Annotated in this window: 51 protein-coding genes and 1 tRNA gene (1 of these 52 cut by a window edge); 36 read left to right on the top strand and 16 right to left on the bottom strand. The window is 61.3% G+C overall.

Going from position 1 to position 53,409, the window contains the following annotated elements; all coding sequences use genetic code 11:
- The 4 genes from C8K44_RS05785 to C8K44_RS05770 form a co-directional block, all read left to right on the top strand.
- The coding region (locus C8K44_RS05785) for a UDP binding domain-containing protein (protein WP_245417373.1) at positions 1–222 on the top strand (222 nt) is incomplete at its 5' end.
- Positions 219–1,298, top strand: coding sequence for a glycosyltransferase (locus tag C8K44_RS05780; protein ID WP_109574790.1), 1,080 nt, complete (start codon positions 219–221; stop codon positions 1,296–1,298). The genes C8K44_RS05785 and C8K44_RS05780, both read left to right, overlap by 4 nt.
- A gap of 39 nt (positions 1,299–1,337) precedes the next feature.
- Entirely contained in the window at positions 1,338–2,519 is a 1,182-nt protein-coding gene (locus C8K44_RS05775; RefSeq protein WP_109574789.1) for a glycosyltransferase, read from the top strand.
- The gene (locus C8K44_RS05770; RefSeq protein ID WP_109574788.1) at positions 2,516–3,976 is read left to right on the top strand and encodes a lipopolysaccharide biosynthesis protein; all 1,461 of its coding nucleotides are present in this window, start codon (positions 2,516–2,518) and stop codon (positions 3,974–3,976) included. Before C8K44_RS05775 ends, C8K44_RS05770 begins: the two co-directional genes overlap by 4 nt.
- Here the strand turns inward: C8K44_RS05770 and C8K44_RS05765 are convergent.
- Positions 3,878–5,263 (bottom strand): polysaccharide pyruvyl transferase family protein, encoded by a 1,386-nt coding sequence (locus C8K44_RS05765; protein ID WP_109574787.1) that lies wholly within the window; start codon positions 5,261–5,263, stop codon positions 3,878–3,880. The genes C8K44_RS05770 and C8K44_RS05765 overlap by 99 nt on opposite strands.
- A gap of 167 nt (positions 5,264–5,430) precedes the next feature.
- On the opposite strand from C8K44_RS05765, the gene C8K44_RS05760 reads away from it, so the two are divergent.
- The 6 genes from C8K44_RS05760 to C8K44_RS05735 all read left to right on the top strand — a co-directional run bounded on the left by C8K44_RS05760 (position 5,431) and on the right by C8K44_RS05735 (position 12,985).
- Complete coding sequence (locus C8K44_RS05760) at positions 5,431–6,588, top strand: glycosyl transferase family 1 (protein ID WP_109574786.1); 1,158 nt, start codon at positions 5,431–5,433, stop codon at positions 6,586–6,588.
- A 23-nt stretch (positions 6,589–6,611) separates the two neighbouring features.
- A complete protein-coding gene (locus tag C8K44_RS05755; protein ID WP_109574785.1) occupies positions 6,612–7,598 on the top strand; it encodes a glycosyltransferase family 2 protein in 987 nt (328 codons plus the stop codon).
- The gene (locus C8K44_RS05750; protein WP_109574784.1) at positions 7,595–8,524 is read left to right on the top strand and encodes a glycosyltransferase family 2 protein; all 930 of its coding nucleotides are present in this window, start codon (positions 7,595–7,597) and stop codon (positions 8,522–8,524) included. The genes C8K44_RS05755 and C8K44_RS05750 overlap by 4 nt, the downstream gene beginning before the upstream one ends.
- A complete protein-coding gene (locus C8K44_RS05745) occupies positions 8,514–9,464 on the top strand; it encodes a glycosyltransferase family 2 protein (RefSeq protein ID WP_109574783.1) in 951 nt (316 codons plus the stop codon). Before C8K44_RS05750 ends, C8K44_RS05745 begins: the two co-directional genes overlap by 11 nt.
- 58 nt (positions 9,465–9,522) lie before the next feature.
- Entirely contained in the window at positions 9,523–10,416 is an 894-nt protein-coding gene (locus C8K44_RS05740) for a UTP--glucose-1-phosphate uridylyltransferase (protein WP_109574828.1), read from the top strand.
- Between the two features lie 172 nt (positions 10,417–10,588).
- Positions 10,589–12,985, top strand: a complete 2,397-nt coding sequence (locus C8K44_RS05735) for a polysaccharide biosynthesis tyrosine autokinase (protein ID WP_109574782.1) — start codon at positions 10,589–10,591, stop codon at positions 12,983–12,985.
- Positions 12,986–12,990: 5 nt separating this feature from the next.
- Here C8K44_RS05735 and C8K44_RS05730 read toward each other — a convergent pair whose 3' ends face one another.
- The 3 genes from C8K44_RS05730 to C8K44_RS05720 form a co-directional block, all read right to left on the bottom strand.
- Positions 12,991–13,755: a metallophosphoesterase family protein gene (locus tag C8K44_RS05730; protein ID WP_199227016.1), complete on the bottom strand. Its 765-nt coding sequence runs from the start codon at positions 13,753–13,755 to the stop codon at positions 12,991–12,993.
- Positions 13,756–14,398: 643 nt separating this feature from the next.
- A complete protein-coding gene (locus tag C8K44_RS05725; protein WP_109574781.1) occupies positions 14,399–16,291 on the bottom strand; it encodes a sugar phosphate isomerase/epimerase and 4-hydroxyphenylpyruvate domain-containing protein in 1,893 nt (630 codons plus the stop codon).
- Positions 16,292–16,390: 99 nt separating this feature from the next.
- A complete protein-coding gene (locus C8K44_RS05720; protein WP_199227015.1) occupies positions 16,391–17,065 on the bottom strand; it encodes a TetR family transcriptional regulator in 675 nt (224 codons plus the stop codon).
- A gap of 195 nt (positions 17,066–17,260) precedes the next feature.
- Here C8K44_RS05720 and C8K44_RS05715 point away from each other — a divergent pair, with 195 nt between their 5' ends.
- The 5 genes from C8K44_RS05715 (at position 17,261) to C8K44_RS05695 (ending at position 21,595) form a co-directional block, all read left to right on the top strand.
- The gene (locus C8K44_RS05715) at positions 17,261–18,148 is read left to right on the top strand and encodes a shikimate dehydrogenase (RefSeq protein ID WP_109574779.1); all 888 of its coding nucleotides are present in this window, start codon (positions 17,261–17,263) and stop codon (positions 18,146–18,148) included.
- 109 nt (positions 18,149–18,257) lie between these two features.
- Positions 18,258–19,244 carry a TRAP transporter substrate-binding protein DctP gene (gene dctP, locus C8K44_RS05710; RefSeq protein WP_109574778.1) on the top strand — a complete coding sequence of 329 codons (987 nt, stop codon included), beginning with the start codon at positions 18,258–18,260 and terminating at the stop codon, positions 19,242–19,244.
- A gap of 80 nt (positions 19,245–19,324) precedes the next feature.
- Positions 19,325–19,843, top strand: a complete 519-nt coding sequence (locus C8K44_RS05705; RefSeq protein ID WP_245417372.1) for a TRAP transporter small permease subunit — start codon at positions 19,325–19,327, stop codon at positions 19,841–19,843.
- Positions 19,840–21,141: a TRAP transporter large permease gene (locus C8K44_RS05700; RefSeq protein ID WP_109574776.1), complete on the top strand. Its 1,302-nt coding sequence runs from the start codon at positions 19,840–19,842 to the stop codon at positions 21,139–21,141. The genes C8K44_RS05705 and C8K44_RS05700 overlap by 4 nt, the downstream gene beginning before the upstream one ends.
- A 19-nt stretch (positions 21,142–21,160) precedes the next feature.
- Positions 21,161–21,595: a type II 3-dehydroquinate dehydratase gene (locus C8K44_RS05695; RefSeq protein WP_109574826.1), complete on the top strand. Its 435-nt coding sequence runs from the start codon at positions 21,161–21,163 to the stop codon at positions 21,593–21,595.
- Between the two features lie 299 nt (positions 21,596–21,894).
- Here the strand turns inward: C8K44_RS05695 and C8K44_RS05690 are convergent.
- Positions 21,895–21,971, bottom strand: a tRNA-Pro gene (locus tag C8K44_RS05690).
- 205 nt (positions 21,972–22,176) lie between these two features.
- On the opposite strand from C8K44_RS05690, the gene C8K44_RS05685 reads away from it, so the two are divergent.
- Complete coding sequence (locus tag C8K44_RS05685; protein WP_109574775.1) at positions 22,177–23,691, top strand: phosphomannomutase/phosphoglucomutase; 1,515 nt, start codon at positions 22,177–22,179, stop codon at positions 23,689–23,691.
- Between the two features lie 9 nt (positions 23,692–23,700).
- Positions 23,701–25,941, top strand: coding sequence for a mannose-1-phosphate guanylyltransferase/mannose-6-phosphate isomerase (locus C8K44_RS05680; RefSeq protein ID WP_109574774.1), 2,241 nt, complete (start codon positions 23,701–23,703; stop codon positions 25,939–25,941).
- Between the two features lie 30 nt (positions 25,942–25,971).
- Here C8K44_RS05680 and betB read toward each other — a convergent pair whose 3' ends face one another.
- From betB to betI, 5 genes are read right to left on the bottom strand one after another with little or no spacing between them, the layout of a single operon-like run.
- On the bottom strand, positions 25,972–27,435 hold the full coding sequence (betB, locus tag C8K44_RS05675; RefSeq protein WP_109574773.1) for a betaine-aldehyde dehydrogenase: 1,464 nt from the start codon (positions 27,433–27,435) through the stop codon (positions 25,972–25,974).
- A gap of 57 nt (positions 27,436–27,492) precedes the next feature.
- Positions 27,493–29,145: a choline dehydrogenase gene (betA, locus tag C8K44_RS05670; RefSeq protein ID WP_109574772.1), complete on the bottom strand. Its 1,653-nt coding sequence runs from the start codon at positions 29,143–29,145 to the stop codon at positions 27,493–27,495.
- Positions 29,138–30,139 carry a threonine/serine dehydratase gene (locus C8K44_RS05665; protein WP_109574825.1) on the bottom strand — a complete coding sequence of 334 codons (1,002 nt, stop codon included), beginning with the start codon at positions 30,137–30,139 and terminating at the stop codon, positions 29,138–29,140. Before C8K44_RS05665 ends, betA begins: the two co-directional genes overlap by 8 nt.
- Complete coding sequence (betC, locus tag C8K44_RS05660) at positions 30,139–31,668, bottom strand: choline-sulfatase (RefSeq protein WP_199227023.1); 1,530 nt, start codon at positions 31,666–31,668, stop codon at positions 30,139–30,141. Before betC ends, C8K44_RS05665 begins: the two co-directional genes overlap by 1 nt.
- On the bottom strand, positions 31,665–32,255 hold the full coding sequence (betI, locus tag C8K44_RS05655; protein ID WP_109574770.1) for a transcriptional regulator BetI: 591 nt from the start codon (positions 32,253–32,255) through the stop codon (positions 31,665–31,667). Before betI ends, betC begins: the two co-directional genes overlap by 4 nt.
- Before the next feature lie 180 nt (positions 32,256–32,435).
- Between betI and C8K44_RS05650 the strand changes: the two genes are divergently transcribed.
- From C8K44_RS05650 to C8K44_RS05635, 4 genes are all read left to right on the top strand, one after another.
- Positions 32,436–33,599, top strand: coding sequence for an acetyl-CoA acetyltransferase (locus C8K44_RS05650; RefSeq protein ID WP_109574769.1), 1,164 nt, complete (start codon positions 32,436–32,438; stop codon positions 33,597–33,599).
- Positions 33,596–34,324: an SDR family oxidoreductase gene (locus C8K44_RS05645; RefSeq protein ID WP_109574768.1), complete on the top strand. Its 729-nt coding sequence runs from the start codon at positions 33,596–33,598 to the stop codon at positions 34,322–34,324. The genes C8K44_RS05650 and C8K44_RS05645 overlap by 4 nt, the downstream gene beginning before the upstream one ends.
- A gap of 69 nt (positions 34,325–34,393) precedes the next feature.
- Positions 34,394–35,407, top strand: a complete 1,014-nt coding sequence (locus C8K44_RS05640; protein ID WP_109574767.1) for an asparaginase — start codon at positions 34,394–34,396, stop codon at positions 35,405–35,407.
- A 57-nt stretch (positions 35,408–35,464) separates the two neighbouring features.
- Entirely contained in the window at positions 35,465–35,932 is a 468-nt protein-coding gene (locus C8K44_RS05635; RefSeq protein ID WP_109574766.1) for a GreA/GreB family elongation factor, read from the top strand.
- Here the strand turns inward: C8K44_RS05635 and C8K44_RS05630 are convergent.
- Both C8K44_RS05630 and C8K44_RS05625 read right to left on the bottom strand, forming a co-directional pair.
- Positions 35,929–36,318 (bottom strand): type II toxin-antitoxin system death-on-curing family toxin, encoded by a 390-nt coding sequence (locus C8K44_RS05630; protein ID WP_109574765.1) that lies wholly within the window; start codon positions 36,316–36,318, stop codon positions 35,929–35,931. The genes C8K44_RS05635 and C8K44_RS05630 overlap by 4 nt on opposite strands.
- A complete protein-coding gene (locus tag C8K44_RS05625; protein ID WP_109574764.1) occupies positions 36,315–36,536 on the bottom strand; it encodes an AbrB/MazE/SpoVT family DNA-binding domain-containing protein in 222 nt (73 codons plus the stop codon). Before C8K44_RS05625 ends, C8K44_RS05630 begins: the two co-directional genes overlap by 4 nt.
- Before the next feature lie 216 nt (positions 36,537–36,752).
- On the opposite strand from C8K44_RS05625, the gene C8K44_RS05620 reads away from it, so the two are divergent.
- Complete coding sequence (locus C8K44_RS05620; protein ID WP_109574763.1) at positions 36,753–38,309, top strand: helicase HerA-like C-terminal domain-containing protein; 1,557 nt, start codon at positions 36,753–36,755, stop codon at positions 38,307–38,309.
- A gap of 46 nt (positions 38,310–38,355) precedes the next feature.
- Here C8K44_RS05620 and C8K44_RS05615 read toward each other — a convergent pair whose 3' ends face one another.
- Positions 38,356–39,102, bottom strand: a complete 747-nt coding sequence (locus C8K44_RS05615; RefSeq protein WP_109574762.1) for a L,D-transpeptidase — start codon at positions 39,100–39,102, stop codon at positions 38,356–38,358.
- Between the two features lie 181 nt (positions 39,103–39,283).
- A complete protein-coding gene (locus C8K44_RS05610; RefSeq protein ID WP_109574824.1) occupies positions 39,284–39,946 on the bottom strand; it encodes a haloacid dehalogenase type II in 663 nt (220 codons plus the stop codon).
- 143 nt (positions 39,947–40,089) lie between these two features.
- Here C8K44_RS05610 and C8K44_RS05605 point away from each other — a divergent pair, with 143 nt between their 5' ends.
- The 4 genes from C8K44_RS05605 to C8K44_RS05590 all read left to right on the top strand — a co-directional run bounded on the left by C8K44_RS05605 (position 40,090) and on the right by C8K44_RS05590 (position 43,246).
- Positions 40,090–40,968 carry a branched-chain amino acid aminotransferase gene (locus C8K44_RS05605; protein ID WP_199227014.1) on the top strand — a complete coding sequence of 293 codons (879 nt, stop codon included), beginning with the start codon at positions 40,090–40,092 and terminating at the stop codon, positions 40,966–40,968.
- 108 nt (positions 40,969–41,076) lie between these two features.
- Positions 41,077–41,673 carry a superoxide dismutase gene (locus C8K44_RS05600; protein WP_109574761.1) on the top strand — a complete coding sequence of 199 codons (597 nt, stop codon included), beginning with the start codon at positions 41,077–41,079 and terminating at the stop codon, positions 41,671–41,673.
- Positions 41,674–41,844: 171 nt separating this feature from the next.
- On the top strand, positions 41,845–42,282 hold the full coding sequence (locus tag C8K44_RS05595) for a cytochrome c (protein ID WP_109574760.1): 438 nt from the start codon (positions 41,845–41,847) through the stop codon (positions 42,280–42,282).
- 10 nt (positions 42,283–42,292) lie between these two features.
- Positions 42,293–43,246 carry a cytochrome c gene (locus C8K44_RS05590; RefSeq protein WP_109574759.1) on the top strand — a complete coding sequence of 318 codons (954 nt, stop codon included), beginning with the start codon at positions 42,293–42,295 and terminating at the stop codon, positions 43,244–43,246.
- Between the two features lie 39 nt (positions 43,247–43,285).
- Here the strand turns inward: C8K44_RS05590 and C8K44_RS05585 are convergent, their stop codons facing one another.
- A complete protein-coding gene (locus C8K44_RS05585) occupies positions 43,286–45,385 on the bottom strand; it encodes a S9 family peptidase (RefSeq protein ID WP_109574758.1) in 2,100 nt (699 codons plus the stop codon).
- 204 nt (positions 45,386–45,589) lie between these two features.
- Between C8K44_RS05585 and C8K44_RS05580 the strand changes: the two genes are divergently transcribed.
- The 8 genes from C8K44_RS05580 (at position 45,590) to C8K44_RS05545 (ending at position 52,120) form a co-directional block, all read left to right on the top strand.
- Positions 45,590–47,908: a putative monovalent cation/H+ antiporter subunit A gene (locus tag C8K44_RS05580; protein ID WP_281062982.1), complete on the top strand. Its 2,319-nt coding sequence runs from the start codon at positions 45,590–45,592 to the stop codon at positions 47,906–47,908.
- A gap of 1 nt (position 47,909) precedes the next feature.
- Positions 47,910–48,329, top strand: a complete 420-nt coding sequence (locus C8K44_RS05575; RefSeq protein ID WP_109574756.1) for a Na+/H+ antiporter subunit B — start codon at positions 47,910–47,912, stop codon at positions 48,327–48,329.
- Positions 48,329–48,706 carry a Na+/H+ antiporter subunit C gene (locus C8K44_RS05570; RefSeq protein WP_109574755.1) on the top strand — a complete coding sequence of 126 codons (378 nt, stop codon included), beginning with the start codon at positions 48,329–48,331 and terminating at the stop codon, positions 48,704–48,706. The genes C8K44_RS05575 and C8K44_RS05570 overlap by 1 nt, the downstream gene beginning before the upstream one ends.
- Before the next feature lie 4 nt (positions 48,707–48,710).
- Complete coding sequence (locus C8K44_RS05565) at positions 48,711–50,273, top strand: Na+/H+ antiporter subunit D (protein WP_109574754.1); 1,563 nt, start codon at positions 48,711–48,713, stop codon at positions 50,271–50,273.
- On the top strand, positions 50,270–50,743 hold the full coding sequence (locus C8K44_RS05560) for a Na+/H+ antiporter subunit E (protein WP_109574753.1): 474 nt from the start codon (positions 50,270–50,272) through the stop codon (positions 50,741–50,743). The genes C8K44_RS05565 and C8K44_RS05560 overlap by 4 nt, the downstream gene beginning before the upstream one ends.
- Positions 50,743–51,057: a cation:proton antiporter gene (locus tag C8K44_RS05555; RefSeq protein ID WP_109574752.1), complete on the top strand. Its 315-nt coding sequence runs from the start codon at positions 50,743–50,745 to the stop codon at positions 51,055–51,057. Before C8K44_RS05560 ends, C8K44_RS05555 begins: the two co-directional genes overlap by 1 nt.
- On the top strand, positions 51,054–51,428 hold the full coding sequence (gene mnhG, locus C8K44_RS05550) for a monovalent cation/H(+) antiporter subunit G (RefSeq protein WP_109574751.1): 375 nt from the start codon (positions 51,054–51,056) through the stop codon (positions 51,426–51,428). Before C8K44_RS05555 ends, mnhG begins: the two co-directional genes overlap by 4 nt.
- A 266-nt stretch (positions 51,429–51,694) precedes the next feature.
- Complete coding sequence (locus C8K44_RS05545; RefSeq protein WP_109574750.1) at positions 51,695–52,120, top strand: MucR family transcriptional regulator; 426 nt, start codon at positions 51,695–51,697, stop codon at positions 52,118–52,120.
- 17 nt (positions 52,121–52,137) lie between these two features.
- Here the strand turns inward: C8K44_RS05545 and C8K44_RS05540 are convergent, their stop codons facing one another.
- The gene (locus tag C8K44_RS05540; RefSeq protein WP_348626316.1) at positions 52,138–52,494 is read right to left on the bottom strand and encodes a cytoplasmic protein; all 357 of its coding nucleotides are present in this window, start codon (positions 52,492–52,494) and stop codon (positions 52,138–52,140) included.
- A gap of 214 nt (positions 52,495–52,708) precedes the next feature.
- Here C8K44_RS05540 and C8K44_RS05535 point away from each other — a divergent pair, with 214 nt between their 5' ends.
- Both C8K44_RS05535 and C8K44_RS05530 read left to right on the top strand, forming a co-directional pair.
- A complete protein-coding gene (locus C8K44_RS05535; protein ID WP_245417370.1) occupies positions 52,709–53,134 on the top strand; it encodes a helix-turn-helix domain-containing protein in 426 nt (141 codons plus the stop codon).
- 1 nt (position 53,135) lies between these two features.
- On the top strand, positions 53,136–53,409 hold the start of the coding sequence (locus C8K44_RS05530) for a DUF6456 domain-containing protein (protein WP_245417369.1). Its footprint extends 527 nt past the window's final position; 274 of the gene's 801 nt are visible here — the first part of the coding sequence; it begins with the start codon at positions 53,136–53,138; its stop codon lies beyond the right edge, outside the window.

The raw sequence follows: 53,409 nt of genomic DNA, 5'->3' as shown, positions 1-53,409 counted from the left end.
GCACTGCCCGGCGCCGATGCGCTTTTGATCGCCACCGAATGGAAGAACTTCCGCGCGCCTTCCTTCGAGATGATCAAGCAGGCGCTCGCCACACCCGTCATCTTCGACGGCCGCAACCTCTACGACCCGCGCGTGCTCGCCCGCCACGGCATCGACTACATCTCCATCGGACGAAAGGGAGGCAAGCGGGACAGGCGAGTGACCAAGGAGCTGGCTGCATGAGGGTTCTTTTTGCCGGCGGCAATGGCTACACGCCTGAATTCAGCGGCGGGGTGCAGTCGAGCACGCATCACCTGGTCGAGCAGCTACGCGCCCATGGCCACGAAGCCTCCGTGCTCGCGGCCCTGTTCGGCGACGGCATGTTCGGTTTCAAGGCAAGGGCCAAGATGAAGCTGCTCGGGCAGCGTGCCGTCATCGACACGTTTCCCGGCTATCCGGTTGTTCGCGCCTGGTTCCCATGGGAGGCAGCCGGCTTTGCCGTGCAGAAGCTCAAACCCGACGTCGCCGTGGTCCAGTGTCACAAGTCTGTTCCGATCGGCAAGGCGTTGGAGGCCCAAGGCATACCATTGGTCGTCTATCTCAGGAACGTCGAGTTCCACGAGTTGGGCGGCGATCTCAGTGAACTGCGCTCGGCGCAATACATCGCCAATTCGGACTTCACCGCGCGCACCTACGGGCAACGGTTCGGCATCGAATCGACAGTCATTCCGCCGACGATCAATCCGGCGCATTACAACACGCCGACGACAGGCGAGTTTGTGACGCTGATCAATCCTTATCAGGAAAAGGGCTTCGAACTCGCTGTGCGCATTGCCGGGCGCTGCCCCGACATTCCCTTCCTGTTTGTCGAAAGCTGGAAGCTTGCCGACGACCACCGCTCGCGCATCGAAGAGATCATCGCACCGTTGGGAAATGTCAGGCTCGAAAGCCGGACCAGCGACATGAAGACGGTCTACGGCCGGACCAGAATCCTGCTGGCGCCGAGCAAATGGGAAGAAGCCTGGGGCCGCGTTGCCTCCGAGGCCCATTGCAGCGGCATCCCCGTCGTCGGCTCGCGCCGCGGCGGATTGCCTGAAGCGATCGGCAAGGGTGGCGTCGTCCTCGACTACGATGCACCCCTGGATGTCTGGGTCGGCGCCGTGCGCTGCCTGTGGGACGACAAGGCGGAATATGAGCGCCTGTCGGAGACCGCGCGCGAATTCTCGCATCGTCCGCAACTCGACCCGGATGCCCAGTTCGCCACCTTCATGGGGGTTCTCGACCGCGCGGCGGCAGGCAGCCTCCATCGGGCGGCCTGACTTGGGTTTTCGCTCGCGCAGTTTCAGGAGGGCGGATCGATGAAGGTCTGTTTTGTCGTCGACAAGTTCCCCTCGCTTTCCGAAACCTTCGTTCTCGACCAGATTGCCGGTTGCCTTGAACGCGGCATCGAGGTTGGCGTCGTCTGCAACGAGACGACCTTCGGAAAAGAGCACAACATCGACGATCCGCGCTGGCGCAAGCTGCCCGGCGGGGTCGAGCAATGGTGGGGCGCGCTCGGTCCGGTGCGCCCGTCGTTGCGCAAATGGTCGGGGCGGCTGTGGGACAAAGCTTCCACGGCGCTCGACATCGCCTTTGCCGGCAAGCTCGAGAAATACGATGTGATCGTCGCCCATTTCGGCAACAACGGCCTGCGTGTCGCGAGGGCGATGAAGCAGCGGCAGATCACGGCACCCTTGGTGACCATCTTCCACGGCCATGATGTCGGTGCGCCGATGCATGAGGGCACGCTGTCGCGTTACGAAGTTGTCTTCCGGCAAGGCGCCTTGCAACTGCCGGTCAACGGCTTCTTCCGCGACGCGTTGATACGGGCAGGTGCCGCCCCCGGCACCGTTGCCGTGCACCATATGGGCGTCAACACCGACGAGATCGATTTCCGCATCGGCAGGCAGGGTGACAGTGCTTTGGCGCTGATCTCGGTCTGCCGGCTGACCGAGAAAAAGGGCATCGAATTCGCCCTGCGCGCGCTCGCCGAAGTGCAGTCAGTGCGTCCTGACATCGACTGGTCCTACACCATCATCGGCGGCGGCGAGCTGCTCGACGCGATGAAACAATTTGCTGCAGAGTTGGGCATCGCGGAACGGGTCGCCTTTCTTGGGCCGCGTCCGCATAGCGAGGTCAAGCAGCGCCTGAGCCAGGCGCATGTCTTCGTCCTGCCCAGCGTGAAGGCCAGTGACGGCGATCTCGAAGGCATTCCGGTGGCGCTCATGGAAGCGATGGCTGCCGGGCTGACCGTCGTCAGTACTTATCATTCGGGCATTCCCGAACTGATCGAGGACGGCAGGACGGGGCTGCTCGCGCCCGAGAGGGATGCTGAGTCTTTGGCGCAAAAACTGATCTGGATCGCAGAAAACCCCGGCGCCTGCGAGGCGCTTGCCAAGGCCGCACGGCGCAAGGTCGAAGACGATTTCGATTCAGCCAGGCTGAATGACGCCTTCGCCGACACGCTTTTCCGCCTTGCCGCGACCAGAGCCGCGGCATGACGGCTCAAGCCCAGCAGTTGGGGCGCATCGCGCTGAGGGGCGGAGCACTGACCGCCGCAGCGCAGGCGATCAAGATAGCGATCCAGTTCGTTTCGGTGGTGGTCCTGGCGCGCATGCTTGCGCCGGAGGATTTTGGCCTTGTCGCATCGGTCGGGCCGATCATCGCCTTTGTCGGGCTTTTCCAGAATCTCGGCCTCCAGCAGGCGGTGATCCAGCGGCCGGAGATCGGCCAGTCGCAACTCAACCAGGTGTTCTGGATCAGTACGCTTGCCGGCTTGGCCTGCACGTTGATTATCGCTGCGCTGTCGCCAGCGGTTTCGGCATTTTATGGCGATGCCAGGATGACCGGCATCACGCTTGCCGCCGCAATGCCGCTGTTGTTGGGAAGCCTTGCCGCGCTGCCGCTGGCGTTGATGAACCGCAACCTGCAGTTCGGCCAACTCGCGATCAACGATGTGGCGACGGCAATGGCCGGTCTCGCGGCCGCGATCGCCGCAGCCTATGCCGGCCTCGGCTACTGGGCGCTGGTGATCGGACCGGCCGCGGGCGCAATCGTGACATTGCTTGGCGCATGGCTCGCCACGCGCTGGAAGCCTGATAAACCGAACCTCAAGGTCGAGCGCGAGATATTGTCTTTTGGCGCGAACCTCACTGGCTTCAACCTCGTCAATTTCTTCTCGCGCAACCTCGACAACATCCTGATCGGCAGGTTTTCGGGGCCGATCGAACTCGGCTACTACGACCGCGCCTACAAGCTGCTCTTGTTTCCGCTGCAAAACATCAACCAGCCGCTCTCGCGCCTGATGGTGCCGCTGCTCAGCCGCATCCAGGACGACAAGCCGCGCTTCCGCGAGCTTTATCTCCGCACCAACTGGCTGCTTGCCTTCATCACCGTGCCCGGTATCGCCGCACTGACGATTGCCTCCGAGCCCGTCGTTTCCATACTGTTCGGCGAGCGCTGGCTGGCTGTCGCCCCGATCTTTGCCTGGCTTGGCATAGCCGGGCTGATGCAACCGGTGTCGAGCACGACAGGCTGGATCTTCATCTGCCAGGGCAAGACCGGAATCATGTTTCGCTGGGGCGTCTACTCGGCGCTGACCACGGTGCTGTCGTTCGTCGTCGGGCTGAAATGGGGCGCTGTCGGTGTTGCCGCAGCCTATGCCATCAGTGGCTATGTACTGCGCTTGCCGGTGCTCGCTGTGATGCTGGGGCGGACGGGGCCGGTCTCGGCGCTCGACTTCCTGATGGTCCAGGGGCTGCTGATTGTTGCGGCAGCCGTAGCCTGGTTGGGCTACGGCTGCCTGCCGGCATCACTGATCGAACAGTCCAATCTCGTCGCCGCGTTGACGGCAGCGACCCTAAGCTACGCGGTTGCGCTCGCCTTCATGATCGCCGTGCCGCAATCGCGCCGCGCCCTTGTCGACGCCTGGAAGACCATCGCCCGAAACATCCGTTGATGCGTCTTGGAGCAGGGGCCTGATCAACTCTGCCGCCGACATCGCGGAGGCGTGCTCCTCGAGCACCGCGGCAAGTGTCGTTGCCCTCAGACGGTCGAGATTGCCCGTGAAACTGGTCAGCTTCTGGCTGGCTTCCTCGGGCGTCACCGTATCGATATCGAGCAGCAGATCGGCGAGCCCGACGCGCTTGGCAAGCTCCCTGGTCTTGAATTCATAGGCGATGGGCAGCACCGGAGTGCCGACGCAAAGCGACATGATCATCATGTGCATGCGCGTGGCGACGACGAAATCGAAGCCTTTGACCAGTTCCATCAACTGTTCCGGCGTATGGAAGTCGGCATCGACACTGACATTTGCTGCGATGTCTGGTGCCAGCTCGGCAACAATCGCCCGCGCGGTCTTCGAATCGTCATGGGCATATTCAGGCACACCCTGGCAGGTAGAAACGAAGGTCACCTGCTTGCCGTGGTCGCGCACCAGCGAGGTGGCAATATCGCGGATCGAATCCATATAGCGGCGCATGCCATCGGCGCCCTCGCTGACATAGTTCCAGTGCCGCACCGAGATGCCGACGCGGCCAGAAGGCTGTGGCGCTGGGCCGGAAGACAGAAGCGTTTCGATACGCCCCTTGTCCGCCAGCGCGAACACCGAATCGGCCACGACATGGCACTTGTCGATGTTGTCGACGAGGCCGGCAAGGTGGCCGCGCGAGCGTTCGTCGCGCAACAGGATCAGCGGGCTACGGTCGAAGACCGGCTTCAGCTCGCGGCGATTGTAGTCCTTGTCAAACGGCCCAAGCGACTGGGTGAAAAAGACCGGATCCTTGCCGAAGGCAGCGTCGATGCGGAACTGGTTGAGCCGGCGTTCGAGATTGTAGTTTTCGACGAGGTAGGTTCCGCCGGTGGTGATGACGAGGTCGGCGTGCCGGTACATGTCGAGGCTGCGGCGGTCCTCAGCGTCGAACATCGTTTCGTCAAGCGCTGTGCTTTTGCCGTAGTGGCGCAGCGCGCTCTGCGCCAGCCGGTTATAGATCGGCTTGGCGAGGTTCTTCAGCCGGTTGTCGTCATAGGGATATTTGAAGATCGACTCGGCCAACAGCTTGCGGATCTCGATGTCGGGATAGGCATGCTTTGGATAGAGACGCGATGCGACCTCGGATTGGCTGTCGAACACCTGGAACTGGATCTCGCCCGAATAGGCCGACGTCAGGATGTGCCGGATCGCAAGGAGGATCGCAGCGTCGCCTGTGTTCAGGCAGACGGTGTTTTCGACAATGATCTTTTTCATGGAACTGCGTCTCCGTGCGTAAGCCCGCCAACGCAGACCAATACAGATCAAACGGGCTATTTTGCGACGCAACAAAAGTTGAGGTCGAATGGGTCAGTAATTGTTGCGACGCAGCAAATGCTTCCCTAGCATTGTGGGGCGGTGGGCCAAACAGCGAGAGTAATCTCATGCTGCATGTGCTGTACCTTGTGCATGACGTTTCCGATCCAGCAGTTCGCCGGCGGGTCATCATGCTCAAGGCCGGTGGTGCGCGTCTTGCGTTGGCCGGATTCCGGCGAACTGATGAGCCGGTAAAAGATATTGAAGGCTTGAGGCCGATCGACCTCGGCTACACACGCGACGGCCGGTTTGCGCAGCGAATCGGAGCGGTGGCAAAAGCGTCGGCGGGCATGCCGGGCTCGCTTGGAGGCTTGCCGACTCCTGATCTGATCGTCGCGCGCAATCTCGAAATGCTGGCGCTGGCGCAGCGTGCGCGAAGCACGTTCGCGGGTTCGGTGCCGATCGTCTACGAGTGCCTCGATATACATCGGCTGGTGCTGCGCGAGGACCTTCTCGGCAAAGGCATGCGCGGGGCTGAACGGCTGCTTGGGCGCAACGTCAAGCTGTTGCTGACCAGCTCTCCGGCTTTCGTCAGGCACTATTTCGACAGATACGGCCAGATCGACGCGCCAATTGAGTTGGTGGAAAACAAGCTGCTCGAACTGACGCCTGGCCTGCCATTGGCTCCGAAGGCACCCGATGGGCCGCCGTGGCGAATTGGCTGGTTCGGCGCATTGCGTTGCCGCAAGTCGCTCGAGCTGCTGGCCAAATTCACCCGCAGCATGAAAGGGCAGTTCGAGGTCGTCATGCGTGGTCGGCCGGCACTTTCCGAATTCCCGGATTTCCACGGCTTCGTCGACTCCGAGCCCCATTTGACCTTCGAGGGGCCGTACCGAAACCCCGAAGACATGGCCGAGATTTACCGGGAGGTTCATTTCTCCTGGGCGATCGACTTCTTCGAGGAAGGCCAGAACTCAAGGTGGCTTCTGCCCAATCGGCTCTATGAAGGCTGTCGCTTCGGCGCCGTGCCGATCGCCATGGCTGACACCGAAACCGCAGGGTTCCTGCAACGGGAGCGGGTAGGGCTGGTACTATCCGAGCCGTCGGTGAGAGCGCTGATGGATACGCTCTCGCCAATGACGGCCGAGCGCTACGAGACCCTGCATCGGGGCGTGCTCGCCCGTGACCAAGGGACATGGAGCTGCGACAGCTCCGATTGTCGCGCGCTGGTGGCAAAGCTCCAGCGCATCGCCGGCGGCGTCGAAATCGACGCCATCGCAGCCTGACAGCATACAAAACAAGCAGAGCAATGCCTGAAAACCCTTCCTGCATCATCATCATTCCGTGCCTCAACGAAGAACGTCACATTGGTGCCTTGCTCGCCAAGCTCCGGCCGGCCGCGAGGCGGCTTTCCGCGCGGATCATCGTTGCCGATGGCGGCAGCAGCGACGCCACCCGCGAGATTGCCGCCAAAGCCGCGGCGGAGGACGCCAACGTCGTGCTCATCGACAACCCCAAGCGCATCCAGAGTGCCGCGATCAATCTCGCGGTCGAGCGCTTCGGCAGCGGGGTGGACTATATGATCCGCATCGACGCGCATGGTGGCTATCCCGACGATTTCTGCGACCGTCTGCTGGATGAGGCGCGTGAAACCGGTGCCGACTCGGTTGTCGTGTCGATGCTCACCAAGGGCGCCGGTGTGGTGCAGCAAGCCGTTGCCGCGGCCCAGAACTCGAAGCTCGGTACCGGCGGCTCCAAGCACCGGCATAGCTCCAGCGGCGAGTGGGTCGATCATGGCCATCACGCGCTGATGCGGGTAAGCGTTTTCCGCAGGCTTGGGGGCTACGACGAGAGCTTCAGCCACAACGAGGATGCCGAGTTCGATCACCGCCTGCGCGAGGCCGGCTACCGCATCTGGATGAGCGGCCGTACGCGCATGACCTACTATCCGCGCAACTCGCTTTCCGGCCTCTATCGTCAATATCTCGGTTATGGCCGGGGCCGCGCGAAGAACGTCCTCAAGCATCGCGTGGTCCCCAAGATCAGGCAGATGGTGCCGCTGATGGTCGTTCCGGCGGCACTGCTCGCCGTGTTGTCGCCATGGCACTGGGTTTTCGCCGTTCCATTTGTCCAATGGGCCGCCGTCTGCCTCGGCTATGGGTTGTTTCTCGGACTGCGCTCAGGTGCGCCAAAGCGCGCGCTTGCCGGGGTTTCGGCCATGGTCATGCATTTCGCCTGGTCGCTGGGCTTCTGGCTGCAACTGCTCGATGCCGGAACCCGGGGGCGAGCCGCATGAACACGGGCAACAGCATAGACATCTGCGTCTGCACCTTCAGGCGCAGGGAACTCGCCGACACGCTGCGCTCGCTGGCGGCGATGGAACTGCCCAAGGGATACGAGGTCGGTATCGTCGTGGCCGACAACGACGAGGTGCCCAGCGCCGCGAGGCTGGTGGCCGATCTTGCACGGCAACTGCCATTGCCGATCCGCTACGTGCATTGCCCGGCGCGCAACATCTCGATCGCACGTAATGCCTGCCTTGACGCCAGTTCGGCCGACTTCGTCGCCTTTATCGATGATGACGAGAAGGCAACCGGTTCTTGGCTGACAAGGCTGATGGAAACGGCGCAGGCAACAAGCGCCGACGTGGTGCTCGGCCCGGTCAAGGCACGTTACGGGGCAGAAGCGCCGGGCTGGATGCAGGTCGGCGATTTTCATTCGACATATCCGGTCTTCGTCCGGGGCGAAATCCGTACCGGCTACACTTGCAACGCCTTGCTCAGGATGAGTTCGCCCAGCATTGCCGAGCGTCGCTTTTCTCTGGCGCGCGGCCAGTCGGGTGGCGAGGACACCGAGTTCTTCGACCAGGTATTCGGCGCAGGTGGCCGTATCGCCTATGCCTCCGATGCCTGGGTGGAAGAGCCAGTACCCCCCACGCGCGCCTCGCTCGGCTGGCTCACCAGGCGACGTTTCCGCGTCGGCCAGACCCATGGCCGGCTGCTCGGTTCGAAGCGCCCTGGCATGCGGCTGGCGGGCGAACTGGCTCGGGCCTCGGCCAAGGCCGGCTACTGCTTCGCCGCCGCCGGGCTCGCCGCATTCCGGCCGGTCAGCCGCAACCGCAGCCTGCTGAGGGGCGTCATGCACATAGGCGTCCTGAGTGGGCTGGTTGGCGTTCGAGAACTGACCCTTTACGGCGGCGAAGGAGGCAAAGATGCAGCCTGACGTCAGTTTCATCATCGCCGCCTACAACGCCGAAGCGACGCTTCGCCGTGCAATCGACAGTGCACTGGCGCAACGCAGCGTCAGTGTAGAGGTTATCGTCGTCGACGATTGTTCGTCGGATGCGACGCTCGCACTTGCCCGATCCCATGCCGATCATCGGGTTCGCGTACTGCCTCTCAAGGCAAATCGCGGCCCCGGCGGCGCGCGCAATGCGGGCCTAGACGCCGCGCGGGGGCGCTGGGTGGCGGTGCTCGATTCCGACGATGCCGTGCTACCCGACCGTCTGGCTGCAATGATATCCCGCGCTGAGCGAAGTGACGCGCAGATGGTCGTCGACAACATCGAAGTGATTCGAGAAGATGGAGCACAACCGGAGGTCATGTTCCCGGGCGGTTACCTCGAAAAACTCGCGGAATTGTCGCTCGCCGACTTCATCGGCGGCAATATCGTCTTCGAATCTGCGTTCAATTTTGGTTACATGAAGCCGATATTCTCGCGCAGATATCTCGATGAGCGTGGCCTTCGCTACGACGAGGACCTGCGCATCGGCGAGGACTACATCCTGCTGGCAAGCGCACTTGCCAGGGGCGGGCGCTGCACAGTGGAACCGGCTGTAGGCTATGCCTACCATGTCCGTAGCGGTTCCATCTCAAGGGTCCTGGAGCATCACCACGTCGAAGCGATGGAGCGCGCCGATGCTGCTTTCGAGGCTTCCAATCCGCTCGACCCACAGGCGCGAAAAGCGTTCACGCGACGTGCCCGCAGCCTCAGGCAGGCTGCCACATTCCTGTCATTGGTGGAGCACATCAAGCAGCGGTCGCCGTTGAAGGCGATGAGAACCGCTTTGGGGGACCCTGCGGCGGTTCGCCATTTGCGGATGCCGATAGCGGTCCGGCTGCGCCGGGTTGCCCGGCAGTTCGCATACCGGGCAGGCAAGTGAGGCTCCTGCCTCGCCCGGCCATTACGAGGAGACTGAAATGAGCGAGAGGATCGGCACGATGAAAAAAGTCAGGAAAGCGGTCATTCCCGTGGCGGGGCTGGGTACGCGGTTCTTGCCGGCGACCAAATCCATGCCGAAGGAAATGCTCCCGGTGGTCGACAAGCCCGTCGTGCAGTACGCGGTCGACGAGGCATTGGAAGCCGGCATCGAGCACATCGTTTTCGTCACCGGCCGCAACAAGGCGGTCATCGAGGACTATTTCGACCTTCATCCAGAACTCGTCGGCACGCTCGAACAGGCAGGCAAGGTCGATCAGCTCAGATCGCTGGAAAGCCTTCTCCCGGTTCCTGGCGCCACCAGCTTTACCCGCCAGCAGGCACCGCATGGCCTCGGCCACGCCGTCTGGTGTGCCCGTGACATCATCGGCGACGAGCCTTTCGCGCTCCTGCTGCCCGACATGGTGTCGTTCGGCAAGCGCGGCTGCCTCGCCGAAATCATGGAGTTGCACGCGCAGACGAACGGCAATGTGATTGCCGTCGAGCAGTGCGATCCGAACGAAACCAACAAATACGGCATCGTTGGCAAGGGCGCCGAAGTAGGCACCGGCTTCGAGGTGACCAAGATGGTGGAAAAGCCGACCCCGGCGGCGGCCCCCTCCAACTACTACATCAACGGCCGCTACATACTGCAGCCCGAGATTTTCAACCTGCTGGGTACGCAGAAACGTGGTGCGGGCGACGAAATACAGCTGACCGACGCGATGGTTCGGCTTGCCGCCAACCAAGCCTTCTTCGCCCGGCCCTTCAGCGGGCGCATGTTCGACTGCGGCTCGAAGGAAGGCTTCATCCAGGCCAATGTCGCGTTTGCGCTGAAACGGGCCGACATCCGCGGCTCGGTGCTTGATGCCATCCGCGACATGGTCGCCGAGCACGATCACGTCGCGGCGGCCTGACCATTCTGATCGCCGCTGGGGCAAGTGAACCGCTTGCCTCCGCCGGCGTTTCGGCAGTGCCTGTCAATGTCGCGTGCCTATGCGGGCACGCCAGTTGCGTAGCTGAAATCGGCTTCGCGCCAGAACCCTTCGAGCGGCGGCCGCCGCCGCTCAAGCAAGAACTGGAACGCAGATGAACTACGCCAACTACTCGTTCAACAACCGCATTCCTGCGCCTCGGGAGGACGCACGGGAAGGCAGCGACTTCATCGACCTGGAACGCCTGCTGGCGATGGGCAAGCGTCAAGCCAAGGTGGTAGGTATCGGCGCCGTTGCCGGCCTGCTGCTCGGGCTGGTCTACCTGCAAACCACGCCGCCGACCTTCACCGCCAGCACCAGCGTGCTGATCGACGAGGGCATGAACAAGATGGTCGATGAGGTTTCGGCGACACCGGTCAACATGCAGACCGATGCCGCGATCCTTTCCCAGATCGAGATCATCAAGTCCGCACGGCTGGCCGCTGTGGTCGTGGAGAAAGAGAAACTCGACCAGAACACCAATTTCATGGATCCGCCGAAGTCGCTGGCGTCGACATTGTTTGGCTATGCTCGCAGCTTCCTGCAGGTGTTCCGCTCGACCCCTGACGTTGCGCCGGGCAGCAGCGACCTGACGGAGGCGCAGCGCAAGGAGATGGCGGATACGCAGCGCAAGCAGCGGGCCGTGGCGATGCTGCAGGACAACATCATCGCGGATCGATCCGGCCGCAGCTATGTCATCTCCATGGGGTATCGTTCGCACGATCCTCAATTGGCGGCTGATATCACCAAGGCCTATGCCGATGCCTTCGTCGCGGACCAGCTGGACGCAAGTTTCGACGCCACTGAAAAGGCTGCCGTCTGGCTCCAGGGCCGGCTTGAGGAACTGCGCACGAGCTCGCAGAAGGCAGCACTCGAGGTTGAAACGTTCCGGGCCGAAAACGGCCTTGCCGCCGCGCGCGGCGAAACCATCGCCGAACAGCAGCTTTCAGACCTGAACGCCCAGCTGACCCTCGCCCAGGCCGATACGGCCAAGGCGCGCGCACGCTACGAACAGTATCGCACCATCGTCGAAAGTGGCCCGCAAGCCGCGGTCAGCAATTCGACGCTTTCGGCGGACGAAGCCGGTAACCCGCTAATATCGGAACTCAAGCAGCGCTACTCCAGCGTCTCAAAGCGCGAGCAGGAGATTTCGTCGGGCTTCGGCCCCAACCATCCACAGGCCGTCGCCTTGCGCAAGGAGCAAGCGGACCTGTCCAACCAGATCTTGCGTGAACTCAGCCAGCTGTCGGAGACTTATCGCAACGCATATGAGGTTGCGCAATCGCGCGAGACCGCACTGCGCAACAGCGTCTCGGAGGCCACCGGCCAGAACTCCAGCGCCAATCAGGCGCAGGTGCGCCTGCGCGAGTTGCAACAGCAGGCAACCGCACTCAGCACGCTCTACCAGACCTTCCTGTCGCGCTACGAGGAGGCCTCGCAGCAGCGTTCATTCCCCATAGCCAAGGTGCGGGTGATTTCGGAAGCGACGACACCGCGTGGCCCTTCGAGCCCGCGAACCTCGATGGTGTTCGGGCTGGCGCTGGTGCTCGGTCTCCTGATGGGCGCCGCATTTGGTGCGCTCAACGAGTTCAACGAGCGTTTCTTCCGCACGGCCGAGGACGTGCGCGAGCGGCTTGGCCTTAAGTTCCTCGGTTATCTGCCGCTGCTCGGATCGAGTGAAGACAAGAAGGATGCTGGCAAGACCAAAACTCCTCAGAACGGGGCAGCGTCAGCCCAGTCGCAGACACGCGCATCGGAGGCTGCAAGACGACGGGCGAAGATGCGCATCGCGGTGGACGCTCCGGCATCGATGTTCGCCGAAACGCTGCGCAGCACCAAGATTGCCAGCGACGTCGTCTTGCAGGATCTCGGCTGCAAGGTGATCGGCATCATCTCCATGCTTCCGGGCGAGGGCAAGTCGACGGTTGCCGCCAATCTCGCCGGCCTGCTGGCCGCAAACGGCGCCAAGACGCTTTTGATCGATGCCGATCTGCGCAATCCCGGCTTGAGCCGCAGCCTGGGGATCGATGCCGATCAGGGCCTCGTTGAAGCCGTCGTCGACGACAAGGGTTGGCATTCGGTGATCAAGGTCGACCGCCAGACCAAGTTGGCTATCGTGCCGGCCGTGGTGCGCGGACGCTTCTCGCACACCAGCGAACTGCTGTCGTCGGCCAGCATGCGACGTTTCATCGAGGATGCCAAGGGGACATTCGAATACATCATCGTCGACCTGCCGCCGCTTGGCCCGGTTGTCGATGCAAAAGCGTTCGCGCCGCTCGCCGACGGTTTCGTGCTTGTGGCCGAATGGGGCGCGACGCCTCGTCCGCTGGTTCGTTCGGCGCTGAATGCCGAACCCCAGATCGCCAACAAGATCCTTGGGCTGGTGCTCAACAAGGTCGATCTCAAGAAGCTGCCGCGCTATGGCGCCTATGGCAGTTCGGAGCAGTTCCTCGACAGATATTCGAGCTACTATGTCGACAAGAGCGAGGCGAAGGTGAAGGTTGCTTCCTGAGGCGCTCAGGAAAACAAGAGATGTCCCTGCTTGCCGGCGATCCTCACCGCCGTCAGGCGCCCGGTTTTGAAGGCGCCGGTGTCGACGCCGAGCCTGCGGCCGTCGATGCGTGGGAACTCGACGGGAGTGTGGCCGTGCACGACCCAGCGGTCGAGCCGCCGCGAAGCCTCGAAAAACTCCTCGCGGATATAAAGCAGGTCGTCGTCTTCTTGTTCGAGCAGAGGCACGCCAGGCCGGATGCCGGCATGGACGAAGACATATCTCTCCGAGAACACCATGATCGGTAGGTCACGCAGGAACTGGATGTGCTCGCGCGGGATCGCAGCGCGGATATAGTCGTCGAGCCTGTTGCCGCTGCCGTAAAGATCGGCCAGGTGCTCGGCATCGATGTCGTAGGAAAACAGGGTGGACCTTGCGCCGGTCGCGAGCCAGCGTGCGAGCGACAGCCTGCCATCGAGATAGTCGAGCATCTGCGTCTCGTGATTACCCGCAAGGCAGATGCGCTCCAGCCCGGTCGGCGGTGATGCCACAAGATGGTCGAGCACTCTGGACGAATACTGTCCACGGTCGATGTAGTCGCCGAGCATGACGATCAATTTTCGTCCGCCCAACCCGGCGGCATCGGCGACGATCTTGTCTTCGAGCGAGCGCAATTGGCTCAAGCAGCCATGCACGTCGCCGACAGCGTAAACGACGGTATCGGACAGGTCGACTTCGAGGCGTTCGCGCTTCGCTGTCTGGTTCTGCGCACGGAAATTCAGGAAGCTCACCAGACTAACCTCTAGGCGCAAATCAGCCGCTGTGACCTCGGGCAATTATAGCTTTCATCGCAGCCAATTGTGGCGCGTTTTTTGGCGATGACACCTGCAATGAGGGCATAGGCTGAATGGCAGGGAGCTCCAGTTCGACAGCGCTCGATGCTTACGTTCAGCTAAAAGAGGAGGCTTGGGGGACCAAGCCGCTATTTCTTGCTGGTCGATGCACAGCGACGCCGTCATCCCGAACGAAGGTCCAGCCACTGCGGCCGGCTCGGTTTTGGTGAGCGGAGTGGAATGGCAGCAGACACTCGCCGCTACCGCGCCGTACCGGCAGTCACTGGGCAGGGGGCTCTATGCTTCGTGCGACGAGCCCTCTGCCTGGTTTTCGCAGTCGGCAAGCATAGGACTGCAGGCTAGCGGCTGCCACTCATCGTCCAGATCACCGCGCTGGACGCGCTGAACACAGCAGCAAGTAAGAACCAATCCATTGACCCCTCCCGGCTCGTTGGATTCATGCGCAAGCAAAAGGCATGCGCCCAGTTTCCCCGCCATTTCCCCCACGAAATCTCAATCTCGCATCTTTGAACGCGCGAGTCGCTTCAACTACGGTGTCGTCAGGTGACGGTCGTTGATCATTAACTGCAAGGTTAAGGCCTCACAGGCGGGGCATGCCCTTGGGGCGCATATGCCGTTTCTGGGCGGCGATGCGGAATGGGGCGTTCGGGGCGCCATATCCCTTGTAGCCGTCGCGACGTTCGACGAGTTCGAAGATGAAGCCTTCGCCCCAGGTTGGCGCGTAGAGCTGGAAATATTCGCCGTGTTCGTCACGGTCGTAGAGCATGTTGTGTTCGCGCAACCTGTCGGCGAGCTCCGGCTCAAGGCCAAAACGCGCTTCCACGTCGTCGTAGTAATTGGGTGAGATCTGCAGCGGTTCGAAGCCTCGCGCCTTCAGGGCGTCGGCGGTTTTGAACAGGTCGTTGCAAGCGAATGCGAGGTGCTGGACGTTCGAACCGAAACTTTCGGCGATGAAGTGGCCGGCAAGGGTGCGCCGGTTCTCGGCGCCGTTGAGCGTCAGCCGCAGCGCCCCGTCGTCGCTTTCTATCGCCTGGCTGCGTACGATGCCCGAGGGGTCGATGACATCGACAAGTGGAGCTTTGCGCGTCTGGAAAATCGAGGTGTAGAACAAGAGCCACGTCAGCATCTCGCCGTGATCCATGGTCTGGCCGACGTGATCGATGCGCGTCAAACCGGTCGACGCGGGCAGGACGTCGTTACGCAGTGGACGGAATTCGACGTCCCACACCTGCGACAGCTGGGACTTGTCGTCGATGAAGTAGAGCACGCTGCCCCCGACGCCGCGGATCGCAGGTATGTGCAACTCGCCAAGACCGACAGCCTGTTCGAAAGGATCGGCGCCAAGCCTGCGTGCGCGCTCCACTGTCGCCTGCGCATCTTCCACCTTGAGCCCGATTGCGCAGACGGAGGTGCCGTGCACAAGGAAAGACGAGTGGGCAAAACCTTCCCGCTCGGTGTTGACCACGACGTTGATGTCGCCTTGCCGGTAGAGCGCGACGTCCTTGGAGACGTGGCGGCCGACCTTGCTGAAGCCGAGGCAGTCCAGAAAACGGTCGAGTTCGACAGCACCGGCCTGATCGGCGGCGAACTCGACAAACTCGACGCCAGACGTGGCGACGCGGTCCGGCATCTCGGGCATCGAGACCTTCAATGCCGGTTCCGCCCGACGCACCTGGTCCATGAGATTGACCAGGGAGCGGTGTCCGTCGACGGCGATAGAATTGGGCGCCCCGCCGCGGAACGCGTCGTTGAAAATCTCGAGCGACAGATAGCCGTCGTAGCCGGTCGCCGAAACCGCCTGCATGAATTCGCGAACCGGGAGATCGCCTTCACCAGGCATGTTGCGGAAATGGCGGCTCCAGTAAAGCAGGTCCATGTCGATCGCCGGCGCGTCGGCGAGTTGGACTATGAAGATCTTGTCCTTGGGGACCGAGCGTATGGAAGACACATCGATGCGGCGCGCCAGCGTGTGGAAGGAATCCAGGATCAGGCCGATGTTGGGATGGTCGGCGCGGCGCACGATCTCCCATGCGTCGCGGTGGTCGTTGACGTGCTTGCCCCAGGCGAGCGCTTCATAGCCAATGCGCAGCCCGCGTTTGGCCGCGCGCTCGCCAAGTTCGCGAAAGTCGGCTGCCGCGCGATCGATGCCGCCCAAAGACACCGGTGACACGCTTGAGCATACCAGCATCAGGTCGGTGCCGAGCTCATGCATGACGTCGAACTTTCGTTCGGCGCGATCGAAGGCGCGGCTCCGCTGCGGCTCCGGCAGGCCTTCGAAGTCGCGAAAGGGCTGGAAAAGGGAGATGGCCAAACCGGCATCGCGCGCCATCCTGCCGGCATCAGCAGGCGATCCGTCAAAGGCGAGGAAATCGTTTTCGAAGATCTCGATCCCGTCGAAGCCTGCTGCGGCAATCGCCGCCAGTTTCTCGGCAAAGTCGCCGCTGATCGAGACCGTAGCGATCGAAGTCTTCACCTGATCCTCCCTCGCGCATAATGTACGAACTAGTTCGTTTACACTATGCGCGCTTGCCGGAGGTATCAAGGCCAAGCATCCGGCCCGCGACTGGGTTCCTCAAGCGGCCCCGCGCGTCACGAAGCGCACCACCATGTCGACCGAATTGCGCCTGAGCCGGTCCAGTTGTTCTTCTGTGCCGAAGTCGCGGCCGAATATCTTGGAGAAAGTCGCCCGGTTGGAGACATTGAAGAAGCACAGGGCACTGACCTGCCAGTGCAACTCGACCGGATCGATGCCTTCGCGAAACAGGCCTTCGGAAACGCCACGTGCATAGATGCGCGCGATGTGGTCGATCGCCGTTACGTTGAGTTCGCGGATCGCCTCGGATCGCTCAAGAAACTGGCCGTGGTGGATGTTCTCAATCATCACCATGCGAATGAACTCTTCATGCTGATGGTGATGATCGAAGGTGAATTCGACGAGCCGCGACAGCGCCTCGACCGGGGAAAGGCCTTCGATATCGAGCTTGGCTTCGCCCTCGCGAACCAGCCGATAAGCGTTTTCCAGCGCGCTGAGATACAGGCCTTCCTTGTCGCCGAAATAGTAGTAGATCATGCGCTTGCTGGAGCGGGTGCGCGCGGCAATCTCGTCGATACGGGCGCCCGACAGCCCATTCAGCGCAAACTCTTCCGAGGCGATTTCCAGAATGTTCTGCCGAGTGCCCTCGGGGTCCTGGGTGCGTGTCGTTGCACTCTTTGCCTTGCGCCGGCTCTTGGGCTGGTCCGCCTTCATCTCACTATCCATCACGCCCCTCGGTTCTGGTCGTTGACTAAACTAACCAGTTCGTACATTGTGCATCAAATCAGGCGCAGCCATTTACCGGCCAAGCCCGAACAAAAACAAGAGCAGCGCCCGCCGCTGCCTGATCGCACCACTTGCGAGGCGAGGGAGCTAAGGTTGCAGCATTCGGACGGATCGTTCGTTGACATGCTCGGGCGCCTCTTGGCGCAGCCTAAAGCTGCGAACGCCACTGCGTCCGCTGCAGTGCTCATCGGATTGGCCGGGCGCGGCATCCAGTTGTCACGATCTCCCATCATGCACGAGCGCGAAGGCGCGCGCCTCGGTATCAGCTACAGCTACGTTCTGATCGATTTCGACCGGCTTGGCCTGCCCGACAGCGATTTGGGCGGCATCATCGCCGCAGCCGAGCAAATGGGTTTTGCCGGGCTGAATATCACCCACCCGTTCAAGCAGAGCGTGATCCAGTATCTGGGCTGGATGGCACCAGAGGCGGCAGCGATCGGTGCCGTCAACACTGTGGTCTTCGCCAACGGTGTGCGACAAGGGCACAATACCGACGCCTGGGGTTTTGCCGAGAGTTTTTGCGAGGGGATGGCAGATTGCTCGCTGGAGCGCGTGGTGCAGTTCGGTGCCGGCGGCGCGGGGGCGGCGGTCGCCTATACACTTATGGAACTCGGTGTCGGTGAGTTGCACATCATCGACAACGATGGCGAGCGAGCACGTGAGCTGGCACAGCGGATGACGGCACGTTTCGGCAAGCCGGTTGTGGCCGAAACCGATGTGGCCGGGACGGTCATGGCCGCTGACGGCATCGTCAACACCACACCAGTTGGCATGGCCAAATATCCAGGCGTGCCATTCCCGTCCGGATTGCTGCGAACCGAGCAGTGGGTTGCCGAAATCATTTATTTCCCAGAGGAAACGGAACTGTTGAGAAAGGCCAGGGCGCTGGGCTGCCGCGCGCTCGCGGGAACCGGCATGGCCGTCTACCAGGCGGTCCGAGCCTTCGAACTGTTCACCGGCATTGCCCCCGACCGCGCGGCCATGGCCGGCCACTTCGAGGCCATGTCATGAGTGGTTTGTTCTGCCAAGCCAGATGCGAATGGCCGGAGGGGACGGTTGAAAAGATCAATGCGCTTTGAGGGCGCTTGAGCAACGGAATGGATTTCAAGGGAGGAAAACCATGACACTGAATGCAACACGCAGACAATTTCTGATCGGAACAGCGCTTGCCGCCGTAGCCACGTCTTGGCCGGCGTTGGCGCAGGACAAGCCCAAGCTTCGCTTTTCGGCGGTGTTTTCGGAGCAGGACATCCGGGCCGAAATGATGAAGATGTTCGCCGATGCCACCAAGGACGACTTCGTCTTCGAGGGCTACTACGGCGGCAACCTGTTCAAGCAGGGAACCGAACTTGTCGCCATCCAGCGCGGCAATCTGGAGATGGGCAACATTGCGCCGCAGGACATTTCCAAGCAGGTCCCGGCCTGGTCGATCGTAACCGCCGCTTACCTGTTCCGCGACGCTGCCCACCTCAAGACCTTCTTTGCCAGCGATCTCGGCGGCGAGCTGAAAAAGATGGCCTCCGATCAGCTCGGCATCCACGTTCTCGGCCCGACCTATTTCGGCGCCCGCCAGGTCGGCCTCAAGCCCGACAAGAAGATCACGACGCCCGCCGACATGGCTGGCATCAAGCTGCGCATGCCCGGCGGCGATGCTTGGCAGTTCCTGGGTTCGGCGCTTGGCGCCAATCCGACTGCCATGGCCTATGCCGAGGTTTATACCGGTCTGCAGACTGGGGCGATCGACGGCCAGGACAATCCGCTGCCCAATGTCGAAAATATGAAGTTTTACGAAGTCATGTCGCAGATCGTGCTGACCTCGCATCTCGTCGGGTTCGACCTGCTGGTCGTGTCGAACAAGGTGTGGGACGCGATGTCGCCCGAGGCCCAGGCCAAGGTGCAGGCTGCTGCCGACGCTGCGATCGACTTCAGCACGCAAAAGCACCTCGCCCGCGAAAAGGAACTGGTGGAATTGTTCAAGGGCAAAGGGCTCAATGTCTACGAGCCCGATGTCGCGGCGTTCCGCAAGTTCGCCCAGGAGAAATACCAGGCGTCTGATCTCGCCAAGGATTGGCCAGCCGGCATGGCCGAAAAGATCAGCGCGCTTTAGGCTGCTGGTCGCGGCGGGCAGCCATGCCCGCCGCTTCACTGCCTTGCCCCGGTAAATTCGGCTTTCGCGGGAGGATCGCCTTGCCCCCTTCATATCGCAGCCTTTGCGGCTGGCTCTATCGGCGTGCGGAAAACGTTCTTGCCGCGATGCTGGTCGCCATGTTCGTGGCATTCCTCCTGCAGATCGTGTTCCGCTACATCCTCAACCTGCCGATCGGCTGGACGAACGAACTTAGCGTCGTGTTGTGGATCTGGCTGGTGCTGTGGGGCGCCGCGTTCGTAGTGCGGGAAGAAGAAGAAATACGGTTTGACCTCTTCTATGCGGCAGCCCGCCCACGCGTCAGGCGCATCATGTTCCTGATCGCGGCATTCTCGCTGCTGGTGCTTTACACCATCTCGCTTCCAGCGGTGCTCGACTATGTGATGTTCATGAAGGTCGAAAAGACCGCTTACCTGAAGATCCGCATGGACTGGTTGTTTTCGATCTATGTCGTCTTCGTCATAGCCATCATCGTCCGCTACCTCTGGCTCTCCTGGCAAGCCGTGTTCGGCAAGGCGCCGCAGGAATTCGATCCGACAAAGGCAGGATCGGGCGTATGAACCTCGCTAGTCCGTTTTCCATTTCCGTCGTTGCGATCACCGCTCTGGCTTTTCTTGGATTGCCCATCGGCCACTCCATGATCGCCGGCTCGATCCTGTATCTGCTTCTTGCCGGCCTCGATATGGGAACCGCCGCCGAGCAGTTCCTCAATGGCATGTATTCCAACTACATCATCCTGGCGGTGCCGTTGTTCATCCTCGCGGCAGAACTGATGAACATCGGCTCGATGACAGAGCGGCTTCTGCGCTTCTGCGATGCCATTGTCGGCCGTTTCCGTGGTGGCCTCGCCCACGTCAACATCGTCCAGAGCATCATCTTCGCCGGCATGTCGGGCTCGGCCATCGCCGACGCCGCCGGCACCGGCAAGATGATGCAGATGATGATGACCAAGGACGGCAAATATACGCCGAGCTACGCGGCGGCGCTGACGGCGGTGACAGCCGTCATCGGCCCGATTATCCCGCCGTCGATTCCCATGGTCATCTACGCGCTCGTGTCGGATGCCTCGATCGGGTACCTGTTTTTGGGCGGCATGATTCCGGGCCTTTTAATGGCGGCGTCGCAGATGGCGATCGTCGCGTATCAGGCCAAGCGCCACAGTTTTCCCGTCGAAGCCCCGACGCCGCTGCGCGAACTGCCTGGCATAACCTGGCGGGCGTTTCCCTCGTTGATGATGCCGGTCGTGCTGTTGGGCGGCATCTACTCGGGCATCACTACGCCGACCGAGGCCGCGGCCGTTGCCGCAGCCTATGCGCTGATCATTTCGGTGATCCTGTATCGCAGCGTCAGCTTTGCGGATTTCTACCGCTCGGTCCTGGCGAGCGCACGCACCACCGCCTCGATCGGCATGCTGATCGCCGGCGCGTTGGTATTCAACTATGTCGTGACGGTCGAAAACATCCCTGAATCCCTCAAGGTCATCCTGACCGCATGGGATCTGTCGCCGATCGGCTTTCTGATCCTCGTCAACATTCTGCTCTTATTGCTGGGCTGCGTGCTGGAAGGCACGACCATCCTGCTGGTCATCGTGCCGGTGCTCATCCCGACCGCGCATGCGCTCGGCATCGACATGGTGCATTTCGGCGTGATGGTGGTGGTCAACATCATGCTAGGGCTGGTGACACCGCCCTATGGGCTGCTGCTGTTCATCATGACTCGCATTGCCGAGGTGCCGCTCAGAGACATCGTGCGGGACGTCCTGCCATTCCTCTATGCGATGATTGGCTCGCTGGCGCTCATCACCTTCTTCCCCTCACTCGTTCTGTGGCTGCCTCGCCTGCTCGGCTACCAGGGCTGATTTTCAGATGGAGACCATCATGTCCAAGCCGATCTTTGTCATCAACGGTCCGAACCTCAACCGCCTCGGCAAGCGCGAGCCCGAAATCTACGGAACGACCACGCTTGCCGAGGTGGAGGCCATGTGCCGGAAAGCGGCCGGACAGAGGCCGCTACGTTTTCATCAGTCGAACTTCGAAGGCGAAATCATCAACTGGATCCATGAGGCGATCGACGAACAGGCGGGTGTTATCATCAACCCCGCGGCCTTCACCTTCACCTCGATTGCCATTCTTGACGCGCTGAAGATGTGCCCGGGCCCGATCATCGAGCTGCACATCTCCAACATTCACCGCCGCGAGGCGTACTATCACAATTCCTTCGTATCGAAGATCGCGACGGCGGTGATTGCTGGCCTTGGGCCGAACGGATATCCGACAGCAGTTCGCGCGATGTCGGAGTTGCTGGACAACTGATCGTCGCTGACTGGGCGGCAGCGTCCAACGCCGAGCGGCAGCAGTTCGCAGGTGGAGACTTGACGGCCTCTCGACCATTGCGCCCTGGCGAAGTGAAGCCCCACGCTCGAAACCTAGCGCCATTGCTGATCGCACTGGGGATATTTCTCCGCGGCGTACATCGTTGATTGCGATGTGAATCGGCCGCGCAAGAAAGCCCTGGGAAGGTTTTACGCGTGCGGAGGAGGGGGAAAGCTGCGGCAATGATGATCTATCATTGCCGTGATCTTTCGGGATGCAAGCTATCTACTTGCTTTTACTGGTCGGAGTGGCAGGATTTGAACCTGCGACCCCATCGTCCCGAACGATGTGCGCTACCAGGCTGCGCTACACTCCGTGACCAGTCGGCGGGCTTATAGCTGCCGCTTTTGCTTCCTGCAAGCGCCAAAGGTTTGGCTGGCGCGATTTTTCGCAAGTGAGCTATCTTGTTGAGCTTTTAAGCCTTTGCGCTGCCGCTGGGGCAGGGGACAGCGTCTCAATCTTGCGGTATTCGGTCTTGAAGAGAATCTATGCGAAATTGTTGCGCCCAGGAGTGCAGTCGTATGAAGCCGGCGGAAAAACTGATCCCGAATACCCTAGAGTTCGAGACCTTACCGTTGGTCAAGCCGACTGGTTTTCGCGAATACGATGCGCGCTGGTGGTTCAGTCATCCCAACTCCACCAAGGAGCCGGAGCTCAATCTGATCGGCGTGCAGGCGCTCGGCATGGGCATCGGTACCTTGATTCGTCGTCTCGGCGCGGGACCTGACATCGTCGTCGGCCACGACTTCCGTTCTTACTCGATGTCGATCAAGCTTGCGATGGTGTCGGGCCTGATGGCGGCCGGCGCACGGGTCAAGGACATAGGGCTGGCGCTTTCGCCGATGGCCTATTTTGCTCAGTTCGCGCTCGACACCGCTTCGGTGGCAATGGTCACTGCCTCGCACAATGAGAATGGCTGGACGGGCGTGAAGATGGGCGCGCAGCGACCGCTGACCTTTGGGCCCGACGAGATGTCGGCGCTGCGGGACATCGTACTCAACGGCGACTTTGAATTGATCGGGAGCGGTTCTTATGAATTCGTGCCGAATTTCCGCAAGGTCTATCTCGACGATCTGGTTGCCGGAAAGCGCATTACCCGCAAGTTGAAGGTAGTCGCCGCATGCGGCAACGGTACGGCAGGTGCCTTCGCGCCGGAGGCACTCGAACGCATTGGATGTGAAGTCATCCCGCTCGATATCGAGCTCGACCACACCTTCCCGCGCTACAATCCAAACCCCGAGGACATGCAGATGCTGCATGCTATCAGGGACAAGGTCCTGGAGACGGGTGCTGACGTTGGCCTGGGCTTCGATGGAGATGGCGACCGTTGCGGCGTCGTCGACAATGAAGGCAACGAGATATTCGCCGACAAGGTTGGCGTGATGCTCGCGCGCGATATCTCGGCGCTCTATCCGAACTCCACCTTCGTCGTCGATGTGAAATCCACCGGTCTTTTCAACACCGATAAGGTGCTCGCTGCGAACGGAGCCAAGACGGACTACTGGAAGACCGGTCATTCCTATCTCAAGCGGAGGGTCGCCGAACTGGGCGCGATCGCCGGATTCGAAAAATCGGGGCATTTCTTCTTCAATCCGCCGATCGGGCGTGGCTACGACGACGGAATTGTTACCGCAATTGCTGTTTGCCAGATGCTCGATCGCAACCCCGACAAGTCGATGGCTGATCTCTACCGCGCATTGCCTTTGACCTACGGCACGCCGACCATGTCGCCGCATTGCGACGACGAGATCAAATATGGTGTGGTCGACAAGGTGGTCGCCGACTTCGAGGCCATGAAGCGAAATGGCGAAACCTTTGCCGGACAGAAGATCGTCGATCTGATCACCGTCAATGGTGTGCGCGTGGTGGCCGAAGATGGTACCTGGGGGCTGGTGCGGGCGTCTTCGAACAAGCCGGAACTGGTGGTGGTGGTGGAAAGCCCCATATCGTCCGAGCGGCGACGCGAAATGTTCGAAGGTGTGGATGCCGTGTTGAGGCGCAATCCGTCGGTCGGCGCCTACAACCAGACATTTTGAGGGACTGATATGGCTGATAGAATCGTCAGTTTTGTCATGAGCGGCGGCGTTGGCTCGCGGTTATGGCCGCTGTCGCGCGAGGACAATCCCAAGCAGTTCCACGACCTCTCCGGTGACGGATCGATGCTGGTCAAGACGCTGAAGCGTCTGGCTGCCCGCGACGAGGGTGAGACGCCGATTTACCTGATCGCCTCGGAACGTCATGCGGCGCGTGTGCGCGCCGACCTTGCGGCCATCGATTTGGCCGGCGGCGGCGCGATTTTCGAGCCGACTGGCCGGAACACGGCGGCGGCGGCGGCAATCGCCGCCTTGCAGACGATCTCGACCTATGGCGACGGCATCGTGCTGGTAGTGCCGTCGGATCATGAGATTTCCACACAGCGCCAGTTCTGGGACACTGTCGAGCGCGGCGTGCCCGCAGCCAATGCCGGCCGTCTTGTCGTGTTCGGCATCAAGCCGGCGACGCCCGAGACCGGCTATGGCTATATCGAAGCTGGCGCCGAAAGCGACGGCGTTTGGGATGTAACCCGCTTCGTGGAGAAGCCGGATTTGACCACCGCCGAAGGGTACCTCGCGGCGGGCAACTTCTTCTGGAACGCCGGCATCTTCCTGTTCAAGGCGAGCGCGATGCGCGACGCCTTCCTCAAGCACCAGCCGGAAATCTGGCGGAAGGCCGAAGCTGCTTTCGAGGCGGCGACCAGCGATCTCTCCGGTATCTATATGCCGCTCGAACTCTATGCCGGGATCCCTTCGATCTCGATCGACTACGCGATCATGGAGCGCGTAAGCGGCATTGCCATGGTGCCGGCGAGCTTCCGCTGGAACGATCTCGGTTCGTGGCAATCGCTGCTCGACGTCAGCCCCTCCGACAAGGACGGAAACGTGATTGTCGGCGACGTCGTCGCCATCGACTGCGAGAATTCCTATCTGCGCGGCGAAGGGCGACTATTGTCGGCGATTGGGTTGAAGGACGTGGCGATCGTTTCGACTTCGGACGCGACGTTCGTCGCGCCTGTCAGCCATAGCCAAAACGTCAAGAAGATCGTCGAGCAACTCGAAAAGAGCGGGCGGCTGGAGACCAAATTCACGCCCGCCCATGGCCGTGTCTTGGCCAACGGGGCCTGGCGCAAGCGGGTGCAGCACTGGCTGCTGGAGGAAACGCTGCCGCTGTGGTCGACCGCAGGCGTCGACGATCATTTCGGCGGATTCCATGAAGCGCTCGGCTTCGATGGGCGACCGCTCGCCAAACCCAAGCGCATGCGTACGATGGCGCGCCAAGTCTACGCGTTTTCAGTCGCCAAGCAGCGCGGCTGGGACGGTCGAGCCGACTCGCTGATCGACCACGGCATCCGCTTCATGGCCGACAAGGGCCGCACCGAACGCGGCGGATGGGTGCGTGCGCTGAACGCGGATGGCAGCGTCGCCGACCCGGTGGAGGATGCCTACGACCATGCTTGTGTGCTGCTGGCGCTGGCTCATGCTCATCACTCCGGCAACCCGGAAGCGCTGAACCTCGCGACCGAGACATTCGTTTTCCTCGACCAGCATCTTGAAGACGAGCGCATGACAGGCTTCATGGAGAGCCCCGATGGAGAGGGTGTGCGGCGCTCGAACCCGCATATGCATCTTCTGGAAGCTTTCCTTGCCTGGCACGCGGTAACGGGCGACCGCGTCTATCTGCGCCGCGCCGCCCGCATCATCGACCTGTTCCGCAGCCATTTCTTCGAGGTCGACAGCTGGACATTGGGCGAGTTTTTCGACCGCGACTGGCATCCAGCACCCGGCGAGAAGGGTCAGTGGACCGAGCCCGGGCATCACTTCGAATGGGCGTCGCTGCTTGTCGATTTCGCTGACAAGAGCGGCCAGAAGGATCTGGTCGCCTACGGCCGCAAGCTTTATGCCTCGGCGATCGCCAATGGCCTCAACCGTGCGACGGGGCTGGCTTATGGGGCGGTGTCTCGGCAGGGCCTGCCGCTCGACAACATCTCGCGCAGCTGGCCGCAGACCGAGGCGATCAAGGCAGCTGTCGCGCTTGACGGCACCGGCGGGCCCGACCTCAAGCCCGAGATCGAGGCACGTGTCGGCCGCCTGTTCCGCTGGCACATCGACCCGGCGCCGCAGGGGCTGTGGATCGACCAGATCGACGAGCGCGGCCGCTCGCTGGCCAAGGAAGTTCCTGCCAGCATCTTTTACCATCTGGTGACGGCGCTGACGCAGTATCTCGACAAGACCGAAGAGTTCGCCAACTGAGCCGATCACCTCACCGGCTCAGTTGGAGGGTCAGTACGGGCTCGCGACGTCGCCGGTCTCGACATAGACCGACTTGAGCTGGGAGTAATGCTGGAGGGCAGCGAGCGAGTTTTCGCGGCCGATGCCCGACTGCTTGAAGCCGCCGAAGGGGATTTCCACCGGCGTCAGATTGTAGGTGTTGATCCAGCAAGTGCCGGCCTGAAGCTCGGCAATCACGCGATGGGCGCGCGGCAGGTCCTTGGTGAAGACGCCGGCGGCCAATCCGAATTCGGTATCGTTAGCGCGCGCAATGACCTCGTCCTCGCTATCGAAAGACAGCACGCTCATCACCGGCCCGAAAATCTCCTCGCGGGCGATGCGCATATTGTCGGTGACGCCGGTGAAGACTGTCGGCTCGACGAAGAAGCCACCCTCGAACCCCTGCAGCGAAGGCACGCCGCCACCGGTTTGCAGCGTGGCACCTTCGGCCTTGCCGACTGCGATGTAGTCGGTGACCTTGTCGTGCTGCGACTTGTTGACGAGCGGGCCCATCTGGGTGTCGGGGTCGAGCGGATCACCGATGCGGATGGTCTTGGTGCGCTCCACGAGGCGCTCGACGAAGCGGTCGTGCAGGCCTTTCTGGACGAAGACGCGGGTGCCGTTCGAGCAGACCTGGCCGGTTGAATAGAAGTTGCCGAGCATGGCACCGCCAATGGCGTTTTCGAGGTCGGCGTCATCGAAGACGATGATCGGCGACTTGCCGCCCAGTTCCATCGTCGCGTGCTTCATATGCGAACCGGCGAGCGAAAGAACCTTCTTGCCCGTCGGCACCGAGCCTGTCAGCGAAATCTTGTCGACCGCTTCATGCGAGGCAAGTGCCGCGCCGACGTCGCCATAGCCTTGGACGACATTGAACAGCCCGTCCGGCAGCCCGGCCTCCGAATAGACCTCTGCGAGCGCCAGCGCAGAAAGCGGTGTGTTTTCGGACGGCTTGAACACCATGGCATTGCCCATGGCGAGCGCTGGCGCCGACTTCCAGCCGGCAACCTGGATCGGATAGTTCCACGCGCCGATCCCGACGCAGACGCCTAATGCCTGGCGCTTGGTGTAAGCGAACGGTCCGCCAAGGTCGACATACTCACCATTGAAGGCGGCAATGGCGCCTGCGAAATACTCGAGGCAATCGGCGGCAGATGCGGCGTCGGCAACCAGTGTTTCCTGGATCGGCTTTCCGGTGTCGAGTGTTTCCAGGCGCGACAGTTCCTCGTTGTGCGCGCGCAGTATGTCGGCGGCGCGGCGCAGGATGCGGCCGCGCTCGACGGGCTTGAGCCGCGCCCAGGCTGGCTGAGCGGCACGTGCGGCTTCGACGGCAAGCTCGACGATATTTGCTGTAGCCGAGTGCAGTGACGCAATGACCTCGCCGGTCGCTGGGTAGATGACAGGAATCGCCGTGCCGCGCTCATCGTCGACGAAGCGGCCGTTTATATAGTGCGAGGCTTTTGGTTGGGCGCGCATCGTGTGCTCCAGTTTTGTATGTCGTGGCGGTCATATCCGGTCGGGCCGGATGATGCTCTATCTGTCTGAGACCTGCCAGTGCGGATTGATCCAGGGTTCCTGGTTGGACGGGGCGAGTGGCGTGCGGCCGAGGATATGGTCGGCTGCCTTTTCGCCGGTCATGATCGAGGGGCCATTGAGGTTGCCATTGGTCACCCGTGGGAAGATCGAGGAATCGGCGACCCTGAGGCCATCAACCCCGATGACCCGGCATTCGGGATCGACAACGCTTGTTGGATCGTCAGCGCGGCCCATGCGGCAAGTGCCGCAAGGGTGGTAGGCGCTTTCCGAATGTTCGCGGATGAAGGTGTCGAGCTGCTCGTCGGTGTCAACGTGCTTGCCCGGCGAGATCTCTTGTCCACGGAACGGGTCGAAAGCCGACTGGCCGAAGATTTCGCGGGTGAGCCGGATGCAGTGGCGGAAGTCAGCCCAATCGTCTGGATGGGACATGTAGTTGAAGCGGATCTCCGGCTTGGCCCATGGATCGTTCGACCGCAAGGTGATCGCGCCACGCGACTTGGAACGCATCGGCCCGACATGGGCCTGGAAGCCGTGCGACTTGGCCGCCGCCTTGCCATCGTAGCGCACGGCTGCCGGCAGGAAATGGAACTGGATGTCGGGATAGTCGACACCGGCTTTCGAGCGCACAAAGGCCGCCGCCTCGAAATGGTTGGTGGCGCCAAGGCCGGTCTTGAACAGCAGCCATTCAGCGCCGATTAGCGCCTTGCAGAACGGGTTGAACACCGAGTGCAAGGTGATCGGCTGCGTCGCCTCCTGCTGGATGTACAGCTCCATATGGTCCTGCAGGTTCTGGCCGACGCCGCGCCGGTCGGCGACCACGTCTATGCCATGGGCCCTAAGATGCGCCGCAGGTCCGATGCCCGACAGCATCAGCAGCTTCGGCGAATTGATCGAGGAGGCAGCAACGATCACTTCACGTCGCGCCTTAACGACCTGAATCTTATTGCGAGCTTCGATCTCGACGCCGACCGCGCATTGATTCTCGATCACCACACGCCGGGCGAAGCCATTGACGATACGTACATTTCCGCGTTTCAGCGCAGGGCGAAGATAGGCGTTGGCCACCGACCAGCGCCGACCATGGTGTATGGTCTGCTCCATGGCTCCGAAGCCTTCCTGCTTCGAGCCATTGTAATCTTCGGTGGTCTCGAAACCGGCCTGCTTTCCGGCCTCGACGAAGGCCTGGTAGAGCGGGTTCTTGCGACGACCGCGCTGGATGTGCAGCGGGCCCTTTGTGCCGCGCCAGCCTTCCTCGCCGCCCTTGGCGTGCTCCATGCGTTTGAAGTAGGGCAGCACGTCGGCATAGCCCCAGCCGGTCGCACCTTGCTCGGCCCAGTGGTCGAAGTCGTGGGCGTGGCCACGGACATAGACCATGCCGTTGATCGAGGATGAGCCGCCGAGCACCTTGCCGCGCGGCGTTGCCAGCACGCGGCCGCCGAGATGCGGTTCGGGCTCGCTCGAATAACCCCAGTCGTAGCGGCTCATGTTGAGCGGGTACGACAGTGCCGAAGGCATCTGGATCAGCGGCCCGAAATCGGTGCCGCCATATTCGATGACTATCACCGAGTGCTTGCCGTCCTCGGACAGGCGATAGGCCATGGCCGCGCCGGCCGAGCCGGAGCCAATGATGACAAAATCTGCTTCAAGCATTGTTCACATGGACCATGAAATCGGCGAGCGAAACGTTGCCGCCGGTGGCTATGAGGAGGACGGTCTTGCCTGATACATCGACCTTCTTTTCCAGCAGGGCGGCGAGAGAGGAGGCGCCGGAGGGTTCGAGCACCAGCTTGAGCCGTTCGAAGGCGACCTTCATGGCGCGCCGCACGGCAGCATCGTCGACGGTCAGGCCGCGCACACCGGCTGCGGTGACGGCAGCGTAGGGCGCATCGCCGGGCCGGCGCGCCATCAACCCGTCGCAGATGGATTTCGGCCCAAGCGGCATAGTCTCCTGGGCTCCATGGGCAAGCGAAGTGCCCATGCCGTTGAAGCCTTCGGGCTCGACGGCAAACACCTGGGTATCGGGCGACAGATAGTGGAAGGCGAGCGCCACACCACCGATCAGCCCGCCACCACCGACCGGGCAAAGCACGATGTCTGCGTTGACGCCCTTGGCGGCCAGTTGATCGAGCGCTTCGAGGCCTGCTCCTGCTTGGCCGGCGACGATCTCTGGATCGTCGAAGGGATGGAGCAGCACGAGGTTTTCGGTCTCCGAGATCTCGCGCGCCTTGGCCGAGGCAACTTCCTCGCGGGCGCGGTCGCCATGGTCGGTGAGCACGACGCGCGCGCCATAACCCTTGGTCGCTTCGCGCTTGGCTGCTGGCGCGTCGACCGGCATGACGATGGTGACCGGGATGCCAAGCGCCTGGCCGGCTGCGGCTAGCCCTTGGGCGAAATTCCCTGAGGAATAGGCGACCACGCCGCGCTGGGCTTCCTCTGCTGACAGCTTCTTCAATCGCCAGTAGGCGCCACGCGCCTTGAACGAGCCGGCCCATTGCAGCGACTCCGTCTTGACGAAGACGCGGCTGGCACCGGTTTCGCGGGCGAGTGCCGCCGACTCCAACAGCGGCGTCAGTTGCGTCGCCTTGGAGGTTTCGGCATATGCCTGCCTGAGGTGGTCGAGTGTGGGAACGGTCGTCTTTGTCATCATTCGCCTCGCGGAAACCGCTTGCTCTCTTCGAGCACGTTGAGATCCATATGGTTGCGCATGTAGCGCTCGGAAGCCTTCTGCATGGGCTGGAATTCCCAAGGAGAGTAGGTGCCGTTGCGGAGCGCGGGGTAGATGAGCCAGCGCCGTGCCTGGCTCTCGCGAACCGCAGCATCGAAGGCCGCCATGTCCCAGCGGGCCCGAACCTTCGCCGTGAAAGTGGCGACCAAATCGGCATGGACCGGGTCGGCGGCGAGGTTGGTGAGTTCGAGCGGATCCGATTCCAGATCAAACAGTTGCGGCGGATCGATCTCACAATGGACGAACTTGAAGCGGCCTTCGCGGATGGCCACCAAGGGGGCGTAGGAGCCTTCGGCGGCATATTCCATCAGCACCGGAGCGGTGCGCTCTTCGCCACGCATCAAGGGGACAAGTGATTGGCCGTCGGCCCACGGCATGATCGCGGCAAGCTCTATGCCGGCGAGGTCGCAGAGTGTTGGAAGGATGTCGAGATTGGAGGTTGGCGCTTCGATCAATCCTGCCGGAATGCCCTTGCCAGCGATCATCAGCGGCACCCGGGCGGCGCCCTCGAAGAAGCACATCTTGAACCACAGGCCGTGCTCGCCGAGCATGTCGCCATGATCGGAGCAAAACACGATGATGGTGTCGTCCAGCATCCTCGTGCGTTCAAGCACCGAGACCAGTTCGCCGACCTTGTCGTCGAGATAGGAAATGTTGGCGAAGTAGCCACGCCGGGAGCGGCGTACCTGCTTCGGCGTGATGTCGAAGCTGGCATAGTCGCTGGCGTGGTAGAGCCGCTGTGAATGCGGGTCCTGCTGATCGGCTGCGATAAAACCGACATCTGGATCGAGTGCCGGGCAGCCCTCATAGAGGTCCCAATATTGGCACCGCGCGACATAAGGGTCATGCGGATGGGTAAAGGAGACGGTCAGGCACCAAGGCCTTCGTTCGGCCTGATCCGAGACGCGGGCGAAGTCGTAAAGCTTCTGCGTTGCGTGGAAGGCGACCTCGTCGTCATATTCCATCTGGTTGGTGGTCTCGGCGACGCCCGCACCGGTGACTGAACCGAGATTGTGGTACCACCAGTCGATGCGCTCGCCCGGCTTGCGGTAGTCAGGCGTCCAGCCGAAATCGGCCGGGTAGATATCGGTGGTCAGTCGCTCCTCGAAGCCGTGCAACTGGTCGGGGCCGACAAAGTGCATCTTGCCCGACAGGCAGGTGTGATAGCCGGCGGCGCGCAGATGATGGGCATAGGTCGGGATGGACGAGGCGAATTCGGCTGCGTTGTCGTAGACTTGGGTGCGGGACGGCAACTGGCCCGTCATGAAGCTGGCACGACCGGGCGCGCAAAGCGGTGAAGCGGTGTAGTTGTTGCGGAAGCGTGCCGCGCGCGCCGCCAGCGCCTTGAGGTGCGGGGCATGCAGGAAGTCGGCCGGGCCATCGGGAAAGAAAGTCCCGGCCAACTGGTCGACCATGATGATTAGGATGTTTGGCCGCTCGGTCATCAGCCAGCCTTTGCGTCAGCGAGTTTCGTTTCGAGGTAATCCTCGATCAATGCCGCGGCGGTCGTCGCATCCGGCACGCCGTCCTTGAGCGCCCGGCGAATGTAGAGCCCGTCAATCAGCGCGGCTGTGGTTTCTGCGACCCGCTCCGCCTCCGAACGCGGCAGCAGGGCTGAAAGGCCGCTCATCAGATTGGAATGCAGGCGGCGCGCGTAAACCTTGAGGAGGCGGCGCAGGGCAGGTGACTTTTGCGCTTCGACATAGAAGGCGAGCCAGGCAGCGATCGTCTCGGGCCGGAATTGCTTTTCGGAGAAGTTGACCGAAATGACCGCGGAAACCCGGGCGCGCGGGGTGGTGCCCAGCTTGAGTGCCGTACGGCAATCGGCGTTCAGCTCGGACAGCAAATAGCGCATGGTCGCCTGCAGCAGGTCCTCCTTGGCGCCGAAATAGTGATGCGCCAGTGCGGCGGATACGCCGGCACGTCCGGCAATCTCGGACATGGTCACATCAAGCGTACCGCGTTCGCCGATCGCTGAAATCGTCGCGTCGATCAGCGCCTTGCGGCGCAATGGCTCCATTCCGATCTTGGGCATTCAGCTTCCTCCATCTCCAAGCCTATTTTTAATTGAGCCATCAATCAATAAAAACTCCGCCGCCTGATGCCCTATTTCCGACGTTGAAAATTGGTGGAATCTGTTCAATATTGAACTGAATAGGGGCGTTGGATTCACCGTTGAAATGGCGCAACATGCGCCCTGCGATTGGAGGCAGAAATGACCGCGTGCATCGTTGGCTGGGCGCATTCGCGTTTCGGAAAGCTTGAGGGCGAGACGCTCGAAAGCCTCATAACCAAGGTCGCCAGCGAGGCGCTCGAGCATGCCGGCATCGGGCCCGACGATGTCGACGAGATCGTGCTCGGGCATTTCAATGCCGGTTTCTCCGCCCAGGATTTCACCGCGAGCCTTGTGCTGCAGGCCGACGATCGACTCCGCTTCAAGCCGGCAACGCGGGTGGAAAACGCCTGCGCCACAGGTTCGGCAGCCGTTCGCCAGGGCATCCGAGCGGTAAACGCTGGCTCGCGCATCGTGCTGGTGGTCGGTGCCGAGCAGATGACGACGACGCCTGGGCCCGAGATCGGCAAGAACCTGCTCAAGGCATCCTATCTGCCGGAGGACGGCGACACGCCTGCCGGTTTCGCCGGCGTGTTCGGCAACATCGCCCAGGCCTATTTCCAGCGTCACGGCGATCAGTCGGATGCATTGGCGATGATCGCCGCCAAGAACCACAAGAACGGCGTCGACAATCCTTATGCCCAGATGCGCAAGGATTTCGGCTACGACTTCTGCCGCCAGGAAAGCGAAAAGAACCCGTTTGTTGCCGGTCCGCTGAAGCGTACCGATTGCTCGCTGGTTTCGGACGGGGCGGCGGCACTTGTTTTGACCGACAGCACGACAGCATTGCGCATGCGCCGCGCGGTGGCCTTCCGCGCCAACGAGCATGTCCAGGACTTCCTGCCGATGTCGAAGCGCGACATCCTCCTGTTCGAGGGCTGCGAAGCGGCGTGGGCCAAGGCGTTGAAATCGGCAGGCGTTGCGCTTGACGATCTGTCCTTCGTCGAAACGCATGACTGCTTCACCATCGCCGAACTGATCGAATATGAGGCGATGGGCCTCGCGCCGCGCGGCGAGGGCGCACGAATCGCGATGGAAGGCATCACGGCCAAGGACGGCCGCCTCCCGGTCAATCCTTCGGGTGGGCTCAAGGCCAAGGGGCACCCCATCGGCGCGACAGGTGTGTCGATGCATGTGCTGACGGCCATGCAGCTTACGGGCGAAGCCGGTGGTATCCAGGTCAAGGATGCCAAGCTTGGCGGCATCTTCAACATGGGCGGTGCCGCGGTCGCCAACTACGTCTCGATCCTGGACCGTATTAGATGAGGCAATCCGCCGTGGTCATCGGTGGTGCGTCGGGCATCGGCCTTGCAGTGGCTGAGCGCTTGATCGCGGATGGATGGCCGGTGGCGCTGATCGATGGCGATGGGGTGGCGCTTGCCGCCGCTGAGGACGCCATCGGCAATGATGATGTTGTGTTCATCGAGACTGATCCGACCGACGAAGACAATGTCGCCGAGGCTTTTGACCAGGTGGTGGATAGCCTCGGTCTCATAGGCGGGCTGGTGGCGGTTGCCGGGTTTGGCAGACTGTCCAGCGCCGAAGACACCAGTGCCGAAATGCTGCGCGAAGCGCTTGACGTAAATCTTGTGGGGCCCTTCATCGCGGCCAAGGCGGCACTTGAACGGATGGGTGCTTCGCTTTCTATCGTCAACGTCGGATCTGTTGCGGGCCTGCGCGCTCATCGTGGCCAAATAGCTGTCGCTTCGTCACAGGCGGGGCTCAAGCTCATGGCCGAGGTGTTCGCACTGGAGTTCGGCAATCGCGGCGTGCGCGTCAACGCGATTGCCGCCGGGCCGACTGCCGCCGAAGCTGCCGGCAACGGCGGGATCGACCGGCGCCACATGCCGTCGGGGCGGCTTGCCGAACCCGAGGAAATTGCAGCCGCAGTCGCCTTCCTGCTTTCTCCCGAGGCCAGTTACGTCAACGGCCATACACTCGCCGTGGATGGCGGATTCCCCGCAGCCGGGCTATCGGGGGATGGGGCATGACGCGGACCGAGGCTTAAGGTGGCGAATGCAGACCTATTTTGACCGCAGGTGCATGAAGGCTCACATACAATGACAAATCCCGTTCTGGTCGAGATGCTGCGCGGCGGTCTCGTCGAAAGCGCGCACCGCGGGTCGGTCGTCGTCGTCGACGGGTCGGGCAAGCAGGTGTTTGCCATCGGCGACACCCAGCAGGCCGTGTTCCCGCGCTCGGCGGTGAAGGCGATCCAGGCGCTGCCTTTCGTCGAAAGTGGAGCGGCAGACGCATATGGTTTCGGCGATCGCGAACTCGCGCTTGCCTGCTCCTCGCATTCCGGCGAGGTGGTTCATGCCGAACTCGCCAAGGCCATGCTCACCAAGGCCGGGCTGGAAGCTGACGCGCTGGAGTGTGGCGCGCACTGGCCCTCGAACCAGGCGGCCACGATTGCGTTGGCTCGCAACGGGGCGTCTCCGAGCGCGCTGCACAACAATTGCTCGGGCAAGCATTCCGGTTTTGTTTGTACCTGCCGCCATCTCGGCATCGCGCACCAGGGCTATGTCAGGCCAGAACATCGTTTCCAGCAGATGGTCCGCGAAACGATGGAAGCCGTGACCGGGGCACCCCACAACGAAGCCAACCGCGGCACTGATGGCTGTTCGATCCCGACTTTCGCCGTGCCGCTGCAAAATCTCGCGTTGGGATTTGCGCGAATGGTTACCGGCCAAGGGGTTGGTGCGATGCGGGCCAAGGCGGCGCGGCGGCTGATGTCGGCCTGCATGGCGGAACCTTTTCTTGTTGCTGGAACCGACAGGGCTGATACGGAGTTGATGCAGGCGGCACCCGGACGCATCTTCGTCAAGGTCGGCGCCGAGGGCGTTTTCTGCGCGGCCGTGCCGGAGCTTGGGGTAGGCATCGCATTGAAATGCGACGACGGTGCGGGTAGGGCTGCGGATGTCATGATCTCGGCGGTTCTGGCAAGGCTTTTGGCCGATGACCGGGCACTGGCAGGCACGTTGCAAGAGTTGGCCAAACCGGTGCTGAAAAACTGGAACGGCATTGAGGTTGCGTCCCTTCGGCCTACCTCCGCAATCGGCCTAAAAGCGTAAGCAGTCGGTCAGATAGGCTGGCTTGTTATCGGAGCAACGAATACCTAGGTTGAGTTGATGAGCAGAGCTTTCACCCGTGAAGACGACAGTGAAAATGTGATCGCCGACATTGGCGAACGACCTGTCAGTGCATCGCGAAACCTCGTTACCGAGCAGGGTTTTTCCCATATCGAGGCCCAACTGGCGGCCTTGCGCGAGGACCTTGCCAAGGCCGAAGCCGACGCCGACCGCGAACGCATCGCAACGGTGTCGCGTGACCTGCGCTATTGGCAATCCCGCCGGGAAACGGCCGAAGTTTCGGTTCCCGAACCCGGCAGCACCGTCGTCCGCTTCGGCATGAAAGTTGTCGTCGAGGATGACAACGGCAAGCGCAATGTCTGGCAAATCGTCGGCGAAGACGAAGCAGATGCCGCCAAGGGCCGTATCTCCCATGTTTCGCCTATGGCGATTGCGCTGTTTGGCAAGTCCGTTGGCGATGTCGCTTCGGTCAACGGCCACGACTGGGAAATCGTCGAACTCGGCTAGGCTTCGACCGGTATTGTATGATCACGGAAGAAGGCGGCCGCACCGCCCTCGTCGATCTCTCCGGCAGCTACGCCCATGACAAATAAGTAGAGTGCTCCGTCGTTGGCTGTCAATTCGTAGCCATTTACTGCCAGAAAAGTACCCGCTGCCACGATCGCTGTGCGTTTGTTGCCATCAACAAAGGGATGGTTACGTGCGATCCCGAACAAGTAGGCGGCAGCTAAGTCGACGATCGTAGGATCGCCATAGGCAGCCTTGTTTTTGGCACGGCCCAGTGCGGATTCCAGCGCGTTTTCGTCGCGAAGTCCTTGCGCCCCACCATGCCGCCGAAGCTGTTCAGCATGCATGGCCTCGACGACACGTCGGCTCAGAAATTGCGGGCTCATTCGGCGAGCTTCTGGAGCGCCACCTTATATTTGTCCATGAATTTGCTCGCGGCTTCCATCTGTCGCTCAAACACGTCGTCAGTCGGCTTGAGCGTCAGGCCATCCTTGGATTCGACTATTTCCAGCGTGTCGCCGGCTCTCAGATTATGTCTATCGAGGACTTCTTTCGGCAGGATTACACCTTCGGAATTTCCGATTTTGCGAACGGTCACGTTCATTGAGTGCCTCCATGTTATAACTTGCGTATAACATAAGAAACGCGGCGATCCAAGACAAGCATGTGATGGCAAGCATGGCGCGTTCGCTATCGGCGTGTGTGTCGGCTCCGGCGCTTCATTTTGACCGGGTGCCATTGTCGCACTGGTGCGTCGCCACTATACCTTGCGTGTGATCGCAATCGTGGTCGAGACGCAGCATTTCCGGAGAGACAGCCCATGGCGCAGGACGACAGCATTTTCATTGGTGCCAGTCGCAAGCCGGACGACAGCTACCGGCGGCCCGAAGAGCTTTTGCTCAAATACGGCAATCGCCACGGTCTCGTCACAGGCGCGACGGGCACCGGCAAGACGGTGACGCTGCAAATCCTCGCCGAGGGCTTTTCCAATGCGGGCGTCCCGGTGTTCTGCGCCGACGTCAAGGGCGATCTGTCGGGCATCGCCATGATGGGCGAGGCCAAGAATTTTCTCACTGCCCGCGCCGAGGCGATCAAGCTTGATCCATACGAGTTCCAGGAATTCCCCGTAATCTTCTGGGATCTGTTCGGCGAGCAGGGGCACCCCATCCGCGCAACAGTCTCGGAGATGGGCCCGCTGCTGCTTTCGCGGCTGATGAACCTCACCGACGCACAGGAAGGCGTGCTCAACATCGTCTTCCGGATCGCCGACGAAGAGGGGCTTCTGCTCCTCGACATGAAGGATCTGCAAGCGCTGCTCGCCAACGTCGCCGAGCGTGCCGAAGAAATCGGCGCGCGCTACGGCAATGTGACAAGACCATCGGTCGGCGCTATCCAGCGTTCGCTGCTGGTGCTGGAGCAGCAGGGCGGCGACCATTTCTTCGGTGAGCCGGCGCTGAAGATCTCCGACATCATGCGCACCACGCGCGACGGACGAGGCGCGATCAACGTGCTCGCAGCCGACAAGCTGATGATGAACCCGCGGCTATACGCGACCTTCCTGCTCTGGCTGCTCTCCGAGCTGTTTGAGGTGTTGCCGGAAATCGGCGACCCCGACAAACCGAAGCTGGTGTTCTTCTTCGATGAGGCGCACCTGCTGTTTGACGAAGCGCCCAAGATCGTCGTCGATCGTGTGGAACAGGTCGTGCGCTTGATCCGCTCGAAGGGCGTCGGCGTCTACTTCGTCACCCAGAATCCGCTTGATGTGCCAGAAACCGTACTGGCACAGCTGGGCAACCGCGTGCAGCACGCGCTGCGTGCCTACACGCCGCGTGAGCAGAAAGCCGTGAAGACGGCGGCGGACACATTCCGCCCCAATCCGGATTTTGATTGCGCCAAGGCAATTACGCAGCTGGGCACCGGCGAAGCACTTGTGTCGACGCTAGAGGCCAAGGGTGTGCCGTCGATGGTTCAGCGGACGCTGATCCGGCCGCCGGCGTCGCGGCTCGGGCCGATCACGCCACAGGAGCGCCAGAAGCTGATCAACGAGAGCCCTGTCGCTGGTCAGTACGACCAGACGGTCGATCGCGAATCGGCGTTTGAAATGTTGCAGAAGAAAGCGCTCGACGCGCAAAAGGCACAGGAACAAGCCCAGCAGGCGAATACCGGCGGCGGCGGATGGACGATACCCGGCTTCGGCAATGATGGCGGAGGCGCCGGTTCGGGAGGCCGTACGACCGGCAGTGCGCCAAGGCCGCGGGCTTCGAACCGCCAGACCGTGACCGAAGCAGCCCTGAAGTCGGTGGTGCGCTCGGTCGGTTCGTCGGTTGGCCGTGCGCTGGTGCGCGGAATTCTTGGAAGTTTGAAAAAGGGTTTCTGACCGAGGCCAATGGCGGCGCGTCTGGACGCGCCGCCATCGGAACTGATCAGGCCACGCCGAGGCCGTTGGTGACCAGGATCGGCGTCTTGGAAGGCACGCGATCGTAGAGATCGATGATGTCCTGGTTCATCAGGCGCACGCAGCCCGACGATACCGACTTGCCGATCGTCCACCATTCCGGTGATCCATGGACGCGGTAGAGCGTGTCTTCGTTGTTCTGGAAGATGTAGAGCGCCCGTGCGCCGAGCGGATTGTTCAGGCCGGGTGCCATGCCGCCGTTCCTGACGCTGTACTTCTCAAGCTCCGGCTGACGGCCGATCATGTCATCCGGTGGCGTCCACTTGGGCCACTTGCGCTTCCATTGAATGACGGCGCGGCCAGACCAGGCAAAGCCTGCACGGCCAAGGCCGACACCATAGCGGATCGCCTGGCCGTTTTCGCGGACGAGATAGAGGAAGTGCGTCGAGGTATCGACGACCAGCGTACCCGGACGCTCGCCCGTCGGATCGGCGACGATCTGGCGAAGGAACTGGGGCTTCACCTTCTTGACTGGAATGCCGGGAACCTCATAGCCCTCGTCGCTGACGGGAGCATACATGCTGACGTAATCGCCAAAGGCAGGGTCGATGGCCGGTGGAGCCGGAGGCGGTACTATCACCGGGGCGCCAACGATCGTGCTGCCTCCGCTGACGGTCGAGCAGGCCGAAAGCGCTGCTGTGGCAGCGCCTGCCGCTGCCAAGTTTAAGAAGCCGCGCCGGCTGACCGGGCGGGATGAATCAATGAATGTAGGCATGGCTGCGATCTAGGATTCCAGTTCGAAAGAAGAGGTGGATTTAAAGGAAACTGACTGCGTCCCCCTTAACGCTCGTGGTGATAGGCGGGTCCAAATCTGACCTTAGGGTGGACAAAGCATGGCGAAGCTGTGATAGGCCAATCACTGTTGCGTTATGGCAACAATGCTGACCTATGGTTAGCTAACCAATTGTAACTAAACCTTCCAGTGACGGAAGGATCAGCGAGGGTGGGAGGTCCCGATACTCGTCCGGCTGGTCGGAACGATTGATCCAGACTGTGCGGCAACCGAACTTCGCTGCCCCTGCAATGTCCCAACGATTGGACGACTGGAACGATATGGCTTCGGGGTAGAGACGCCAGTTGCTGGCGACAAGATCATAGACCGCCTGGTCCGTCTTGAAGCGTCTCACACTGTCGACGGAGAACACTTCATCGAGGATCAGGTCGAGCCCAGCCGAGCGCACCGCAGCTTCGAGCATGGCCGGAGAGCCGTTGGAGAGAATGGCAAGCCGCGCCCCGTTGTCCTTGAGATTGCGAAGGACCGAAGGCACTTCGGGATAGCAGTCGAGGCGCCAGTAGGCGTCCAGCAACTTGCTACGCAGCGCCGGGTCGACCGTGGGCACCTTTTGGAAGGCGAAATCAAGCGACTGCTCGGTGAGCTGCCAGAAATCAAGATAGGCACCCATCAGCGTGCGCACCCAGGAATATTCGAGCTGCTTGGCCCGCCAAATCTCGGACAGAAGCTGGCAGTCGGGACCGATATCGGCGGCATGGCGGCGAACGGCCGCATGGACGTCGAACAACGTGCCATAGGCATCGAATATGTAGGCGGCGTGGCGCATGCCTTTGGTTTTCCAACGGCTTGGCGCCAAGCGCAAGCGCAACTATCGGCTGGCTCCAACATTTCGGCGACGTGCCGGTTGACGGGGGATGCCAAAGCCTCTTCCATGCTGGCGCTCAACAAGATGCGACGGGAAACGATATCATGACGCTCGCGGCGGCTGCACAATCCACGACATGGACCTACGTTGACGGCGACTGGCACGAGGGCAATGTGGCTCTCATCGGGCCGCGCAGCCATGCCATGTGGCTCGGCTCCACCGTGTTCGACGGTGGCCGTTGGTTCGAGGGCGTGGCGCCCGATCTCGAGGCGCATTCGCGCCGCGTCAACTCTTCGGCGATAGCGCTCGGCCTGAAGCCGACGATGAGTCCCGAGCAGATCGTGGGACTGACCTGGGATGGGCTCAAGAAGTTCGACGGCAAGACCGCAGTCTATATCAGGCCGATGTATTGGGCCGAGCATGGCGGCTATATGGGGGTGCCGGCAGATCCGGCATCGACGCGCTTTTGCCTGTGCCTGTACGAATCACCCATGCTCCCGCCCGCGGGATTTTCGATCGGGCTGTCGCCATTCCGCCGCCCGAGCCTGGAGACAATGCCGACCAACGCCAAGGCGGGTTGCCTATACCCGAACAACGGCAGGGCAATCCTCGAAGCCAAGATGCGCGGCTTCGATAATGCGCTGGTCCTCGACATGCTGGGCAATGTCGCCGAGACAGGCTCGTCCAACATTTTCCTGGTCAAGAATGGTCAGGTGTTCACGCCCGCTCCAAACGGAACGTTTCTTTCCGGAATCACGCGCGGCCGCACAATGTCGCTTCTTGCCGGACAGGGCGTTTCGGTCATTGAGAAGACGCTGTCGGTGCGCGAATTCCTTGAAGCCGATGAAATCTTTTCCACCGGCAATCACTCCAAGGTCGTTCCTGTCACGCGCATCGAAGATCGAATTCTGCAGCCTGGGCCGGTAGCAAAAAAATCGCGCGAGCTATATTGGGAGTGGGCGCACTCGACTGCTAAGGCCTGAGTGTAGCAAGAAAAAACAGCGTCTCTCGTCTGTTGTCACACGATGATGACGACCTATCTGTAGACGGCATAGTCATGCCGCGAAATTGCCAGCAAGGGAGTATGATCCATGGCTTTTGAATTGCCCGAATTGCCCTACGACTACGAGGCGCTGCAGCCCTTCATGTCGAAGGAGACGCTTGAGTATCACCACGACAAGCACCACAAGGCCTATGTCGACAACGGCAACAAGCTGGCTGCGGAAGCAGGCATGGACAAGCTGTCTCTGGAAGAGGTGGTAAAGCAGTCCTTCGGCAAGAATGCCGGCCTGTTCAACAACGCGGCCCAGCATTACAACCACGTCCACTTCTGGAAGTGGATGAAGAAGGGCGGCGGCGGCAACAAGCTGCCTGGCGCCCTGCAGAAGGCGATCGACGCCGATCTCGGCGGCTACGACAAGTTCAAGGCCGATTTCATCGCCGCCGGGACGACGCAGTTCGGTTCGGGCTGGGCCTGGCTGTCGGTCAAGGACGGCAAGCTCGCCATCTCCAAGACCCCGAACGGCGAGAACCCGCTCGTCCACGCCGCGACCCCGATCCTCGGCGTCGACGTCTGGGAGCATTCCTATTACATCGACTATCGCAACGCCCGCCCTAAATACCTCGAGGCGTTCGTCGACAGCCTGATCAACTGGGACTATGTGCTCGAGCTGTACGAAAAGGCCTGAGTCCCAATCATTGAATGACGAAAGCCCCGGCACGTCCGGGGCTTTTTTCGTTTTGGGAGACGTTGCGAAATTAACTACCGAGATCACGGAAGCGTGAGGAGAATATCGGGACGAATTCGGCCAGTTTCGCCGTTGGCCCTAGGCAGCTTATCGCAACCCGGAGAGGACCTAATGAGAAAGCTCGTATTTGCCGTTGCAGCGCTTGCGCTTGCTACTACTGCAGCATTTGCCGACGTGATTGCCGATCGCCAGGCGGTCATGAAGGAAAATGCCAAGGATGTCGGCACGCTGGTGAAGATGGTGAAGGGCGAAACCCCGTTCGATGCCGCCGCCGTCCTGGCGGCTTTGACGGCGCTCAACAACAATGTCCAAAAGATCGACGTTGCCGCGTCATTCCCCGCCGGCAGCGACAAGGGCGATACCACAGCCTCCCCGAAAATCTGGGAGGACCCAGCTGGGTTCCAGGCTCAAGTCGACAAGTTCAAGGCCGTCACTGCCGCTGCGGTCGCAAATCCGGCCCAGGATCTTGACGCATTGAAAGCGCAGGTCGGCGCGATTGGCCAGACCTGCGGCACCTGCCATGAAGCTTTCCGCGTGAAGAAGGGCTGACCTTTAGCGGATGGCTGTTCTCAGGAAACTCGCAATCGCGGCTCTGGCGCTTGGCGGCGCCGGGGCCGCAGCTTTCTGGTGGCTGACAGTTCCCGAGAAGTTGGGAGCGGAGACACTGGCTGCACTAGGGACTGGGGACGCGACCCGTGGCCAGCGCATCTTCGACGCTGGCGGCTGCGCCTCATGCCACGCCAAGGCAAAATCCGAGGGCGACGCGCGCTTGCAGTTGGTGGGCGGCGTCGAACTCAAGACGCAATTCGGCACCTTTGTTGCGCCAAACATCTCTCCTGACGCCAAAGACGGCATCGGCGGCTGGTCGCTCGAGGACTTCGCCAACGCGATGCTCAAGGGCGTGGCGCGAGACGGCCAGCACCTTTATCCGGCGTTCCCCTATACGTCATACGCCCGCATGAAGCCGGCCGACGTCGCCGACCTCTACGCCTTCATGACGACGCTGCCGCCCATCGCTGGCAAGGCGCCTGATCATGATCTTGCCTTTCCGTTCAACATCCGCCGGGGGATCGGGCTTTGGAAGCAGCTTTACCTCAGCGATGAACCCGTCGTCGCCTTGGCCGCCGGAACACCGGAAAAGGTCTTGCACGGGCGCAACCTGGTGGAAGGTGCCGGGCATTGCGGCGAATGCCATACGCCGCGCAGCTTCGCCGGCGGACCCGAGAATGCCCAATGGCTGGCGGGTGCAAAGGCAGCCGAAGGCGACGGTGTCGTGCCCAATATCACGCCGGAAGGGCGCGACATGAGCGGCTGGTCTGAAAGCGATATCGCCAGCTATCTCGAAACCGGGTTCACGCCGGAATTCGATTCGGTCGGCGGCACGATGGTCGAAGTGCAGAAGAACATGGCCAGGCTGACCGCCGAAGACCGAGAAGCGATCGCTGCCTATCTCAAGGCGATCCCAGGGCGTGCCAACGGGTTTTCGGGGTCGCAGCCGAAGCCGACAGGTTGAGCGAGGCCGGGGCATTGCGCCCCGGCTCTCTTCGTGTGGTCAGGCGCGCCCGGTCACCTTCAACGCAAAAGCGTAGTTGAAGGCGATCTCCTCAAGCCGTGAGAAGCGGCCCGAAGCACCGGCGTGGCCGGAATCCATGTTGATCTTGAAAAGAACCGGACTGTTGCCCGACTTGCGTTCACGCAGGCGCGCAGCCCATTTGGCTGGCTCCCAATAGGTCACGCGCGGATCGGTGAGCCCTGCGACCGCCAGGATCGGCGGGTAGTCGAGGGCTGCGACGTTGTCATAAGGCGAATAGGCGGCGATGGTCTCATAGTCCGCCTCCGAGGCGATCGGATTGCCCCATTCAGGCCATTCCGGCGGCGTCAGCGGCAAGGTGTCGTCGAGCATGGTTGTCAACACGTCGACGAAGGGCACTTCGGCGATGATACCGGCAAATGCTTCCGGCGCCATGTTGGCGACCGCCCCCATCAGCATGCCCCCGGCCGAGCCGCCTTGGGCGACGATGCGGTCGTGGGCTGTGTAGCGTTCCGCGACCAGGTGATGAGCCGCGGCGATGAAGTCGGTGAAGGTGTTGGCCTTGTTCTCGCGCTTGCCGTCGTCGTACCAGGCATAACCCTTGTCCTTGCCGCCGCGGATATGGGCGATGGCATAGACAAAGCCGCGGTCGACCAGCGACAGGCAGTTGGTGTTGAACGATGCCGGAATGGTCATGCCGTAGGAGCCGTAGCCATAGAGCAGGCAAGGCGCGGTGCCATCGAGTGCCGTGTCGCGGTGGTGGATCAGCGAGATCGGAACCAACTCGCCATCGGGAGCAGGGGCCATCAGACGGCGCGTGATGTAGTCGTCCGCATTGTGGCCGGATGGCACTTCCTGGGTTTTCAGCAGTACCCGTTCGCGCGTCCTCATGTTGTAGTCGAACAACTGCGACGGGGTCGTCATCGAAGAATAGGAAAAGCGCATCGTTTCGGTGTCGTATTCATATGAACCCGACAGCCCGAGCGAAAACGCCTCTTCGGGGAAGGAAATGTGGTGCTCGGCACCGGTGGCGCGCTCATGCACGACAATCCGGGGCAAGCCTTCCTTGCGCTCGAGACGCACCATGAAATTCTTGAAGCCGATGACCGACAGGATGAGGCGGCCCGGCTCGTGAGCGACCAGTTCCTGCCAATTGGCGCGGACCGGATTACTGGCCGGCGCGGTCATGATCTTGAAGTCCTTGGCGCCGTCGGCATTGGTCAGCACGAAGAAGATGTCGCCGCCTTCTTCGAGATCGTATTGCAGGCCGATTTCGCGCGCAGCCACCAGCTTGGGCGACGCGAGCGGATCGGTGGCCGGAAAGATGCGGTACTCGGATGTCTCGTGATCACTGATCGAGACCATGATCCATTCGTTGGAGCGCGTGCCACCGACACTCATGAAGAAACCGGGGTCTGTTTCTTCATAGATCAGCCGATCGGAGCCGCCGTCGGTGCCAAGTGCGTGGTAAAGCACCTTGGAAGGCCGGTGATTGGGATCGAGGCGAGTATAGAAGAAGCCGGAGGTGGCTGCATCCCATACGCCCGAACCGCCGGTGTCGCTGACGATGTCGTCAAGCTCGTTGCTGTTTGACAGGTCACGGACGCGCAGCGTGTAGAACTCCGATCCCCTGTCGTCGAACGCCCAGATCAGGCGGCTATGGTCGGAAGAATGGTCGAGCCCGCCCAAGCGGAAATAAGCATGGCCTTCGGCTTCCTTGTCGCCGTCGAGGATGATTTCCTCGGGACCGCCTTCGCTTGGAATTCGGAAGTATCGTGGCTGCTCGCCGCCCTTCTTGTAGGATGAGCCATAGGCGAAGGGGCCGTCCTTCATCGGTACCGACGAATCGTCTTCCTTGATGCGGCCTTTCATTTCTTCGAAAAGCTTCTTCCTGAGCTCGACGGTATCCGCCATCAGTTCGGCCTGATAGTCGTTTTCCGCTTCGAGGTGACTGCGGATCGCCGTATCGAGTTGGCTCGGGTCGCGGAACACTTCCTGCCAGTTGTCGGCGCGCAGCCAGGCATATTCGTCGACGCGCGTGATGCCGTGCCGCGTATCTGAAACAGGGCGGCGCTCGGTGGACGGAGCGGCAATATCGGCGAAAATGGCGGGTCTGGTCATTGCGTCTCGCAAAAGATGAATCTGAAGTGGCGAATGAACACGCCCATCAAGGCGGGTTCAAGGGCAGAGTTGCATTGCTGGTCAACTCGACGACACGAGTCGTTGACAAGGTCGGTTCAGGGTTGCCCCCACGTGGCTAGGCGTTTATGCCCCTAGCGATAAATAACGTGAGACGCAAAGAGGGCCCGCCCGCTGACCTTCCTTATCCTCATGCTGCCATTTGTCGGCGCGCTTGTCGCTCCGCTTCTGACTCGCTTGATGAAACACAATGCCGGCTGGTTGCTAGCTGCTGTTCCATTGACTGTATTCGTACATTTCGCCGGAATGCTCGAAACAATGAGCTCCGGAGCTGCTGTTTCGAACGGGTTTGACTGGGCGCCGAGCCTTGGTCTGAGATTTTCCTGGTACCTTGACGGCCTGTCATTGACATTTGCGCTGTTGATCTCAGGCATCGGCACACTGATTGTCATCTATTCCGGCGGCTATCTCAAAGGGCATGCCCAGCAGGGGCGGTTCTTCTCGTTCATACTGCTGTTCATGGGCGCGATGCTGGGGCTGGTGGTCTCGGATTCGTTCCTGATGCTGTTCGTCTATTGGGAGCTGACATCGATCACATCGTTCCTGTTGATCGGCTTCGTTCATGGGCGCGAGGCTTCGCGTCGCGCGGCGCTGCAGGCGCTGCTGGTGACTGGTCTCGGCGGCCTTTCGCTGCTCGCCGGACTTCTGGTCATCGCCCAGGTGACTGGCGTGAACGAGCTGTCGTCGCTGCTCGCATCCGGCGACATCTTGCGCGACAGCCCGCTCTATCTCGCAGCGCTCGCCCTTGTGCTCGGCGGCGCTTTCACCAAGTCCGCGCAGTTTCCTTTCCACTTCTGGCTGCCCAACGCCATGGAGGCGCCGACACCGGTTTCGGCATATCTGCATTCCGCAACCATGGTGAAGGCCGGCGTCTATCTCGTGATGCGTCTCAACCCCGTCATGGGCGACACCGCTGCCTGGGAAACGATCCTGCCACTGTTTGGCGGAGCAACACTTGCCATCGGCACGCTGCTTGCGATCAGGCAGGCCGATCTCAAGCTGATGCTTGCCTACACCACAGTAGCTTCGCTCGGCCTGTTGGTGATGTTGACGGGCCTTGGATCTGACAAGGCGGTCGAGGCGGCGTCACTTTATCTGATCGCGCATTCGATGTTCAAAGGCGCGCTTTTCATGGTCGCGGGCCTCATCGACCATGAAGCTGGTACCCGTGATGTGACCAAACTTGGCGGCTTGCGCAGCGCCATGCCCATCACGTTTGCAGCGGCCTTGATGGCGGCACTTTCGATGGGCGGCGCGCCTTTGTTCTTCGGCTTCCTAGCGAAGGAAGAGATTTATGCGGCACTTGGCTCGTCCTACGCCTGGAATAGCGTAGCTATACCGGTTGTCGTTGTCGGCAATGCGCTGATGTTCGCCGTGGCCTTTGTCGTCGCCCTGAAGCCGTTCCTGGGCGCCCCGACCAAGACCCCGAAACCTGCCCATGAAGGGCCGGTGGCGCTGTGGCTGGGGCCGGTGGTTCTGGGCCTCTCGGGGCTAGGCCTGTCGCTTGCGTTTCCTCTGGCGCATCGCTTGCTGTCGTCGCCGACCGCTAGTGCCATAGCCGGCAAGGCGATCGACGTGCAGATTTCCGTGGTGCCGCACCTTGGCATGCCCCTGCTGTTGTCGGTCGTGACGATCGCATTGGGAATTGCCGCGTATCTGGTGCAGGACCGGCTGCGCGCCGCGATGGCTGCTTCGCTCAAGGCTATCGGCTGGGGACCCGACCAAGGTTTCGATCAGGCGCTGCGCGGCCTGTTGCGCCTCGCGGCCGGTCTGACCCGCATCATCCACAATGGCCGTCTCGACGTCTATATGACCGTCACCTTCGTTGCTGTGGCTACAGCCTTGTTGGTGCCGATGGTGTTGTTTGGCGAACTGCCCGATATGCCGAGCGTGCCGGCATTCCGCTTCTACGAATGGGGTGTCCTGGCCATTGCCGTGATTGGCGTGGCGGCTGTTGTCCATGCGCGCAGCCGGCTGACGGCGATCGTCTCGCTCGGCATCCAGGGCTTTGCCGTCGCTTTGCTCTACATGCTGTTTGGGGCGCCGGACCTGGCGTTCACCCAGTTCATGGTGGAGACGCTTTCGGTGGTGATCCTGGCCTTGGTGATGACGCGACTGAGACTTGCACCGACCGACCACCGCCCGCTCGGACAGAAGCTGCTCGACATGACAATTGCCGCCGCATGCGGCACCGGATTCGCGCTGCTGCTCCTGAAGGTGACGCAGCTGCCGTTCGACGACCGGCTGTCGCAGTTCTTTGCCGCCTATTCCAAGACGATCGCCCACGGACGCAACGTCGTGAACGTCATCATCGTCGATTTCCGCGGCCTCGATACGCTGGGCGAGATCGCCGTGGTGATGGTGACTGGCCTGGCGATCCTGGCCTTGGTGCGCATCCGATCGAAAAAGACGGAAGCGCCGGCGACCGCGACCGAGGAGGCGTAGCATGCAGACGCTTATCTTCAGGACCGCTGCCCCCTATCTCACCGGCCTCATGCTGATGTTCTCGGTGTTCGTGCTGCTGCGCGGCCACAACGAGCCCGGTGGCGGGTTCACCGGCGGCCTTATCGCCGCATCGGCCTTCGGCATTCATGGCATCGCCTTCGGCGTGCCGGCCGTGCGCCGTGCGCTTAACTTCCATCCCATGGCGATTGCCGGCTTCGGGCTGTTTGTCGCGGCGGTTGCAGGCCTTCCGTCGCTTGTGTTCGGCGTGCCTTTCCTGACGGGATTGTGGAGCGCGCCAAGCTTTTTCGGCATCAGCGTAGACCTGTCGACTGTCATGATCTTCGATATCGGCGTCTATCTGGTCGTGGTGGGATCGTTCACATCGATTGCGCTCGCGCTCGAAGATCGGGAGCACGATTGATGGAAGCCGTTCTTGCTATCCTTGTCGGGCTGTTTTTCGCGGGGGGCATCTACCTCATGCTGTCGCGGCACATTATCCGCATCCTGCTCGGTGTCGTGCTGTTCGGCAATGCGGTGAACCTTTTGATCTTCACCAATGGCCGCGTCATGCGCGGGGTGCCGCCGATCATTGCCGAGGGCCTCGACGTGCCGGCGGGTGCGGTCGCCAATCCTTTGCCGCAGGCGCTGATCCTGACGGCGATCGTCATTTCATTTTCGTTCTTTGCCTTCCTTCTGGTGCTGGCCTACCGCGCCTACCAGCAGATCGGGACTGACGACACCGACGGCATGCGTGTTGCCGAGCCCGTCGCTGACGGCCTGCCGCCGATGGGGTACTGAGTCTATGGCTGTGCAAGGCGAGATCATCGACAAGACCGCGGCGATGATTGCGGCACCCGTGCCTGCGGCCGACTGGTTGGTCATTGCTCCTGTTTTGCTGCCCATCCTTGCCGGTGCGGTGCTTCTGATGATCCGGCACAGCGTGCGTTGGCACGCGGTGCTGTCGGTCGCGGTGCTCGCGGTCCTGGTCGGCGCGAATGGTCTCTTGCTGCGACGTGTGCTGGCCGAAGGTCCCGTGTCGATGACGATGGGAAGCTGGCTGCCGCCTTTTGGCATTTCCTTTACGGTCGATGCGCTGGGTGCGGTGTTTTCGCTGACCGCGTCGATCGTCGCAGTCTGCTGTTGCGTCAGTTCCGTGCGAGACGTCGATGCGACCGGCCGGCGTTACGGCTTTTATCCGTTCCTGCTTCTGATGATGGCTGGTGTCAGCGGCGCTTTCCTGACGGGAGACGTCTTCAATCTCTATGTCTGGTTCGAGGTCTTTTTGATCTCGTCCTTCGGGTTGCTGATCCTGGGGTCCGAGAAGTCGCAGATCGACGGCGCCACCAAATATGCGATCCTCAATCTGGTCGGTACGACGTTGTTCTTGATCGCGACAGGCTATCTCTACGGAACCTTCGGTACCCTCAACATGGCCGATCTGGCGACAAAGGCCGGGCAGATCGGTGATGCAGCCCCGCTGATGACGCTGGCGTCGCTATTCCTGCTCGCTTTCGCCATGAAAGCCGCTGCCTTTCCGGTCAATTTCTGGCTGCCGGCCTCCTACCACACACCACCTGCGATCACTGGCGCGCTGTTCGGCGGACTTTTGACCAAGGTTGGCATCTATGCGTTGCTGCGCATTCTGGTGATGATCTTTGCCGTCGAAGGCGTCGCACTCGCAGGGGTGATCGGCTGGGTCGCGGTAGCGACGATGCTGCTTGGCGCGCTCGGTGCCTTGGCGCAGTCCGATATCCGCAGGATTGCCGGCTTCCTCGTTATTTCGGGCGTCGGCACCATGCTCGCAGGCATCGCGCTCGGCGGAAATGGCGGCCTTTCAGGGGCGATATTCTACGCTTTGCATTCGATGCCGGCATTGTCGGCGCTCTATCTGCTGGGAGGCCTGGTGCGCCAGCGCGGCGGCAGTTTTTCGCTTCACCAGCTGTCTGGTCTGTACGGAGCAAGTCCGTTTCTCACCTTGCTCGCCTTCATCATCTCGCTTGCGGTGGCCGGCCTGCCACCAGGATCGGGGCTTTGGCCCAAGGTTATGTTGGTCAGGGCCGCGCTTGACAGCGGCGCCTGGCAGATCGCTGCGGCCATCTTGCTGAGCGGATTCCTTGCCACCATCGCGCTCGGGCGTGTGTTCATCCTTGCGTTCTGGCGCACCGAAATTGCCGGTGTTCAAGCAGTGGCCGGCGGATCAATGTCGATAATGGGTTGTTGCGCCGTGGTGATCCTGACCTTGGCGATGCTGGCTATGGGCGTCATGCCCGAGCCGTTCGTTCGTGTCTCGGGGACTGCGGCGAGTGGGCTGCTCGACGCTTCGTCCTACGTTCGCGCGGTCTTCCCCGGGGGAGGCGGATCATGATCCCGTACCGCAACGAACTGATACTGGCCCTGATCTGGGTCGCCATTTCGGGCAGCTACTCGATTCCCAACCTGGTCTTTGGCTTTGCGATTGGCTGGATTGTCCTGTTTCTGGTGCGCGATCAGCGACTAGCGACAAGGACAGTCATTCGGCCTTGGGCGTTGCTTCTGCTTATCGGCCTCTTCATCAAGGAATTGCTCCTGTCCGCCCTCCGGGTGGCCAGGCTGGTCCTGTCACCGCGCATGGATATCAAGCCCGGCATCTTTGCCTATCCGTTGAAGGTCGACCGGGATTTCGAAATCACCTTGCTCGCCAATCTGATCACATTGACGCCCGGCACATTGTCGGTCGATGTCTCCGACGACCGGCGCACGCTTTTCGTGCACGGCATGGATTGCTCGGACCCCGAACAGGCACGGCGCGATATCAGCCAGGGGTTCGAGCGCAGAATACTGGAGGCATTCAGGTGATGACTGGAGCTGCTTTCCTCAACATGTGCGCGAACTTCGCGCTCGGCGCGATCACCATCTCGTTTCTTCTGGTGGTGGTGCGTGTCGTGAAGGGGCCATCACTGCCTGACAGGATCCTCGCGCTCGACATGCTTGTTGCTGTAGCGATTGGTTTCATTGCCGTTCTCGGCTTGCGCACCGGCTTCACGCTTTATGTCGACATCGCTATCGCGCTCGGCCTTGTCGGGTTCCTGGCCACTGTTGCCTTCGCACGTTTTGTGATGAGCGGTGGCGCCGACGCCAAGAAAGAGGAAGCTCAGGAGGAGCAGTCATGATTGACGGTGTTGGTAATTATGTTGCCGGAACTCTTGTCGTGATCGGCGCGTTGTTTGCGCTGACGGCATCCATAGGTTTGTTGCGCCTTCCCGATATCTATACACGCATGCATGCCGCCTCGAAGGCGGGAACGGTTGGTTCGTGCCTGATGTTGATTGGACTTGCCGTGCATATTGGTGAATCCGCCACAGCACTTCGCGCGCTGGCTGGCGTCTTGTTCCTTCTGTTGACGGCGCCGATTTCTGCTCATTTGCTTGCCAAAGCGGCATATTCTGCCGGATATCGCATGTGGGGCGGCTCGGTGAGCGACGATCTGGGGGCAACTGTCCATTCGGCAAAGAAGAATGATCCTCTTGTAACTGACCGCTGACAATGACCCTTCGCGACAACTTACGGCGTTGCGTAACTTGATCTCGATTGATGGCATCGTCCTATCAAACAGGTTCATTTGTTAGAGAAGTGTTGAACTCATTGTTCTTGTATTCGCAAAGAATAGTGAATTGACTTGTTATTGAGACAGGCTCATTAAAGTGCTGGAACGCGAGTCGTAGTGGCAAATTGCGATACAAGAACGCGTCGCACCCCGGTCGAAATATCGGGCAAAAAAACAGCCAGTCACATTGGGGCCTGAAGCATATGGATACTTCCGAAACGCATGCAGCTAGTAACGACACGCTGATTGAACTGACCGCCGATGTGGTGGCCGCTTACGTCAGCAACAACCCGGTCCCGGTGGGTGAACTTCCGGGGCTGATCGCCGATGTCCACGCAGCCTTGGGCCGCGTTGGCAATGTTGCCGAGACGCCGCCTGCCGACAAGCAGAAGCCGGCCGTCAACCCAAAGCGCTCGGTACATGATGACTACATCATCTGCCTTGAAGACGGCAAAAAGTTCAAATCGCTGAAGCGTCACCTGATGACGCACTACAACATGACGCCGGACCAGTATCGCGAGAAGTGGGGCCTTGACGCCAGCTATCCGATGGTTGCGCCCAACTACGCGGCAGCGCGCTCGCAGCTCGCCAAGAAGATGGGCCTGGGCCGCAAGCGCAAGGCCAAGTAACGGCCTTCCAGGGTTATTTAGCGTGCGGCGCCTTCGGGCGCCGCATTGCGTTTTGGCCGGCGCTGCCGCGGACGAAGGGAAAGCCGCGTTGGCTGATCGGGAAACACGCCCTTCAGCCGGTCGCGTACCTGCTTGAGTGCGATGTGGCGGTTGAGGTCGTAGCTCCAGTGCCGATTGACGCCCCTGAGACGTTCGCGTTCGATTGCGCGTTCGAGCCGCTTGAGTAGGGCCAGCGTGGATTTCTGCCCTCCCGTCAGTGCCTTCGAAAGCTCGATGCCGCAGCAGAGCTGCAAGGCGGCTCTTTGCCTGGCGTCCATGAGTTCTGCTAGCCTGTCTCTTTTGAACGCTGCAATTTCACTCGAAAAATCCCGCATCGCGATCCCTGCCTGCTGTGACGTGACGGGACAATGATGCGGGTGGCTTTTAGGGTGGGGAAAAACTTTGCGGCGATTTTCTCGCGCAAAAATAAAAAGTGAAACTGTTACAACGGCTTGGCCATCCGATTGTAGTCTGGGTGTTCATTTTTTGTTCACACCCAGCGGTGTCGCAGATATAAGAACTTATTCCTATCCATGGAGGGGAACGAGTTTGGCGGGATCCACATCGGCACTATTGGCAAAACGGCAGAACGAGGCGCGGGAAGCTGTTGCCAGAGATGAACGTTCGTCGCTTGAATTGCTTGCCGAACTGCGCCGCGACGAGGTCATCGAGCGATGCGACGCGATGATCGAGCTGATGGCGGCGCTCTTTGGCGTGCCAAGCAAGGAGTTGCGCCGGCTTGGACGGACAGGCAACGACATCAGCCGCCTCCGGCAGATATCGATGTATGTCGCTCACGTCGTCTTCCGCTTCTCCATGAGCGAGGTCGGGCGTGGTTTCGGCCGCGACCGAACGACCGTGCTTTATGCCTGCCACACAGTCGAGGACCTTCGCGACGATGCCGAATTCGACCGGATCGTGTCTCTCGCCGAACGGGTGGCAATCGCAGCCTTTCGCGACAGGTTGGAGCGCTGAGATGAGCAAGGATATGATGGACGACAAGGCGAGGAGCCGGGTGCTCAAGCTGCTGGGCAAAGGAACTGCCGAATGTGGCTCGGCGGCAGGCAGCGGCAAGCTCATCCTCGAAAACGACAGAGGTGAACGGATCGCCGTCGATGCGACGGTTCTCCTCGCGCTTGCAAGCGATGGCCTTGTGAGCCGTAGCGGGCGGATAGTGCGGCTGAAGGGGGAAGGGGCGGCGGCCGCACGGCGCGAAGCGAGCGTGGTCGATCGGTTTCAAGGCCAGCACC

This window comes from Aminobacter sp. AP02, assembly GCF_003148805.1.
GTDB lineage: Bacteria > Pseudomonadota > Alphaproteobacteria > Rhizobiales > Rhizobiaceae > Aminobacter.
The sequence above is the reverse complement of the archived record's forward strand: the minus strand, read 5'-3'. Positions and strand labels throughout refer to the sequence as shown.

What these genes read in the sequence shown, in the direction of transcription:
- C8K44_RS05780 (WP_109574790.1), top strand. Translation starts at nt 219, where the DNA reads ATGAGGGTTCTTTTTGCCGGCGGCAATGGCTACACGCCTGAATTCAGC.
- C8K44_RS05775 (WP_109574789.1), top strand. Translation starts at nt 1,338, where the DNA reads ATGAAGGTCTGTTTTGTCGTCGACAAGTTCCCCTCGCTTTCCGAAACC.
- C8K44_RS05770 (WP_109574788.1), top strand. Translation starts at nt 2,516, where the DNA reads ATGACGGCTCAAGCCCAGCAGTTGGGGCGCATCGCGCTGAGGGGCGGA.
- C8K44_RS05765 (WP_109574787.1), bottom strand. Translation starts at nt 5,263, where the DNA reads ATGAAAAAGATCATTGTCGAAAACACCGTCTGCCTGAACACAGGCGAC.
- C8K44_RS05760 (WP_109574786.1), top strand. Translation starts at nt 5,431, where the DNA reads ATGCTGCATGTGCTGTACCTTGTGCATGACGTTTCCGATCCAGCAGTT.
- C8K44_RS05755 (WP_109574785.1), top strand. Translation starts at nt 6,612, where the DNA reads ATGCCTGAAAACCCTTCCTGCATCATCATCATTCCGTGCCTCAACGAA.
- C8K44_RS05750 (WP_109574784.1), top strand. Translation starts at nt 7,595, where the DNA reads ATGAACACGGGCAACAGCATAGACATCTGCGTCTGCACCTTCAGGCGC.
- C8K44_RS05745 (WP_109574783.1), top strand. Translation starts at nt 8,514, where the DNA reads ATGCAGCCTGACGTCAGTTTCATCATCGCCGCCTACAACGCCGAAGCG.
- C8K44_RS05740 (WP_109574828.1), top strand. Translation starts at nt 9,523, where the DNA reads ATGAAAAAAGTCAGGAAAGCGGTCATTCCCGTGGCGGGGCTGGGTACG.
- C8K44_RS05735 (WP_109574782.1), top strand. Translation starts at nt 10,589, where the DNA reads ATGAACTACGCCAACTACTCGTTCAACAACCGCATTCCTGCGCCTCGG.
- C8K44_RS05720 (WP_199227015.1), bottom strand. Translation starts at nt 17,065, where the DNA reads ATGAAGGCGGACCAGCCCAAGAGCCGGCGCAAGGCAAAGAGTGCAACG.
- C8K44_RS05715 (WP_109574779.1), top strand. Translation starts at nt 17,261, where the DNA reads ATGCTCGGGCGCCTCTTGGCGCAGCCTAAAGCTGCGAACGCCACTGCG.
- dctP (WP_109574778.1), top strand. Translation starts at nt 18,258, where the DNA reads ATGACACTGAATGCAACACGCAGACAATTTCTGATCGGAACAGCGCTT.
- C8K44_RS05700 (WP_109574776.1), top strand. Translation starts at nt 19,840, where the DNA reads ATGAACCTCGCTAGTCCGTTTTCCATTTCCGTCGTTGCGATCACCGCT.
- C8K44_RS05695 (WP_109574826.1), top strand. Translation starts at nt 21,161, where the DNA reads ATGTCCAAGCCGATCTTTGTCATCAACGGTCCGAACCTCAACCGCCTC.
- C8K44_RS05685 (WP_109574775.1), top strand. Translation starts at nt 22,177, where the DNA reads ATGAAGCCGGCGGAAAAACTGATCCCGAATACCCTAGAGTTCGAGACC.
- C8K44_RS05680 (WP_109574774.1), top strand. Translation starts at nt 23,701, where the DNA reads ATGGCTGATAGAATCGTCAGTTTTGTCATGAGCGGCGGCGTTGGCTCG.
- betB (WP_109574773.1), bottom strand. Translation starts at nt 27,435, where the DNA reads ATGCGCGCCCAACCAAAAGCCTCGCACTATATAAACGGCCGCTTCGTC.
- betA (WP_109574772.1), bottom strand. Translation starts at nt 29,145, where the DNA reads ATGCTTGAAGCAGATTTTGTCATCATTGGCTCCGGCTCGGCCGGCGCG.
- C8K44_RS05665 (WP_109574825.1), bottom strand. Translation starts at nt 30,139, where the DNA reads ATGACAAAGACGACCGTTCCCACACTCGACCACCTCAGGCAGGCATAT.
- betI (WP_109574770.1), bottom strand. Translation starts at nt 32,255, where the DNA reads ATGCCCAAGATCGGAATGGAGCCATTGCGCCGCAAGGCGCTGATCGAC.
- C8K44_RS05650 (WP_109574769.1), top strand. Translation starts at nt 32,436, where the DNA reads ATGACCGCGTGCATCGTTGGCTGGGCGCATTCGCGTTTCGGAAAGCTT.
- C8K44_RS05645 (WP_109574768.1), top strand. Translation starts at nt 33,596, where the DNA reads ATGAGGCAATCCGCCGTGGTCATCGGTGGTGCGTCGGGCATCGGCCTT.
- C8K44_RS05640 (WP_109574767.1), top strand. Translation starts at nt 34,394, where the DNA reads ATGACAAATCCCGTTCTGGTCGAGATGCTGCGCGGCGGTCTCGTCGAA.
- C8K44_RS05635 (WP_109574766.1), top strand. Translation starts at nt 35,465, where the DNA reads ATGAGCAGAGCTTTCACCCGTGAAGACGACAGTGAAAATGTGATCGCC.
- C8K44_RS05630 (WP_109574765.1), bottom strand. Translation starts at nt 36,318, where the DNA reads ATGAGCCCGCAATTTCTGAGCCGACGTGTCGTCGAGGCCATGCATGCT.
- C8K44_RS05625 (WP_109574764.1), bottom strand. Translation starts at nt 36,536, where the DNA reads ATGAACGTGACCGTTCGCAAAATCGGAAATTCCGAAGGTGTAATCCTG.
- C8K44_RS05620 (WP_109574763.1), top strand. Translation starts at nt 36,753, where the DNA reads ATGGCGCAGGACGACAGCATTTTCATTGGTGCCAGTCGCAAGCCGGAC.
- C8K44_RS05615 (WP_109574762.1), bottom strand. Translation starts at nt 39,102, where the DNA reads ATGCCTACATTCATTGATTCATCCCGCCCGGTCAGCCGGCGCGGCTTC.
- C8K44_RS05610 (WP_109574824.1), bottom strand. Translation starts at nt 39,946, where the DNA reads ATGCGCCACGCCGCCTACATATTCGATGCCTATGGCACGTTGTTCGAC.
- C8K44_RS05605 (WP_199227014.1), top strand. Translation starts at nt 40,090, where the DNA reads ATGACGCTCGCGGCGGCTGCACAATCCACGACATGGACCTACGTTGAC.
- C8K44_RS05600 (WP_109574761.1), top strand. Translation starts at nt 41,077, where the DNA reads ATGGCTTTTGAATTGCCCGAATTGCCCTACGACTACGAGGCGCTGCAG.
- C8K44_RS05595 (WP_109574760.1), top strand. Translation starts at nt 41,845, where the DNA reads ATGAGAAAGCTCGTATTTGCCGTTGCAGCGCTTGCGCTTGCTACTACT.
- C8K44_RS05590 (WP_109574759.1), top strand. Translation starts at nt 42,293, where the DNA reads ATGGCTGTTCTCAGGAAACTCGCAATCGCGGCTCTGGCGCTTGGCGGC.
- C8K44_RS05585 (WP_109574758.1), bottom strand. Translation starts at nt 45,385, where the DNA reads ATGACCAGACCCGCCATTTTCGCCGATATTGCCGCTCCGTCCACCGAG.
- C8K44_RS05575 (WP_109574756.1), top strand. Translation starts at nt 47,910, where the DNA reads ATGCAGACGCTTATCTTCAGGACCGCTGCCCCCTATCTCACCGGCCTC.
- C8K44_RS05570 (WP_109574755.1), top strand. Translation starts at nt 48,329, where the DNA reads ATGGAAGCCGTTCTTGCTATCCTTGTCGGGCTGTTTTTCGCGGGGGGC.
- C8K44_RS05565 (WP_109574754.1), top strand. Translation starts at nt 48,711, where the DNA reads ATGGCTGTGCAAGGCGAGATCATCGACAAGACCGCGGCGATGATTGCG.
- C8K44_RS05560 (WP_109574753.1), top strand. Translation starts at nt 50,270, where the DNA reads ATGATCCCGTACCGCAACGAACTGATACTGGCCCTGATCTGGGTCGCC.
- C8K44_RS05555 (WP_109574752.1), top strand. Translation starts at nt 50,743, where the DNA reads ATGACTGGAGCTGCTTTCCTCAACATGTGCGCGAACTTCGCGCTCGGC.
- mnhG (WP_109574751.1), top strand. Translation starts at nt 51,054, where the DNA reads ATGATTGACGGTGTTGGTAATTATGTTGCCGGAACTCTTGTCGTGATC.
- C8K44_RS05545 (WP_109574750.1), top strand. Translation starts at nt 51,695, where the DNA reads ATGGATACTTCCGAAACGCATGCAGCTAGTAACGACACGCTGATTGAA.
- C8K44_RS05540 (WP_348626316.1), bottom strand. Translation starts at nt 52,494, where the DNA reads ATGCGGGATTTTTCGAGTGAAATTGCAGCGTTCAAAAGAGACAGGCTA.